At 47.5% G+C, this 57046-nt stretch carries 64 protein-coding genes and 1 riboswitch (1 of these 65 cut by a window edge); of the genes, 18 read left to right on the top strand and 46 right to left on the bottom strand.

Going from position 1 to position 57046, the window contains the following annotated elements:
* A protein-coding gene (locus NYE37_RS11985; RefSeq protein ID WP_037994101.1) for an alanine/glycine:cation symporter family protein crosses the window boundary here: on the top strand, nt 1–636 show its end. The gene continues 780 nt to the left of window position 1, outside the view; 636 of the gene's 1416 nt are visible here — the last part of the coding sequence; its start codon lies off the left edge, out of view; the stop codon is at nt 634–636.
* Nucleotides 637–663: 27 nt separating this feature from the next.
* Here NYE37_RS11985 and NYE37_RS11980 read toward each other — a convergent pair whose 3' ends face one another.
* The 18 genes from NYE37_RS11980 to yfkAB form a co-directional block, all read right to left on the bottom strand.
* Complete coding sequence (locus NYE37_RS11980) at nt 664–1233, bottom strand: isoprenylcysteine carboxyl methyltransferase family protein (protein ID WP_049719647.1); 570 nt, start codon at nt 1231–1233, stop codon at nt 664–666.
* A 2-nt stretch (nt 1234–1235) separates the two neighbouring features.
* Nucleotides 1236–2306 carry a type III polyketide synthase gene (locus tag NYE37_RS11975; RefSeq protein ID WP_049719646.1) on the bottom strand — a complete coding sequence of 357 codons (1071 nt, stop codon included), beginning with the start codon at nt 2304–2306 and terminating at the stop codon, nt 1236–1238.
* Nucleotides 2307–2399: 93 nt separating this feature from the next.
* On the bottom strand, nt 2400–2702 hold the full coding sequence (locus NYE37_RS11970; protein WP_037994096.1) for a hypothetical protein: 303 nt from the start codon (nt 2700–2702) through the stop codon (nt 2400–2402).
* 74 nt (nt 2703–2776) lie between these two features.
* Nucleotides 2777–5395 (bottom strand): helicase HerA domain-containing protein, encoded by a 2619-nt coding sequence (locus tag NYE37_RS11965; protein WP_198051055.1) that lies wholly within the window; start codon nt 5393–5395, stop codon nt 2777–2779.
* Nucleotides 5396–5486: 91 nt separating this feature from the next.
* Entirely contained in the window at nt 5487–6608 is a 1122-nt protein-coding gene (locus NYE37_RS11960) for a peptidoglycan DD-metalloendopeptidase family protein (RefSeq protein ID WP_121874378.1), read from the bottom strand.
* The gene (locus NYE37_RS11955; RefSeq protein WP_037994092.1) at nt 6592–7164 is read right to left on the bottom strand and encodes a hypothetical protein; all 573 of its coding nucleotides are present in this window, start codon (nt 7162–7164) and stop codon (nt 6592–6594) included. The genes NYE37_RS11960 and NYE37_RS11955 overlap by 17 nt, the downstream gene beginning before the upstream one ends.
* 45 nt (nt 7165–7209) lie before the next feature.
* Nucleotides 7210–8679, bottom strand: coding sequence for a CD3337/EF1877 family mobilome membrane protein (locus NYE37_RS11950; protein ID WP_037994090.1), 1470 nt, complete (start codon nt 8677–8679; stop codon nt 7210–7212).
* Nucleotides 8680–8720: 41 nt separating this feature from the next.
* The gene (locus NYE37_RS11945) at nt 8721–11219 is read right to left on the bottom strand and encodes an ATP-binding protein (RefSeq protein ID WP_052186651.1); all 2499 of its coding nucleotides are present in this window, start codon (nt 11217–11219) and stop codon (nt 8721–8723) included.
* Nucleotides 11216–11611 carry a TcpE family conjugal transfer membrane protein gene (locus tag NYE37_RS11940; protein ID WP_037994089.1) on the bottom strand — a complete coding sequence of 132 codons (396 nt, stop codon included), beginning with the start codon at nt 11609–11611 and terminating at the stop codon, nt 11216–11218. Before NYE37_RS11940 ends, NYE37_RS11945 begins: the two co-directional genes overlap by 4 nt.
* A complete protein-coding gene (locus NYE37_RS11935; protein ID WP_037994088.1) occupies nt 11608–11862 on the bottom strand; it encodes a hypothetical protein in 255 nt (84 codons plus the stop codon). The genes NYE37_RS11940 and NYE37_RS11935 overlap by 4 nt, the downstream gene beginning before the upstream one ends.
* Nucleotides 11863–11866: 4 nt before the next feature.
* Nucleotides 11867–12778, bottom strand: coding sequence for a conjugal transfer protein (locus NYE37_RS11930; RefSeq protein WP_037994087.1), 912 nt, complete (start codon nt 12776–12778; stop codon nt 11867–11869).
* Between the two features lie 27 nt (nt 12779–12805).
* A complete protein-coding gene (locus NYE37_RS11925) occupies nt 12806–13408 on the bottom strand; it encodes a class D sortase (protein ID WP_049719641.1) in 603 nt (200 codons plus the stop codon).
* Nucleotides 13405–14349, bottom strand: a complete 945-nt coding sequence (locus NYE37_RS11920; RefSeq protein WP_037994086.1) for a hypothetical protein — start codon at nt 14347–14349, stop codon at nt 13405–13407. The genes NYE37_RS11925 and NYE37_RS11920 overlap by 4 nt, the downstream gene beginning before the upstream one ends.
* 456 nt (nt 14350–14805) lie before the next feature.
* Nucleotides 14806–15198, bottom strand: coding sequence for a VOC family protein (locus NYE37_RS11915; protein ID WP_049719640.1), 393 nt, complete (start codon nt 15196–15198; stop codon nt 14806–14808).
* Nucleotides 15199–15220: 22 nt separating this feature from the next.
* The gene (locus NYE37_RS11910; RefSeq protein WP_049719639.1) at nt 15221–15913 is read right to left on the bottom strand and encodes a DUF3891 family protein; all 693 of its coding nucleotides are present in this window, start codon (nt 15911–15913) and stop codon (nt 15221–15223) included.
* Nucleotides 15914–15948: 35 nt separating this feature from the next.
* Nucleotides 15949–16203 (bottom strand): hypothetical protein, encoded by a 255-nt coding sequence (locus NYE37_RS11905; RefSeq protein ID WP_131470855.1) that lies wholly within the window; start codon nt 16201–16203, stop codon nt 15949–15951.
* Nucleotides 16204–16271: 68 nt separating this feature from the next.
* Nucleotides 16272–16946 (bottom strand): 5,6-dimethylbenzimidazole synthase, encoded by a 675-nt coding sequence (gene bluB, locus NYE37_RS11900; RefSeq protein WP_340712061.1) that lies wholly within the window; start codon nt 16944–16946, stop codon nt 16272–16274.
* A 117-nt stretch (nt 16947–17063) separates the two neighbouring features.
* On the bottom strand, nt 17064–18218 hold the full coding sequence (yfkAB, locus tag NYE37_RS11895; protein WP_062842814.1) for a radical SAM/CxCxxxxC motif protein YfkAB: 1155 nt from the start codon (nt 18216–18218) through the stop codon (nt 17064–17066).
* A gap of 598 nt (nt 18219–18816) precedes the next feature.
* Between yfkAB and NYE37_RS11890 the strand changes: the two genes are divergently transcribed.
* A complete protein-coding gene (locus tag NYE37_RS11890) occupies nt 18817–19251 on the top strand; it encodes a DUF2621 family protein (protein ID WP_049719638.1) in 435 nt (144 codons plus the stop codon).
* 170 nt (nt 19252–19421) lie between these two features.
* Nucleotides 19422–19631: a cold shock domain-containing protein gene (locus NYE37_RS11885; RefSeq protein WP_037994743.1), complete on the top strand. Its 210-nt coding sequence runs from the start codon at nt 19422–19424 to the stop codon at nt 19629–19631.
* A gap of 54 nt (nt 19632–19685) precedes the next feature.
* Here the strand turns inward: NYE37_RS11885 and NYE37_RS11880 are convergent, their stop codons facing one another.
* The 4 genes from NYE37_RS11880 to NYE37_RS11865 form a co-directional block, all read right to left on the bottom strand.
* Nucleotides 19686–19988 carry a YunC family protein gene (locus tag NYE37_RS11880; protein WP_037994745.1) on the bottom strand — a complete coding sequence of 101 codons (303 nt, stop codon included), beginning with the start codon at nt 19986–19988 and terminating at the stop codon, nt 19686–19688.
* Between the two features lie 76 nt (nt 19989–20064).
* On the bottom strand, nt 20065–20322 hold the full coding sequence (locus NYE37_RS11875) for a DUF6154 family protein (protein WP_049719637.1): 258 nt from the start codon (nt 20320–20322) through the stop codon (nt 20065–20067).
* A 47-nt stretch (nt 20323–20369) separates the two neighbouring features.
* On the bottom strand, nt 20370–21815 hold the full coding sequence (locus tag NYE37_RS11870) for a bifunctional metallophosphatase/5'-nucleotidase (protein ID WP_037994748.1): 1446 nt from the start codon (nt 21813–21815) through the stop codon (nt 20370–20372).
* Between the two features lie 37 nt (nt 21816–21852).
* The gene (locus NYE37_RS11865; RefSeq protein WP_037994751.1) at nt 21853–22725 is read right to left on the bottom strand and encodes a DUF72 domain-containing protein; all 873 of its coding nucleotides are present in this window, start codon (nt 22723–22725) and stop codon (nt 21853–21855) included.
* 237 nt (nt 22726–22962) lie between these two features.
* Between NYE37_RS11865 and NYE37_RS11860 the strand changes: the two genes are divergently transcribed.
* A complete protein-coding gene (locus NYE37_RS11860) occupies nt 22963–23370 on the top strand; it encodes a Mov34/MPN/PAD-1 family protein (protein ID WP_037994753.1) in 408 nt (135 codons plus the stop codon).
* Nucleotides 23371–23392: 22 nt separating this feature from the next.
* Nucleotides 23393–24883, top strand: coding sequence for a nicotinate phosphoribosyltransferase (locus NYE37_RS11855; protein WP_037994755.1), 1491 nt, complete (start codon nt 23393–23395; stop codon nt 24881–24883).
* A gap of 55 nt (nt 24884–24938) precedes the next feature.
* On the opposite strand, the gene aceA is transcribed toward NYE37_RS11855, so the two are convergent.
* From aceA to NYE37_RS11830, 5 genes are all read right to left on the bottom strand, one after another.
* Nucleotides 24939–26219 carry an isocitrate lyase gene (gene aceA, locus NYE37_RS11850; RefSeq protein WP_037994758.1) on the bottom strand — a complete coding sequence of 427 codons (1281 nt, stop codon included), beginning with the start codon at nt 26217–26219 and terminating at the stop codon, nt 24939–24941.
* Between the two features lie 27 nt (nt 26220–26246).
* Nucleotides 26247–27833, bottom strand: coding sequence for a malate synthase A (gene aceB / locus NYE37_RS11845; protein ID WP_049719633.1), 1587 nt, complete (start codon nt 27831–27833; stop codon nt 26247–26249).
* Between the two features lie 166 nt (nt 27834–27999).
* Nucleotides 28000–28125 (bottom strand): hypothetical protein, encoded by a 126-nt coding sequence (locus NYE37_RS11840; protein ID WP_255347178.1) that lies wholly within the window; start codon nt 28123–28125, stop codon nt 28000–28002.
* Nucleotides 28126–28307: 182 nt separating this feature from the next.
* Nucleotides 28308–29390 (bottom strand): AI-2E family transporter, encoded by a 1083-nt coding sequence (locus NYE37_RS11835; RefSeq protein ID WP_037994761.1) that lies wholly within the window; start codon nt 29388–29390, stop codon nt 28308–28310.
* 6 nt (nt 29391–29396) lie between these two features.
* On the bottom strand, nt 29397–30221 hold the full coding sequence (locus NYE37_RS11830; protein WP_049719632.1) for a YihY/virulence factor BrkB family protein: 825 nt from the start codon (nt 30219–30221) through the stop codon (nt 29397–29399).
* Between the two features lie 277 nt (nt 30222–30498).
* Between NYE37_RS11830 and NYE37_RS11825 the strand changes: the two genes are divergently transcribed.
* The 6 genes from NYE37_RS11825 (at nt 30499) to NYE37_RS11800 (ending at nt 35745) form a co-directional block, all read left to right on the top strand.
* Nucleotides 30499–31830 (top strand): helix-turn-helix domain-containing protein, encoded by a 1332-nt coding sequence (locus NYE37_RS11825; protein ID WP_037994763.1) that lies wholly within the window; start codon nt 30499–30501, stop codon nt 31828–31830.
* Nucleotides 31814–32035, top strand: coding sequence for a hypothetical protein (locus tag NYE37_RS11820; RefSeq protein WP_037994764.1), 222 nt, complete (start codon nt 31814–31816; stop codon nt 32033–32035). Before NYE37_RS11825 ends, NYE37_RS11820 begins: the two co-directional genes overlap by 17 nt.
* A gap of 163 nt (nt 32036–32198) precedes the next feature.
* A complete protein-coding gene (gene dapD, locus NYE37_RS11815) occupies nt 32199–32906 on the top strand; it encodes a 2,3,4,5-tetrahydropyridine-2,6-dicarboxylate N-acetyltransferase (protein ID WP_037994766.1) in 708 nt (235 codons plus the stop codon).
* A 52-nt stretch (nt 32907–32958) separates the two neighbouring features.
* Complete coding sequence (locus tag NYE37_RS11810) at nt 32959–34176, top strand: aspartate aminotransferase family protein (protein WP_198051059.1); 1218 nt, start codon at nt 32959–32961, stop codon at nt 34174–34176.
* 2 nt (nt 34177–34178) lie between these two features.
* Nucleotides 34179–35327, top strand: a complete 1149-nt coding sequence (locus NYE37_RS11805) for an N-acetyldiaminopimelate deacetylase (protein ID WP_037994769.1) — start codon at nt 34179–34181, stop codon at nt 35325–35327.
* A 112-nt stretch (nt 35328–35439) separates the two neighbouring features.
* Nucleotides 35440–35745, top strand: coding sequence for a DUF4870 domain-containing protein (locus tag NYE37_RS11800; RefSeq protein WP_231564587.1), 306 nt, complete (start codon nt 35440–35442; stop codon nt 35743–35745).
* Nucleotides 35746–36088: 343 nt separating this feature from the next.
* Here the strand turns inward: NYE37_RS11800 and NYE37_RS11795 are convergent, their stop codons facing one another.
* From NYE37_RS11795 to NYE37_RS11775, 5 genes are all read right to left on the bottom strand, one after another.
* Nucleotides 36089–36436: a P-II family nitrogen regulator gene (locus NYE37_RS11795; protein WP_037994774.1), complete on the bottom strand. Its 348-nt coding sequence runs from the start codon at nt 36434–36436 to the stop codon at nt 36089–36091.
* Complete coding sequence (locus NYE37_RS11790) at nt 36417–36788, bottom strand: P-II family nitrogen regulator (RefSeq protein WP_037994775.1); 372 nt, start codon at nt 36786–36788, stop codon at nt 36417–36419. Before NYE37_RS11790 ends, NYE37_RS11795 begins: the two co-directional genes overlap by 20 nt.
* Nucleotides 36772–37506, bottom strand: coding sequence for a DUF1538 domain-containing protein (locus tag NYE37_RS11785; RefSeq protein WP_037994777.1), 735 nt, complete (start codon nt 37504–37506; stop codon nt 36772–36774). The genes NYE37_RS11790 and NYE37_RS11785 overlap by 17 nt, the downstream gene beginning before the upstream one ends.
* Nucleotides 37503–38195, bottom strand: a complete 693-nt coding sequence (locus tag NYE37_RS11780) for a DUF1538 domain-containing protein (RefSeq protein WP_198051060.1) — start codon at nt 38193–38195, stop codon at nt 37503–37505. The genes NYE37_RS11785 and NYE37_RS11780 overlap by 4 nt, the downstream gene beginning before the upstream one ends.
* An 80-nt stretch (nt 38196–38275) precedes the next feature.
* Nucleotides 38276–38830, bottom strand: a complete 555-nt coding sequence (locus NYE37_RS11775) for a tyrosine-type recombinase/integrase (RefSeq protein ID WP_037994815.1) — start codon at nt 38828–38830, stop codon at nt 38276–38278.
* 235 nt (nt 38831–39065) lie between these two features.
* Between NYE37_RS11775 and NYE37_RS11770 the strand changes: the two genes are divergently transcribed.
* On the top strand, nt 39066–39374 hold the full coding sequence (locus NYE37_RS11770; RefSeq protein ID WP_037994817.1) for a DUF4870 domain-containing protein: 309 nt from the start codon (nt 39066–39068) through the stop codon (nt 39372–39374).
* A 97-nt stretch (nt 39375–39471) separates the two neighbouring features.
* Here NYE37_RS11770 and sufB read toward each other — a convergent pair whose 3' ends face one another.
* From sufB to sufC, 5 genes are read right to left on the bottom strand one after another with little or no spacing between them, the layout of a single operon-like run.
* Nucleotides 39472–40902, bottom strand: coding sequence for a Fe-S cluster assembly protein SufB (sufB, locus tag NYE37_RS11765; protein WP_037994780.1), 1431 nt, complete (start codon nt 40900–40902; stop codon nt 39472–39474).
* A 13-nt stretch (nt 40903–40915) separates the two neighbouring features.
* A complete protein-coding gene (sufU, locus tag NYE37_RS11760) occupies nt 40916–41356 on the bottom strand; it encodes a Fe-S cluster assembly sulfur transfer protein SufU (RefSeq protein ID WP_037994781.1) in 441 nt (146 codons plus the stop codon).
* A complete protein-coding gene (locus NYE37_RS11755; protein WP_037994783.1) occupies nt 41343–42563 on the bottom strand; it encodes a cysteine desulfurase in 1221 nt (406 codons plus the stop codon). Before NYE37_RS11755 ends, sufU begins: the two co-directional genes overlap by 14 nt.
* A complete protein-coding gene (gene sufD / locus NYE37_RS11750; RefSeq protein ID WP_049719628.1) occupies nt 42560–43864 on the bottom strand; it encodes a Fe-S cluster assembly protein SufD in 1305 nt (434 codons plus the stop codon). The genes NYE37_RS11755 and sufD overlap by 4 nt, the downstream gene beginning before the upstream one ends.
* 15 nt (nt 43865–43879) lie before the next feature.
* The gene (gene sufC / locus NYE37_RS11745; protein ID WP_037994789.1) at nt 43880–44668 is read right to left on the bottom strand and encodes a Fe-S cluster assembly ATPase SufC; all 789 of its coding nucleotides are present in this window, start codon (nt 44666–44668) and stop codon (nt 43880–43882) included.
* Between the two features lie 566 nt (nt 44669–45234).
* Between sufC and NYE37_RS11740 the strand changes: the two genes are divergently transcribed.
* The gene (locus NYE37_RS11740) at nt 45235–45792 is read left to right on the top strand and encodes a DUF928 domain-containing protein (RefSeq protein WP_049719627.1); all 558 of its coding nucleotides are present in this window, start codon (nt 45235–45237) and stop codon (nt 45790–45792) included.
* A gap of 152 nt (nt 45793–45944) precedes the next feature.
* On the opposite strand, the gene NYE37_RS11735 is transcribed toward NYE37_RS11740, so the two are convergent.
* Together NYE37_RS11735 and NYE37_RS11730 are read right to left on the bottom strand one after the other, a co-directional pair.
* On the bottom strand, nt 45945–46424 hold the full coding sequence (locus tag NYE37_RS11735) for a CBS domain-containing protein (protein ID WP_037994792.1): 480 nt from the start codon (nt 46422–46424) through the stop codon (nt 45945–45947).
* Between the two features lie 263 nt (nt 46425–46687).
* Nucleotides 46688–47053 carry a carboxymuconolactone decarboxylase family protein gene (locus NYE37_RS11730; RefSeq protein ID WP_037994793.1) on the bottom strand — a complete coding sequence of 122 codons (366 nt, stop codon included), beginning with the start codon at nt 47051–47053 and terminating at the stop codon, nt 46688–46690.
* Between the two features lie 174 nt (nt 47054–47227).
* Here NYE37_RS11730 and NYE37_RS11725 point away from each other — a divergent pair, with 174 nt between their 5' ends.
* From NYE37_RS11725 to NYE37_RS11710, 4 genes are all read left to right on the top strand, one after another.
* Nucleotides 47228–47518, top strand: coding sequence for a hypothetical protein (locus tag NYE37_RS11725; protein WP_037994796.1), 291 nt, complete (start codon nt 47228–47230; stop codon nt 47516–47518).
* A gap of 227 nt (nt 47519–47745) precedes the next feature.
* On the top strand, nt 47746–48606 hold the full coding sequence (locus NYE37_RS11720) for an EamA family transporter (protein WP_340712060.1): 861 nt from the start codon (nt 47746–47748) through the stop codon (nt 48604–48606).
* Between the two features lie 90 nt (nt 48607–48696).
* Entirely contained in the window at nt 48697–49077 is a 381-nt protein-coding gene (locus NYE37_RS11715; protein ID WP_037994799.1) for a hypothetical protein, read from the top strand.
* A 131-nt stretch (nt 49078–49208) separates the two neighbouring features.
* A complete protein-coding gene (locus tag NYE37_RS11710) occupies nt 49209–49637 on the top strand; it encodes a TlpA family protein disulfide reductase (protein WP_049719625.1) in 429 nt (142 codons plus the stop codon).
* A gap of 67 nt (nt 49638–49704) precedes the next feature.
* Here NYE37_RS11710 and mtnA read toward each other — a convergent pair whose 3' ends face one another.
* The 7 genes from mtnA to NYE37_RS11675 form a co-directional block, all read right to left on the bottom strand.
* Nucleotides 49705–50775, bottom strand: coding sequence for an S-methyl-5-thioribose-1-phosphate isomerase (gene mtnA, locus NYE37_RS11705; RefSeq protein WP_049719624.1), 1071 nt, complete (start codon nt 50773–50775; stop codon nt 49705–49707).
* The gene (mtnK, locus tag NYE37_RS11700; RefSeq protein ID WP_198248817.1) at nt 50772–51995 is read right to left on the bottom strand and encodes an S-methyl-5-thioribose kinase; all 1224 of its coding nucleotides are present in this window, start codon (nt 51993–51995) and stop codon (nt 50772–50774) included. The genes mtnA and mtnK overlap by 4 nt, the downstream gene beginning before the upstream one ends.
* Nucleotides 51996–52047: 52 nt before the next feature.
* Nucleotides 52048–52587 (bottom strand): 1,2-dihydroxy-3-keto-5-methylthiopentene dioxygenase, encoded by a 540-nt coding sequence (locus NYE37_RS11695; RefSeq protein WP_037994803.1) that lies wholly within the window; start codon nt 52585–52587, stop codon nt 52048–52050.
* A gap of 23 nt (nt 52588–52610) precedes the next feature.
* Entirely contained in the window at nt 52611–53237 is a 627-nt protein-coding gene (gene mtnB / locus NYE37_RS11690; RefSeq protein WP_232357354.1) for a methylthioribulose 1-phosphate dehydratase, read from the bottom strand.
* Nucleotides 53238–53253: 16 nt separating this feature from the next.
* Nucleotides 53254–53958 (bottom strand): 2-hydroxy-3-keto-5-methylthiopentenyl-1-phosphate phosphatase, encoded by a 705-nt coding sequence (locus NYE37_RS11685; RefSeq protein ID WP_049719621.1) that lies wholly within the window; start codon nt 53956–53958, stop codon nt 53254–53256.
* A complete protein-coding gene (locus NYE37_RS11680) occupies nt 53955–55178 on the bottom strand; it encodes a 2,3-diketo-5-methylthiopentyl-1-phosphate enolase (protein ID WP_037994805.1) in 1224 nt (407 codons plus the stop codon). Before NYE37_RS11680 ends, NYE37_RS11685 begins: the two co-directional genes overlap by 4 nt.
* Nucleotides 55179–55306: 128 nt before the next feature.
* Nucleotides 55307–55418, bottom strand: a riboswitch (SAM riboswitch).
* Nucleotides 55419–55566: 148 nt separating this feature from the next.
* Complete coding sequence (locus tag NYE37_RS11675; protein ID WP_037994806.1) at nt 55567–56205, bottom strand: SDR family oxidoreductase; 639 nt, start codon at nt 56203–56205, stop codon at nt 55567–55569.
* A gap of 176 nt (nt 56206–56381) precedes the next feature.
* Here NYE37_RS11675 and NYE37_RS11670 point away from each other — a divergent pair, with 176 nt between their 5' ends.
* Nucleotides 56382–56987, top strand: a complete 606-nt coding sequence (locus tag NYE37_RS11670; protein ID WP_198051063.1) for a DUF6630 family protein — start codon at nt 56382–56384, stop codon at nt 56985–56987.
* Nucleotides 56988–57046: the final 59 nt, after the last annotated feature.

The raw sequence follows: 57046 nt of genomic DNA, 5'->3' as shown, positions 1-57046 counted from the left end.
GGGATCAAGCGCGGACTGTTTTCCAATGAAGCCGGAATGGGTAGTGCGCCGAACGCGGCGGCAACCGCCACGGTTTCACATCCAGCCAAACAAGGGCTGATTCAAGCTCTCGGCGTCTTTGTGGATACATTGATCATCTGCAGTTGTACAAGCATGATTGTCTTGTTCTCCAGCGCGTTTACCCACGACAACCTTTCCGGCATTGAAATTGCCCAATTGGCTTTGAACCAGCAAGTGGGTGTGTGGGCGGAACACTTTTTGACCATCAGCATTCTCCTGTTTGCTTTCTCCTCCTTGATCGGCAACTACTATTACGGAGAAACCAATATCGAATTTATTCGCGAAAACAAAACCTGGCTGTTGATTTACCGTTTGGCCGTAATCGCCATGGTCATTTGGGGCTCCATCACTCAAGTTCAAGTCGTTTGGGATCTGGCCGATTTATTTATGGGCTTAATGGCGATTCTCAACCTGATTGCCATCCTCCTTTTGGGAAAAGTGGCATTTGCCGTGCTCCAAGATTATCATCAACAGCTGAAAGAAGGGAAAAACCCGAGTTTCGCCAGCGATCAGATCAAAGACTTGGCCAATGCCGATTGCTGGGAAAAAAGCGAGTCCGCCCGTCGGACAGGATGACACCATCCCCCCGCCCGGGGGATTTTTTCATTTCTGAAACGAAGGGAAAAAACGGTGTTTCTTCATGATTTCATCCGGATCTGCCCCATACATTTGCCAAGCTTTTTCCTCCGCGGGAATGCGAATCAAATAAAGGAAAAGGAAGTTTACGAGAGGAAAAACGATCAACGTGCCATAGGCTCCGAAACAAAGCGGCAACAAAACAAACTCCAACAGGACCACAACATAATTCGGATGTCTTACGTAGCGATACGGGCCGCGGTTTTGGGGCTTCCTGCCAGGAATCACATAAATCCGTGTGTTCCAGAATTTCCCCAGAGACCGCATGACCCATATCCTTAACCCTTGCACCCCCAGAAACAACAGAAACGGCACCCACCACCATGCAACCGGCTCCGTCCTTCCCCATCGTCCCTCCAAAAGCAAACTGAGAAAAAAGCATCCATGAATCAAAACCAGCCACGGATAATGTTTTCCGCCGTATTCAACACCACCTTGTTCCCGGATCCACCGGGCGTTTTTTTGTGCAATCCGCAGTTCATAAAGCCTTTGCACAATGACCAAGACCCATAACAGCCAACTTCCCCAGGCCGGCATGATCATCCCTCCTTATCCCAATGCAACAAAGATAATTCCAAACTGAAACCCGGTCCCATCGCTGCCATGAGGCCGTAACTTCCCGCAGGATGCGTTTGCATGAGCTCCCGTTCCAAAAGAAACAAAACTGTCGCTGATGACATGTTGCCGTAACCGGCCAATATTTCAAAGGCTCCGTTCAGGCTCCCGGGAGGAAGATTTAACGCTTTTTGATAAGCTTCCAACACTTTTTTCCCACCCGGGTGGGTTAGAAATACATCGATTTGTGATAAAGGGACCCCGGCTTCATCCAAAAACCGTTGCACCACCGGCTTCACTTTTTTCAACACCAGTTCGGGAATGCTCCGGGAAAAAATGACTTTTAATCCGTCCCCGGTCAAGTCCCATCCCATCACCTCTTCCGTGTCCGGCCACAAAAAACTTTGTGCCCCGGTGATTTCCGGAAATGTCCCGTCCGGAAGCGAAACCTGATCCCCGCAGATCAAAACGGCGGCCGCCCCGTCCGCAAACAACGAAGTTGCCACCAGGTTGCTTTTGGAATGATCCAAGGGACAAAAGGTCAAACTACAACATTCCACGGCAAGCAGCAATATTTTTTCCGATGGATTGGCTTTGGCAAATTCATAAGCTTTGGATAATCCTGCCACCCCTCCGGCACAGCCCAATCCCCAGACCGGGGTGCGCTTCACATCGCTTTTCATCGACAACCGGTTGATCAAACGGGCATCCATACTGGGCGTTGCAATCCCGGTCGTTGAAACAAACACCAAATGATCGATATCCTCCGGGGTCCATCCTTGCTTATCCAGACACGTTCGGATGGCCTTTTCCCCCAGTTCGATCGCAGTTTCGACGTAAATCCGGTTCTTTTCCGTAAACGGGTGTTGTTGTTTATACCAAGAGATCGGTTGGCTGATATAACGGTTGTGAATGGAAGCATGATCAAAAATGGACATGTAACGTTCGATTTGCGGAAAAGATGGGGCAAAACATTCCCTGGCAAATGTTTGGGCTTCTTCCTGTTTCACAGAATACGGGGGGACTGCGGTTCCCACGGCAAGGATTTTGGGCATGACAGACACTCCTAAACAAGTGAAATTGTTTAGGAGTATTTTTTTACTTTTCCCTTCAAAACATACTGTTTTTTATCAATTGAAGACTGGCGGTTATTTTCGCAACCATTTTTCCAAAAGAAAACGCAAAACCCCGACCGCCAATGCAAAGATGACGGCAAAGAGCATGCCGGAGGAATCCTCTTGGGTCATCGTCAAATAAATCATGGTCCCCCAAGCAATCCCCTTGACCAGGGAGTGCCAGATAAATGAACCGATCATCAAAACGATAAACAAAATGATCCCGGTGGAAGTCGACTCCAAATGCCTGGAGATCACAAACGTTAAAAACAATGTTTCAATAATAGGAATCAGATTGGCAAAAAGCCCAAAAATTGCTTTGATCAGGTTCCCCAATTTCTGTCTTCCTCTCTGTCGAAAAGTGGAGAAGAACCGATCCTTCAACCGGACCGGTTCTGTTTTGCTCACGATCAGTTGGCATTTTCCGAAGGCGGATTTTCATATAAAGTACGATCCATATAATCCGAAATTTCTTTGTCCACCTGTTCAATGGGAAGTGTCTCCCCGTCATGGTAAAGAGCATTTAATCCCCATTCCAATCCCCAATTCATGGCTTCATCTTTCTCTGCCGTGCGATGGTCCGCCGGCTTGCCGTCGGGCCGGTACACGACCGGCGGTTCATTGGTGACCACACATGTCGTTACATCGCTCCGGCCTTTCCGCTTGGAGCGGATGTAGACCGCTGCATTTCGTTCAGGCAACGATTCCACCAGACTGGTCTTGATATATTTCCGCGTCAGGCTTTCCACTTCATCCGAACCTTCCGTCTGACCGCAACTGATGACCATCCCGATATAGGAACGGATCGCTTGCATCAATTCTTGATTTTCGAAGTGATCGATCTCTCTGGTCACAAGCCCCAGCCCAAACGGATATTTTTTATCCTCTTGCAAAATCTCGGTAAGGAGCGGAATTTGAACCATGTGGGCTTCTTCCACCAGCATTAAATGGAATTTGGAAGCAGTGTTCCGTTTTCGTGCTGCCTGATAGTAAAGGTTGATCAAATAACCGACCAAAACCCGCAAGTTGTAGTCTTTGATTCCATTGGTGTCAATCAAGACAATATGTCCTTCATCCATATACTTTTGGGGATCCAGGCTCAACCCTTTCTGGCAGAACAGACGGCGCAGCGTTGAATGTTGCAAGATCCGGTCTAACCGGTACAGCACCGGCTCCACTTCTCTTTTGATTTCCTGCTCATCGGTGTTGACCCAGAAGCGTTTGATATAAGGATCTTGCACGTTTTTGACCACTTTTTCCCTGAACTGATGGTTTCTGAACAGATCATCGATGCCCAAAATCGTATGGGTTTCCTTATCTTCCAACAGGCTCTGCACCGCAATTTCAACGAGCCGGCGCGAGCGTTCAATGGATTCTTCTTTAAATTCAAAGTCCACTAGTATAGTGGCCAACTGTTGGGCCATCTGTCCGGGGATGACGTTCTCCGGACAGTGAAGCATATTCAAAGCCGGAAGATGAGTGGTATCATCCGACAGATTCAGGTGATGGATTTTCTCCCGGGGGAACTTCACGCCGAATTTTTCTGCGATGCGCAGACGGTTTTCAATGATCGCCACCAACTCTTTGGCCGGGTCAATAATGGTGAAACCCGGGCTTTCATCCGGATTGTCAAACCACTCATCCAAAAGTGACTGGACCATGTCCATCGCGACACTGGATTTCCCCATGCCGCTGGCACCCGTTAAAACAAAATGTTTGTTTAACTGTTCAAAGTTGACGCGCACTTCCCGGTCATCAAAAGGATGTTTCAATTTTCCGATTTTCACGCCCTCCGTCAATTCGCCCGGCTCCAATGTCCTTTCGTTTTCTTGCAAATGGGCCACATATCCCCGCGCGTTGGGGCCATCTTCTGCCGGAGGACGATAAATGTAATGATTGGCCGGAGGCAAATGGAACAAGCTCGAAATCTCATCCGACGTCCAAGCCATCAGGGTCAACGGCCAGGGAATCGGAACCAGGTTGTTGTCTTTCATGGGATTCCACCAAGGTTGGCGGATAAAACGGAGTTCCCCGTCATACTTCATCGCGGTTTGAACCGACTCTGCCGTTGAACGGACCACCGCTTCCGCGTTTTCGTGATTGGACCAGATGGAAAGGCGCACTTGAAAGGAAAGTTCACGCCCGGTCAAGCGTTGAATCAAACCGGCGCGACGAATCCGCTCTTCCGGTCCCATGTCTTTCTTCTTTTTGCTGGTCAACAGGCTCCGGGCACTTCCCGAACGTTCCTCGACAGCCCGCCAGCTGACCGGGGAAAATTGCAAATCCAAATAGGTTCCGGAACGCAAACAGTTTAAAATGCTTCCCAATTGGCTCTGTTTGCTTTGGAGCAACGAGGTCAAGGGATAACCTTTGGTTTTGAATTTAAAGATGAAGTGTCCGCCGGTCCCCCCTTTTTTCGGAGTGGGGAATTCTTCCTCTTTGATGTCATGCAACTCTGCAGAAGGATAAACACTGCGCAAGGTGTCCTTTACACTGTTCTCCTTGTCCTCGGGGTAAGCCAGGTAAATTCCGATCTGGTTGCTGCCCTCCGGAATGGCAAACCGCCAGCGGAACCAAGGGCGCCCGTATTGGACACGCATGCGGATCGGGCGAATCATGCTCCCGAAAGTTCTTGTCAATTCTGAGATTTTATCCAAATCCAGTTCGGTGTCGTATGAAGGCAGAATGCGTAAATATTTCACTCCCTTTTTGGCCCGGCTCCGATAATGGGATTTGGTGGACCAACGCCCGGCCAAAACGGCAATGACAATCAAAATCCCGAGTAAAATCAGCCAGGGAAGTACGGCAAGCGCCCAGATTCCGATGGATGAGAGCGTATCCCATGCCAAGTTGGTCGCTTTACCCGCCGTTTCGGCTTGATCACTTTCCCCGAACAACTCTGCGAGAAACTTCCACAAATACAAGATCCCGATCACAGATGCCACGCCGATAACCGTGTAAAAAAACCATTTGGCGACCTGACGCATCTGCTCTTCACCGCCCTTGGGCACATTATTCCAAGGAAACAATCCAACCCCACCTTTCTTTTAACTCCGTCCAGTCCTGTATCAGGCATTCTCCCGCTGTCCTTCTTTCCCTTCACCAATCAGAAGCAAGGATTCATTTTTTCAGTATTTTCATCGGATCAACCACTTGCCCGTCTTTTAAAATTTCAAAATGCAAATGGGGACCGGTGCTCCATCCGTTGGAACCCACCTTGGCAATCACATCCCCTTTTTTGACTTCCTGTCCGACACGGACTTGGACATCTTGCGGATACATATGGGCATACAGGGTTTGGTAGCCGTTTCCGTGATCAATCACGATCTTCCAGCCATACCCGCTGGATGTCCTTGATTCCACCACCACACCGCTATTGCTGGCAAAAATGGGGGATCCCAAAGGTTTGGCAATATCAATCCCTTCGTGTTTGCGATACACCTTTTTCAAGGGGTGAAAGCGAAGCCCGAAAGGGGACGTCACCTTTCCCCCTTCCACCGGCCAGAGAAACCCGCCGGAAGCAAGGCCGTTTGCTTTTGAAATCACCGGCTTGGCAAAGGATTCAGCGTATTCTTTGACTTTCAGCACATAATTCTCATAGTCATGGTTGTATTGCCAGACCGGTCCGCCACGGGCAAACCAATCTTTTCCCTCCTGATAATTTCTCGCCAAATAATGGGCGGTGGAATAAATGGCATCAACCGGGTTGTTCGGATCCGCTTTGCCGTCCTGATCCCCATCGACCCCATATCCACCGTATTTTTCAATCAATTTCGGATCCGTGATATCCACGGAATCGGGCAAATCCCCCAAACGCGTTCCGCCCGGGTAATCCCATCCGACCCACGTCTTATCCATGAATTGCGTGTGTCCCTTCGCTCCTTTGGAACTTTCCCTCAAATCCCGGCCGAAATTGGTCTCAACTTTGTGGATGGCAGCCAGGATTTGCCAAGGCACGCCGTATTTTTTCCCGGCTTCCTGATAGATGGGCAAGTAGGCTTCCGCCTCTTTCGGAAAACCTTCCGCCACTTCCCATTGTTCCATTTGATTTGTTTTGGAAGAGGAAGATGAAAACAAACTGACAAACACCGCTCCCAGAACGGAAATGAAAAAGAAAACAAATGTGGCCATCCCCATCAAACAAAGGAAGACAAACCCTTTGACATTCCGGGACAACCCTTGATTTCTCCGGATTTGACGGCGGCGGAGGGCGGAAAGTTTCGGTCTAGTCAAAACTTCCACGCACTTCCACCTCCTGTGCAATCCAATTCCCGTTTTGCTCCGTCAATGTCACCTGATAAACCCGCTCGATGGGAATGGTTTTTCCGTTCTCGCTTTCTTCGGCGACGGTCTCCGCCAAACACCGGACTTCACCCGATTGCTCCTGGCAATGGAGATTGTGGATTTCTTTCAACACGCTGATGAATTTCACGCCTTTTTCTTTCAGGAAATTTGTCTCCTCTTCGAGCAAGGCCAACAAGGAATCCGAGGCATAAGGCTTCACTGACTGAAGCCACCGGTCCACCTCATCTGTATTGCGGTTTGCATAAGCCCGCATGAAAGCATCTGCCGTTTGTTGCGCCTTTTGGAGCTGCTCCGGTGACAAAGTGGGTAAAACCTCCTCCGGGTTTGCGGTTTGTTCCGGTTGGCTCTGAGGCTTTTTATCCTGCTGACCGGCATTTCCCACCCAGCCAAGATGGATCAGCAGATACTTGGCTGAAAACCCGGCAACCACAAAAACAAACAAAACCAATAAAAACAGGCGACGGCGTCCACTGGGCAAATTTGTGTTAAACAATCATTTTCCCTCCTGTTTGCCAAAACCGCCGATGCAAACCAGCAGCTATTTCCGCACTTTGATCTTTCCGGCTCGTTGCGCGAGTGTTTGGGTGTACTTGGTCATCTGTTGGATCGGAATTTGGATATTAAATTGCCCTTTCAAGCTGTCATCGATTTTGCCCATGGGGGCTTTCATGATGCTGAACAATTCCTCCCGTTTCCAAATGACACCAATCACCAAAATCAGTTGCATGGCAATGGTCCAAATATAACCCACCTGTTCCGGCGGACTCATTTGATAGAGGAATTGCGAGATGGTAAGCAACATGCTGAAGAAAACACCGATGATCAATTTGATCAACTGATAACCGACAAACTTTTTAAACCAACTGACGGCAACACTGGACCAAGACGGGTTTAACGCGATCAAAAAGGCAAAGGGAGCAAACAAAGCAATCAGCACGAACAAAAACTGATACACAATCATCGCTCCGGCAATGATGAAAAAAAGCAATCCCAAGATAAAATGGGAAACACAGAGCAGAATTAACAAGGTTAAGCGTTGGAAAACCCCGTCCTTTTTCACCATCGGGTTGTTCATTTCTTTGGCTTCATATTCCACGGCCTGTTCCCGTGCCGTGCTTCCGGGTTTAAAAGCCAGGATTTTTTCGATTCTCCCCCGGGTCAACTCGGAATCATTGGAAGTTTTTGCATACTGCAACATGATGTAAGGTTCATAAACCATCATATTGTAGAGCTTGTCGGAAATGACCAGGGACGAAACCTCCGCGGGGTAATTCATCTTATCTTCATCCAGGTCTTCCTGAAATTCAATGCCGACCCCCATCAACTCTTGGCTCAGGCCGCTGCTGATTTCATTCAAATATTTCATCACACTGCCGGCATTGGCAAAAAAAGCGATCCCCAGGATCAAAATGGCCACACTGGTGAGCATTCCGGTCAGAGCTTCCGTTGTGTTTTTCTTAATCAATCCTTTGTATGCAATCCAAGCTCCGGCAATAATGATCATCAATGTCATAAAGTTGCCCATCAATCCTGTGTTTCCGTAACCCGCCCCGGTAAAGCCGGCCAATTGCTGAACCGCTTTTTCCACAGCATCGGCAAACTGATCCACCACATCAAGGGAAAAGGCATTCTCCACAACCAAAATCACGGTAAAGTTCCACGACAACAACGCTTGCCAGATAAAGTTGTTAATCTCGTTGAGCAGAATGTACGCCTGATTGGATATTTTTGTGTCCCATTCAAACATGGATGTCTCGTCGGTGTAAATTTCAAGGTTATACTGGCTGGGCTGATATTTGGCAAACCGCACATCATATCCTTTGGCTTTGGCTTTTTCAACTTGTTCCTTCGGGAAAATCGTCAACAAATCGGTAATCAGGCTGTAGCCATCCGATTTTTGTTGCTGCTCTTGCTCTTCCTGGGCCATGGTGACGGGATGATTCCCCAGCATGCCGGCGATCAGTATGAAAACAACAAGAAATCTTAGCAGATTTTGTCTTCTGTTCATCGAGCAGGTCTCCTCCGCTTTATTCTTTATCGGAAACCCCTTTATGGGACAGATTGATATGCATCCGGTTGCACATCTTTGGGTCGTTTTTGCTTCCTGGAACCGGGACGGGTGTCGAAAGCCTCAAACAGCCGCTCTTCCAAAACGCGGATTTCGACTTCATTCACCCGCTTCTCCAAATCGGACATCAAACAGGTTCCGGTCGGCAAGCTCCGAATCGTTTCAATGTTTTCTTCATTCGGCTCAATGCCGAGGATATGGCAGGCCGCTTCCGCTTCTTTTGCATCCCGGCACCGGAAAACAAACCGGCACCCCAGATTGGACCGAATCTCTTCTCCCAACAAATCTTTGGCGTTTTGGCTGATTAAGTAGATGGCGGCGTTCTTGCTGCGCCCGGTCCGTACCAATTCTTCCAAAATCGCTCTTCCTTCACTGACTTTCGCCAATCTCCATGACTCATCAAACAATACCAGCTTAAACTCATTCGACGACTGGTTGGAAAAGCGGCGGGAAAAATCGGAAATCGCCATCAAGAGCGCAATGGCCATCCGGCCATAATCGGATTTGCTTTCATCCGGAAGTTTTAAATCCTCCACCTGCAAAATGGTCAAACGCATGGACAGATCAATGGCTTTTTGCGTGCCATCTCCGAACAACAGCTGGCCTTGCCCGGATGTTGCCAGATAGCTTAACACATCCACAATCTCTTCCAGGCTGTCCTGCCGTTTTTCCGGGGCTTCTTTGGTCACCTTGCGCAATTGATCAATGACTTTCATCATGCTCGGGTCCGGATGTTTCAACACTTCATCGACAGCCTTTCCAATCACAATTGCCTCATAAGTGCCGTCTTCGGACCGCGCCAAAAACTGCAGTATTTTTTTGGCCGTCTCGCCCGCCGCTTGTTTTTCAGACGGGCTGACCACGCCCGCCAACGGATCCAGCTTCCCGCGGTCTTCACTGCTTGCCCGCAGGGTGACCACCCGGGTCATGTCCTTTAATTCCGGCAGTGCATCCACCCAGTGCGCCCGCTCATCTTTGGGGTCAAAAATCAGCACTTTGGCACCGTTTAACAGCGCTTGATAGGCAAGTAAATTGGCCCCCAGCGATTTTCCGGCCCCCAATGCCCCGATAAATGCGGCGGAAGCGGTCGTGCTCAATTTTTTATCCTTGGGGCCCCGGTCATGTTGGAAAAAGACCGGCAAATTGCGGGACATCCCGATAAAATGACCTTGTCCGTCCCCGAGCTGCCGGGTGGCTCCGATCATTCCGGCGGCCACGGCAGCCGGCTCCATGTAATGAATATAGTCGTGGATGTACCTTTTCGCACCGGGAATGAATTCATTAAATCCGCGCCATTGGTCTCCGTAGGGAACTTCCACTTGAATCATCATGTCACTGTACAAATCTTTCACCAGCTGAATCCGTAAGTTCAACTCTTCAAGCGAAGAAGCATAGACACATAAAACGACAGAAGTTGTGATTAATGGAAATTTATCGGTTCGCAAATGGTTTTCCAGTTCATTGGCATCCTGGCGGCTGTGCAAAATGTGATATGCAGTTTCCACGCCGCTTTCCGCTGCGTGTTCGTCCTCGGCTTTCAGTTCTTTTTTCTTCTTCAACACCTGGGATAACGCTTTGGCGTACTCGATCGTCTCCGTCCGGACGGAGGCCTCCACGGGAAACGAAAGGTTTTGCAGATGATATAACCATTCCAATCCCGGAAAAGGCGATTTATCAGGGATGTGAGAAATCGTCAGAAAAGCCATATATCCTTTTTTGTTTTCTCCCGACACGTGTTGCTCAACGATCAAATTCCGGCCGTGCGAATCATCAAAACGGCCTTCTGCCAATGTCAAAATATCCCTGGCCGGACGAATTCCTTTTTTCCCTTTGACTTCTGCCGGAAGAGCCTTGGGTTTCCAATCTTTCCGCCGCGGCGCTTCCCCGATCCCGCGATAAAATCCCCGACGGATCAACCATTCCAAGTCAGCGGTATCCACACGTCTGGCACGCAAATAACCATTGATCCTGGAAAAAATCATTTCCTCCTGCACACGATACGCCTGGATTTCCTCTTCGAAAACCTCCGGGGCGTCCGTTCCGGCTTGATTGTTTAAATACCTTTTAAAATCCTTCCAGATATAACGGAGCTCATTCAAAAAAGAAAGCCCTTTGACCGTGGCTGGCTTCAACTTGACGCCCATAAAAAAACGATTTTGGTGTATTTCTTTTCCGCGTAAATGTTCCACTGCCGCCTGAATATGCTTTTTTCCCGTCTCTTTCAATTCGTCACACAAGCCTGTCTCCATCGCCCGGCGCTGCTCTTCCAGGCTTTGGTATTCAGGCACAACCAATGCATGCGTATCTGCATGGATATTCCAATAAAAAGCCTCCAAATTCGAATGGAGGCTGAGCTTATCATCCATTGACCGATAATCATAATTAAACCGCTGTAACTCATAATAAGCATAAACGGCTCCATCTTGCCCGAAAACCAAGTTATCTTCAAAATACTTCACGGGAAAAGGTATGCGCGTCACGGCAACTCCCTCCTGGATGCAAATCGGTATGATACTTCCCCTTCGTATTGATACGGATCTCTAGGTTTTTCAATTTCCTTGTAACGCGCAAAGTGATGCGGACTGAAAAAATGTTCGATCCATCGTATGATAAACCGGTGCGGCGCTTTGCCATCCAGCGTTTTTCTTGTAAAAAACCACGAAACCAAGGCTGGAATCCCTATAAATTTCACAAGAAAAAAATCGATCCAGCTGACCGGCGGAAACTTGTTTAAAATCACCATCACAATCAAGGCTCCGACAAAAAACGCCATTTGCCGGTAAGATACCGGTAATGGTAAATGGATTCCCTGTATGGAATAGACGGTTTTTTCAATGCGAAAAACCTGGTTGTACACACGAATTTGCTTCATTCCAAATAAGCCTCGAACAACCAGCGAAATCCGTCGGAACCAAGTGATGAAATCAATTCGGGTTGGAAAATGAAGACGCTGACCAGCATCGCAAACAACGCAAAACCGATGAACGCAGTAAATGCGCGTTTCCAAAACAATGTCAAACTGATAAAAATCACTGCCAGAAAAAACAACGATCCGATTTCCGCCCCGAGCGTTTCCTGGAGTTTTTCGCCAGGGCCTGCTGCAAGTAACATCATATGTGCCATCTCGTCAGACCTCTCCTTGTTCCGTACTGATTACATACCAACGCCCGCCCTCTTTGACGAGCTCAAAGCGGTAATGATCCGTGATCTTGGCTCCCGAAGCCAGATCCTCAAGCAAGACATCGCAATCGGCAAGATAGACATCCTGTTTTTTACGGACGGTAAGCTGTTTCATTTCGGAAAATGACATGATTCCGGTCAAACCGGGCAAAGATTGATTGTTTTTTTCGAAATAAGCAATTTCTTCAGATGTTCCGGTGGTATACACCTTCCAAAAAGATTTCATGAACTGTTCCACTTCGTCACGAATCTTTTGGTCAACCGCTTCCCCGCCATTGTCTTTCCCGCTCTTTTCCTCCTCAGCGGGTGCCTCTGCCACCGGCGGCGGGATAAAACGGGGGTATCCCACGACGAGATAAGACTCTCCGGCTTTCTTGACGGGAACAATCATATACCGGTCCACTCTCTTTTGGTCATTGGGATTCTTCACGTTGCTGAGAATGGTTTCGGCATATACCGTCACTTCCGTCACACCGGACCGGTCATCCCTTTCTTTGACCGCCCATGCACTCACGTTGCGGGCGTAAGAATTCCACTGAACCTGTTTAAAATCAAGCCCCCCTTGCACATCCATATTCGGTTTCCAAAAGGGCTTCAACCGCTCTGCCCTGGATTCCTCTTTTCCTTGCGTCCAAAAAAGATATTCTCTGGCGAATTGTTCCGCAAAAGCAAGTTCCCCGATGACAGGCTGTGTGTTTTTTTGTGCAGGTTCTCCTCCGGCTGCTTCCAATTGGCGCGGGGGCAACTGAATCAAGCCGAATTGAATGGCCAAAACCACCGTGGAAACACATGCCGTGTAAATAATGAGCAGCCAAAACAAAATCCTCGGAATCTTGCGGCGAATGATCGGCCGTTCCATTTTTCTCCTCCTTAATGATCTGAGAAGTCACTCAAGTTTTGTCATCTGTTCTGCCTGGATAATGTATCGTTTTGGAGCCGGTCCGACATATGTGAACGGATAGCAGGTTGTCAGGGTAAGTACCGGTTTTTCATGCGGGACGATCACTGTGCGGTCATCCGGGGTGGTGATCCATGTTTTGGTAATCGTATATGCAAATTTGCCGTATTCAGATTGGACGATCAATGAATCTCCCGGCTCCAACCGGCCGATTTTGCGGAACACCGTGTCCCGGTGTCCCGATAAAACGGCGTTATCCGGTTCTCCCGGAAGCACACTTCCGGCATAATGTCCGACTCCTTTGTCCAGCTCATCCTCATGCGTTCCCTCAATGATCGGCATTTTGGCCTCCAACGCGGGAATGATCAAATCAGCAAAATGTTCCCCTTTCTCCGGCCTTTTCTCCTCGGGGACAATCAGCCAATCCTCTTGCGGTGAAGAGCCCGTTCCGGCCTCCACCACCGCTTTGGGAACGGCCTCCGACGTGGTTTCCACCGTTTGCCGTTTCAGGAAATACGAAACCCCTGAATAACCGGCGTAAAAAGCTCCCAAGATCACAATCGAGAGAGCAACGGCTTTGTCCCATTTCAAGACGATTCCACCTTATTCTTGCGAAGCACGTAAACGGAGCCCAGCATGGACAAAGCGCTTCCCAGCAAAACGCCGTTTAAGTCATTCCCGGCGGTATCCGGCAAAACCCCGCCTTCTTCCGTTTGCGGCCGGTTTTGCTTCTGATTTTGTTCCTCGTCACCGGCTGCAGCCAAATGCTTGGTCTCAGCCCCGGCGTTTTCTTTATTTTCAGCGTTTGCCGCTTTGGGCGAATATTGCTTCTCCTCGATGGACTCTTTTGGCTTCGTCACTTCGGAGACAATCTGGTTGGCCACCGGGCTTTCTTCCCGGTCGTGGGATGGTTTCACTTCCTCTTGCTGTCGGGATTCAGGCTGTGCGGATTCTTTGGGAACTTCTTGAAGATTCGACACTTGCGGACGATTTTCGTCTGAGGATGAATTTTCCATGTCTGATGGATTATCGGATGATACCGCTTCTTTTTCCTTCACTTTTGGAGAATCGGATGGAATGACCGCTTTGCCGATGTCTTCAGGAATTTCTTTCATGGAGGGAAATTCTTTCTCTGCTGGTTGATGATCCTTTTCAGGTTTCGGGGTTTCTATCTTATTTTCCAATTCCACCGGTTGGTCCGACAATTTTCTTTCCAATTCTTTTCCTTCGGACTGCGGTTGCTCGATTTTCTGGTCCGGTTTGCTCGGAGGCTCATCCAACGGATGTTGGCCGGGTCCGAAATCACTGTTGGCAAAAGCGGTTCCCACTCCCGCCGACAAACCCGTCACCAAGCAGACCGACAACGCCGCAGCCATTTGATTCACGTTTTTTCCTGCCAACGGCTTGGGTTTGCGCCGGTTTCCCCTTGGATTGGGATATTCAAGGTCAAACTGCCTCAACAGGCTGGAGTAAAGGTTTCGCGATTGAACATCTGTACGAAACGACTCTAAAATTTGTTTGGGATCTTTCACTTCAATCCCTCCTGTCCCTCATTAAAAATAAACATTGAAAGAAAAACTCCATGCCAAACCGATTTAATCAAACATCAGGCGGCTTTTCATCCGCCCGGCACAATCACTTCTTTATCAAAAATGGGAGCAGGCATCCTCCCCCCTTGTAAAAACCGTCGTCATAACTCTTCCTTTTCCATATAATATTACATAAATCGTACTTTTTTCAACACAATTTCGTAAAATTTGCAGATGCGAATTTTTTATCAATTTTATTATTTGGCTCACATTTTTTCTGTCGGGACTCGCTTCATCGACAATGTTATTATTTATAAAAATAGATGAATGCGATTAAATCATTGTTTTTATTAATTGATTATTAAATTTTTTACATAAAAAATGCCGTCTTTCTTCATCTGCAACATTGCAGACCCAAAAAAACGGCAATTTTTGTGAACTGATTTTTCTCCTCGTGGTTCAAGCTGTCCAATGAATCATTCTTTTCTCTAAATTTCCTGTAAAAAGCTCCAGCACGATGCCATCCGGATCTTTAAACTGGACGGACCATCCTCCTCCCCGGAAAACTGGTTCCCTCACCATCTCCACCTGATTTTTTTTCAAAAGGGAAACTGCATGAAAAAAATCCGGTTCGCGGATGGTAAAAGCCACATGGTCCATTCCGGGACCCGATGCGGCGGAACTTTCTTCCGGCCTTTCCAATAAGCAAATCCAGGCATTCCCCCATTCCAGATAGACATCCTTCCGGCCTTTGTGCACCAGTTTCATTCCCAAAAGACCACTATAAAACCGGAGGCTTTGCTCCAAGTTCCTCACTCTCAAAGTGAGGTGATTGAAACCGCTGACGTTCATCCACTCTTCTCCTCCTTTTCCGTCACACCATCACATGGAGTGTGTATGTCTGGCTTCCGACCAGGCGACGGTAGGAATCCACCATTTGGTACGGGATTTCAATGGAGTAGGACTGTTTAAACAGGTTGGGGGAAAGACGCAACCGGTCTTTTCCCTCCCAGATCCACTCATACCGCTTCCCTTGATAGAAGATCCCGTCTTTATACAACGGGAAGGTATTTTCCCCGGGTTCATTGAAGCACACAAAAAGCGACAACTGATCAAAAAATTGCAGCAACCGGAAGTTGCGGGCGATATTTTCTTCTTCAGTTTCCGTGAAATATTCACGCAACTGATTTTGTCTGGCCAATTCCTGCTCCCGGAACCTGCGGCAGGCGGGATCGGTCTCATTGGTAAAAAAAGAAGCATAATGCTTGCTGCATAAAAAACCGGCATAATGATCATTGGCAACCACTTTGGAAATCCCCCGGGTATAGGCTTCCAATTTGGGCAATAACGGATAATCGTAAAAGCTGACCGGACAATTGTTTTTTTCATCCCAAAGCACGGAGCGGTCCAGCTCTTCCCACCCGATATCATGGTGGGAAATGGCAAACAGCGTTTTGGCGAGGGGCTGAACCGGCTCATCAATATGCGCCGCCATTTCCCCTGCGATCAACGCATGGTCGTGTTGTTTGATCAAAATGAAATAATTTCCCCGTTTTCTGACGATCATTCGAAGCCCCTCCTTTTCAAGCCCTTCACATCGCTTTATAAAGCATCATTCATAAACAAAGCCGCATCGGGTTCCTGTTCATCCGCCGACTGATCCGTTTTTCCTTTTTGCTCCGATTTGCACGCTTCTTCTATCAACTTTACAAGGGCTTCGTTGAAACTCAGATTCCGTTTTCGGCAATAATGCTCAAACGACCTTTCCAAATCCCTCGGCAAAATCACCACCCGTTCCGACTTTGCAGTTTGAACCTGATCCACATTTTGCTGTACAAACCGTTGAAACACATCCATCATGGCTTCCCCCTTTCTTGTAAAAAGAAAAGCCAAACTTCCAAAACAAGAAATTTGGCTTCCGGGTCTCACTCCATCTGCTCCAGTTCCAACGGGTTACCCCACTCGTTTTCATAAATCAGTTTCGACAAATCCAACCGGGATTTCCAACCTTTCTCTTCCAACATGGGTTTGGGACGAAATTCAACCGGATAGCCGATGCAAAGATAGGCAACCAGCCGGACTCCTTCCGGCAACTTCAAAAGTTCCTCCGTTTTCTCTTGGTCCAAAATGCTGACCCAGCCGATCCCGATGCCCTCGGCACGGGCCGCCAGCCACATGTTTTGGATGGCCAGACACGTGCTGAACAAATCGGTCTCCGGCATGGGACCGCGCCCCAACACAAAAGGGGCATCGCGATTCCGGTCACAGGTGACCGCCACATTCACCGGCGCTTCCATGATCCCTTCCAACTTTAAATCCCGGTACAACTTTTTCCGCTCTTCTTCCGGGATTTTTTCCAATTGCCCCCGGTTGGTCTCGATAAATTGATCTTTTATGGACCGGCGCAATGCATAAGAGTTGACAAAAATAAAATTCCACGGCTGCATAAATCCGACCGAAGGCGCAAAATGAGCCGCCTGTAAAATTCTCTTCAATGCATCTTTGGGAACCGGCTTGCTTGAAAAATGACGGATGTCCCGACGGGCTCGGATCACCCGGTAAATCACTTCCTGCTCCTCTTTGGAAAAAGTATCGTGCAAACGAATGCCTCCCTCATTTTTCCCGGTGACAACAATGTCTTGCCGGACATTCGCTTTCGGTGGCCGGAACCTTGTTCGGCCCTCACTTCTATTATATTCCTTTTTTAAGATGGTTTTCTACAGAAGATCCAATGATTCACGGCGACCCACCCTGACTTTGGCTTGCCGGTTTTGGAAATCCCAATGGGGGTAGTAAGCGTTTTTCACCAGCAGATTGGGGCCCGCACAGCGAGCTTCTTTGCAAAAACAATGAACTTCTTTGGCAACGGGACTGTTGAGCCAACGTTCAAACACATCACTGAGACGGTCACGATGAATGTTTCCGAGCGGAGGAACATCCCCGAAGTCGGTCACAATCACATCCCCGGTGAAAACATTCACATTTAACCGGTTGCGTCCGTCCGGATCCTGGCGAACGGTCACGTTGGCCTCTTGATGCAGACGCCTCCACAATTCACGGTCTTCTTTTTTGTCACTGCACGGATAAAAAGGAAGGGTCCCAAACAAAACCCATACATCCGGATGCCGGTGATCCAACAGTTTCCAAACGGCTTCCCGATACTCATCCAAACTTAAAAGCTCCATGTTTTTGGCAAAGTCACTGGGGTACAAAGGATGGACTTCGTGCCGTTTGCATCCCATTTCTGCAACGGTTTGGTGCATTTTTTCAATATATTTGGCCGTAAACGGGCTTAACAGGGACTCTGCCGAAACAAAAACCCCTCTTTTGGAAAGCTCGCGGGCATTATCGATCATCTGTTCATACAACCGCTCCGCCACTTTGGGCTTGATTTCCTTCCCGAAGTTTTTAAAGGCCATCCGGTAAAAATCTTTTTCATCCCGGTAATTGTATGAAATATGCAGAACATCCAAATCATCAATCCAATCCAGATACCGGTTCAGCGGCAACGTGAGATTGGAATTCAATTGCGTATAAATCCCGCGTTCCTTGCAATATTTCAACAAGGGTTGAATGGTGTTTTGGACGACTCCGGGATTCAAAACCGGCTCGCCGCCGGTAATGCTGACCGTCTTTAAGGTATCGATTTCCTCCAAAGCTGCAATCAATCGTTCAACCGGAATCGGAATGCCTTCCCGTTCCACCAATTCCTCCCCGACCGCACAATGTTCACAGCGAAGATTGCACAACTGTGTCACCGTGAATTCCACACTTGTCAATTCGTACCTGCCTTTTTCAACTCTTGTATACCAAGGATCCCACGGATCCCAATCGGGCGTCAGTTCTTTTTTTTGATTTGTCATCCTTATCATGGCCATTGCTCCTTTTAACCTGCCTGCAATACATAAAACACTGTGTATGAATATAACGCAACGATCTTCCGGGCGCAATGCCCGCTTTTTATTACAAAAGGATTCCGTATGTAACAAACCGGTCCATCTGTTTCTTTAATTTAACCCCATTATTACATGTACTTTACATTTGCCCGAAAACAAAGACAAACCATTCCCGGAGCCGCTATAATGAGATCAACAAAGAGGTCACGGAGGGAAAAACAATGAACCACGCATCGGTGGGATTATTTAACGCAGTGTTAATGAGTGTTCCGGTTTGGACGATGATTTACTTCGGCATCCGCTTGCTGGCCGGCTGAACCTGATCATACACAGAAACCAATTCACGGGAGGTATGCCTGATGCAAAAACCAATGGCTGGATTATTTAACGCGGTGTTATTAAGCATTCCATGTTGGGGACTGATCGGTTATGGAATTAGTTTGTTGGTATAATCAGCGGATCTTATAAACGCCTTCATCGGGAAAACAAGGATGAAGGCGTTTTTTATTTACTCCGATTTTCCTCTCCTTTATAATAACTTTTTAGATAGAAGCAGAGAAGAGGTGAAGCCGCGATGAGCATCGGACCAGCCTGGCTGCAGTGGATCTATTTGTTCTTTTGGATTGGTTTTCTCGTTTTTCTCGCCATTGGCGGTTATTTTATGTTCCGCAAGTTTTTAAAAGCCCTTCCCAAAGAAGATGGAAAATCGATTCTTGATTGGCAGGAATATTACATAAACGAGACTCTTCATTTGTGGAATCAGGAACAAAAAGAACTTTTAAACGAACTTGTCCAGCCGGTCCCCCAATTGTTCCGGGATGTGGCCAAACAAAAGATTGCGGCAAAAATCGGGGAATTGGCTTTGAAAGACCAGGCCGAGGCATTAAATGAAGAATATATTATCCGCGGTTATATTCTGGCCACCCCGAAACGGGACCACAAGTGGCTCATCAAAAAATTGAAAGAAAAACAAATCGATCTGTCCAAATACCGGCATCTTTTGGAGTGACACAGAAAAAACTTGCCACTTGCCGCTCAACATGGTAAACTTAGGTTCATAATGAGTTAAAAAGCTGGTATCGCAAGTCAAGTTTCATCTTGTGGCCTCTTGTTTCAAAACAATAGGTTTTCAAGTGCTTGAGTTTGGCCGCTTTTTAATGGAAAGAAGGAGGCCCTGAGATGAAGGGAACAGTAAAATGGTTTAACGCCGAAAAAGGTTATGGATTCATTGAACGCGAAGACGGCGGAGATGTATTTGTTCATTATTCGGCCATTCAATCTGAAGGATTCAAAACACTTGAAGAAGGCGAACCTGTTGAATTTGACATTGTGGAAGGAGACCGCGGTCCCCAATCCGCCAATGTCGTACGTTTGAACTCTGTACGCTGATTCAACGCAGACAACAAAGCACTTTCCAATGGAAAGTGCTTTTTTCATCTTTATTCAGATCATCCGCAGCAGAGCTTGCCTTCCGGTCATCCCCGGCTTGATTCCTTTCGCCTCCGCCGTATGCGTGACCGATTCCAGCGGCGCATCCAACAACTGCTCCAAGGTTCGGACCCCCAGCGCACGCGCCGCAATGATGTTCCGCTCCGAAAGCCGTTCGTTTAACAACGCGACATCCAAAGCACCGCACATAATATATCCTTTATCGGTCGTAACCACCAACAGGGTTGTTTTCGGCAATTTGACTTCAATTCCCAAAACTTGCTTTCCTTCAATATCCAAAGGTTTCAATTGGATCATCCGATTCCCTCCTCATGCGGACCGTTTTTATACAATGTATGTGCCGCAAACGGTGCATGTGAGGAAATCTTTCGGATCAATGATAACGAGTGACCGGGGACACGGAACGCAAACGGGGCAATTTCCCGTCCTGAACCATTTTCAGCTTCAACATTTCAACCAGATAAACCCCCAGCATTTGCGTGATTTCATCATCATCCATCTGCTCAATGAGCTGCATCATGTGTTCACGGGACTGCTCCTCCAGTATGCTGAGTACAATGGCCACGGCATCTTCTTCATCATCATTTAATTGATCGCGATACAAATCGTAAACCTCATCCACAAAACTCATGCAACAACCTCCAAATCCATATGAATTTATGTCACTGTCGTTCGTTCTCAATTACCTGCTTTGAAAAACCTGCGTTCTTTGCATCGTTCGACGGCCACCGGTTTCTTAAGCTGATAGGCCAGCAAATCCCGCAAAAACTCGGGAAGAAAGTACTTGATTAACCTCGCGTTTTTTAAAGACAGATAACCGGCCCCGAATATAAACATATCAATCATTCCCACCAAATAGGTTTCCTCTTCTTTCCATTCCCCTTTTTCCCCAAACCGGATGGATGTAATCTTTTGGTACGGTTTGCGCCTCGGGTCAAACCGTACTTCGATTCCCGATACACTCAGGGTTCCCAAGATTTCTCCGCGAAAGCCGAAACCGCGGATCGGTTTTTGTTGAAACTCCGCAAGCAGTGACTCTTCCAGCGCATTTTTCAAATCCCTTCCGCTGATTTCGACCAACACCGGATTGATCGGATGCGGACACGTCTGGTGAATCATTTCCAAGGTAACCGTTCCTTTGGGCAAATCGCATAACAATTGACCGCTGTTGACCAAGGCCACATCCGCCCCGACCCAATCCCGGATGCCGTCCGCCAACAAATTGGCAAAAGGCGACTCCGCATTCCAGTTGACGGTGAGCGGTTCCTCCAAACGGGCAACGGGTTGGGACAGGTTTTGCTCAGCCCGCTCTTTGTAACGGCGGATCAACAAATTGATGCTTTCGTCAGGCACCTGCCCCGCCAGATCATGACAGCGTGCCGTTACATCCTGAACTGACCGGGTGGTTTCATCAAAGAAAACCGTCACTTGGCCGACCGCCTGACCAAATTTTCCTGCTGCAGCCAAATATGTATTTCTCACTTTCTCGGCTTTTTCCAGCAAGTGATGGGTATGTGCGCCGATGATGATGTCGATTCCATCAATTTGTTCGGCCAGCTTCCGGTCGTTTCCCAAACCCAAATGGGAAAGCAATACAATAATGTCCGCCCGGTTGCGCAATGATTCAACCGTCTTCCCAAGGATGGCAAAAGGATTTTTCACCTGCCAGCCCATCATTTCATACACCCGGGGATAAGGGATCGTCGCCGCCAGAAAACACACACGGATGCCGCCGGCATCTTTCCATTCGTAAGGAACAATCCAATCCGGCCGTTCCACCCCGTTTACATCAAAAACATTGGTGGACACCACCGAAAAAGGCGCATCATCATACAACATCCCCAATTGTTCTTTGGAAAAAGTCAACAATTCATTATTGCCAAAAGTGACCATATCGTAACCGGTTCTCTCCAACAAAGCACGGTTGACCCTGCCGTCGGTTCCTTCGGTTTCCAACCGGAACCGGTCCATATGGTCCCCGATATCCAAAAGAAAATGCGGTTCCCCTTTTTCTTCGAATTGCTTCTGCAATAAATCCACTTGCGTGTAAATCTTCCCGGCCTGATCCAAATGACTGTGCAAGTCGTTGGTATGCAATAGATGAATTCGTTTCAATCGGCTCACGAAAATCCCCTCACCCCTGTTATTGGCTGCGACGTTCTCACAACTCTTCGAAAAAAGTCAACTGTCTCGGAGCCAGTCCGCTGAAGGTAAGATTCAGTTTGCCAATCATCTGCTTGGCATTTCCGGCCGCGTCCCCTTGTGAGTTATTGTTGAAAAGCACGGTCACCTGACCGGTTCTGCCCTTTAATTGCTCAATGATATTTTTCCATTCGTCCAGTTCTTCGTCCGAATATCGGTACGCATACCGCACATCCCGCCAGTTGGGTTGCCCGGTGTTATTCCATCCTTCCAAATTCCGTCCGTGCATGCGGATGAGCGCATGCTGCGGATGGGTGACTTCGACAACCGGAGGAACCGATCCTTCCCCCGCCTGGGGTTCATCGCAAATGGTATGGATCAGTTTTTCCTCCCGCAAAAAACGAAGGGTGGACGATTTGAACCGGGGCAGAAACCAGCTTTGATGCCGAAACTCAATTGCCACCGGATAATCACGAAATGCTTCGCGAACCCGCCGGATATATTTCACATGCTTTTTGGTGCAGTCAAACCACGGCGGAAACTGAAACAGCAACATCGACAATTTTCCATGTTTGATCAACGGTTCCACCGAATCTTTCATTTCCTCCACCAGCTCCGTCCACGTCCGGACCGGAGCACGCTCCAGGCGGCCATGTCCGGTCAGCTCCCGGTAAGCCTTCACCACAAACCTGAAAGAAGCCGGTGTTTCTTGTGCCCAACGCTCCATTCGGTCCGGCGGGGCAATGGCATGAAAGGTGCTGTCCAATTCAACCACCGGAAAATGACCTGCATAAATGGCCAATTTCTCATGGGACCGGGTTCCGGGCGGATAGATGTCATGGTCGCCCCACCCGCATAAACCCACCTGAACCGGGTTTATGATTTCGCTCATCTTTCATCCGCCTTTCCCCAATTCAACAAGTAACTAAATATCTTTTATTTTACCATTTGTATAAAGCAAAAAAAATGAAAGGCACACGAACCTCCCCTCCCCGCCGGCAACAAAAAACGGGGAAAAGGGGCGCAAGCGGCTTCCCGCTTTGAAATCCGGCATAGACTTTCTATTTATAGAAATATAAAATAATGGCAGACTCCTTTAAATGCAAATTCCGATGAGGGGGCCGGATTCATGCCGTCCTATTATACCATTCATCAGCATGTCGTAGAGCAAATCAAAGAGTATTGCTATAAAAAATACCCTGACGAAGGGTATGGTTTTTTAGCGGGGCATCTCACCACCATCACACATTTTTTTCCCGTTCCCAGCCAAAACCGCACACCTTGTTCATTGGAACCGGAACCCAGCGCCTATTTTGACATCATTAAACAAATCCGTTCCAATCAATTGGAGTGGCTGGGTGTCATGCGTTCACACCCGCTGACTCAAGCCTACCCCTCAAACCGGGATCTGTCTGCATGGAGTTTTGCAAACAAAAGCTTGTGGATCATGTCCTTAAAGGATAAAGAAATGCAATTTTGCGCTTACTATATACATGATCGCAAAGCCATTCCGCTCATGTTTAAGATCATCGAATGAATGTAGAACAGGAGTTTACACCATGAATGAACATATTTCAGTATTGCACACCGACAAATACCAACTGACGATGATGTATGCCCACTTTAAAAATGGAACCCACCTCCATCAGCGGGCATTTGATTTATATTTTCGCAAACTTCCTTTCGGCAACGGATATACGGTTTTCGCGGGGCTTGAAAGAGCCGTCAGGTATTTGATGAATCTACATTTTACGGAAGAGGACATTGAATATATCAAATCCTTTGATGAACCGTTTGACCCGGCGTTTTACGATTACTTGAGAAACTTTCGTTTCACCGGAAATATTTATGCCCTCCCGGAAGGAACCCTTACTTTCCCGGGGGTTCCCATGCTGCGTGCCGAAGGATCCATCATCGAATTACAATTGATCGAAACCGCGCTTCTCAATTTTATCGGTTTCCAAAGCTTGGTCGCAACCAAAGCGGCAAGAATCCGGCATGTGGCGCCCGATGAACAGCTCATGGAATTCGGAACCCGGCGTGCACAGGAAAAAGACGCTTCCGTCTGGGGTGCCCGCGCCGCCTATCTGGCCGGTTTTGATGCAACTTCAAACACATTGGCCGGAAAAAAATTTGGCATTCCCACCAGCGGAACCCACGCCCATGCATGGATCCAGGATTTCCCGAGCGAACTGGAAGCGTTTCGCGCTTATGCCAAAGCATTTCCCGATCATTGTGTGCTTTTGGTGGACACGTACAATACCTTGCGAAGCGGTCTTCCGCATGCCATCCAAGTGGGAAAAGAACTCAAAAAACAAGGAAAAACCCTGAAGGGAATCCGGATCGACAGCGGGGATCTCGCTTATTTATCCAAACAAGCCCGCCGGATGCTGGATGAAGCCGGACTGACGGAAACAAAAATCGTCGCCTCGAGCGACTTGGATGAATTCACGATTTTAAACCTGAAATCGCAAGGAGCCAAAGTGGATTCATGGGGAATCGGCACAAAACTGATCACCGCTTATGACACCCCCTCCTTGGGAGCCGTGTATAAAATGGTTTCCCGCTATGAAAACGGGGTGTGGGAACCCACCATCAAAATTTCTTCCAATCCGGCCAAAGTGACAACACCGGGCCGCAAAAACGTATACCGGATTCTCGACCGGAAAAACAAGGCACACGGCGACTTGCTCACACTCACCGATGAACAAATCGATGAAAACAGACCACTCACACTGTTCCATCCGGTTCACACATTCCGCCGCAAAAAAATGAAGCGTTTTAAGGCGGTCCCGTTATTAAAACCGATTTTTCAAAACGGAAAACTGGTTTATGACCTCCCTTCACTCAACGAGATCCGTGCTTATCACCGGGAACAGCTTTCCCAGTTTTGGGAAGAATATTTACGGATCTTAAACCCTGAAGAATATCATGTGAACTTGTCGACCAAACTTTGGCAAACGAAAGAAGAAATGATTCAAAAAGTGTATCAAACGATCAAAACCGAGGAAAACGGCCATGCTGAATCATCCGGTGATTCCACCCCGTGAAAAACCGGCACCAGACGAAAAGGACCTGCTTCACAGCAGGTCCTTCTTTTTGGGATCAAGTCGTAAATTGTTCTGCTTCGGTCGACTCTTTCAAAGCGGTGGTCGATGAGGTTCCTCCCGAAATGACCATGGATACTTCGTCAAAGTAGCCGGTGCCCACTTCACGCTGGTGCTTGACGGCCGTATAGCCTTTTTCCTGGCTTGCAAACTCCGCCTGTTGCAATTCAGAGTAAGCGGCCATTCCTCTTTCGCTGTAGCCTTTGGCAAGTTCAAACATTCCGTGGTTGAGCGAATGGAATCCGGCCAAGGTGACGAATTGGAATTTATAACCCATTTTCCCGAGCTCTTCTTGGAAAGTGGCAATGGTTTTTTCATCCAATTTTTTCTTCCAGTTGAAGGACGGCGAACAGTTGTAGGCCAGCCATTTGCCGGGATATTTTTCATGAATGGCTTCTGCAAAGCGGCGTGCTTCCTCCAGGTTGGGCTCAGACGTTTCACACCAGATCAGGTCGGCATACGGAGCATAAGCCAATCCTCTTGCAATCGCGGTGTCCAGACCGTTTTTCAGGTAATAAAAACCTTCCGGAGAACGCTCGCCGGTGATGAACGGATGATCATAGGGATCAATGTCGCTGGTGATCAATTTGGCGGCATTGGCGTCAGTCCGGGCAATCAAGATGGTGGGAACTCCCATGACGTCCGCTGCCAGGCGGGCTGCAATCAGGTTGCGGATTGCTTGTTGTGTCGGAATTAACACTTTTCCGCCCAAATGCCCGCATTTTTTCTCGGAAGCCAGCTGATCTTCAAAGTGTACTCCGGCGGCTCCTGCTTCAATCATCGCTTTCATTAACTCAAAGACATTCAACGGGCCCCCGAACCCGGCCTCGGCATCCGCCACAATCGGGGCAAACCATTCTCTTTCCCTTTTTCCTTCCGAATGCTCAATTTGATCGGCCCTTTGCAAAGCCTGATTAATGCGTTTGACCACATGCGGAACACTGTTGGCCGGATACAAACTTTGGTCCGGATACATTTGTCCGGCCAGGTTGGCATCGGCGGCAACCTGCCAACCGCTCAAATAAATGGCTTTCAAGCCGGCTTTCACTTGTTGGACCGCCTGGTTTCCCGTCAGGGCACCCAGTGCGCGCACAAAAGATTCTTTCTCCATCAACTTCCACAAACGCTCGGCCCCTCTGCGGGCCAAAGTATATTCAATTTTCACCGATCCCCGCAATTTCAGAACTTGTTCAGGCGTATACGGACGTTTGATCCCCTTCCAACGCGGATTTTCTTCCCAGTCTCTTTTTAATTCCAACGCTTCTTGTTGTTGAGTCATTTCGCTCATCCTTTCTTCTTGATGAAATCAATCTAAATAGCGGGAGGCATTCAGGGTCAAAAATTCGCTGAATTCATCTTCAAACACCAATTCTGAAAATATTTCTTTTGCCTGGTTCAACACACTGTCATCCTGCGCATCTTTGCGCAACTTGTTGAATTCCTGATCAATCCATTGGCGGACCAATTCCGCAGTGATTTTCCGGCCGTCGGACAAAATCCCTTTTTCATGCCGGATCCAATGCCAAACCTGCGCCCTGGAAATTTCCGCCGTGGCGGCATCCTCCATCAAATGGTCAATCGCAGCGGCTCCGGATCCTTTGAGCCAAGCCTCCAGATACTGCATGGCCACCCGGATGTTTTTCCGGAGTCCATATTCCGTGATCATGCCTTCCGGCACGGCCAACAGATCTTTCGCCTCGATCTTGACATCTTCTCTCTTCTTGTGAATTTGGTTTTGGGTTGTCATGTATTGGTCAAAAACTTCCTTTGCCACCGGAACCAAACCGGGATGTGCCACCCAGGTCCCGTCATGGCCGTCTTTGGCTTCTCTCTCTTTATCCAAACGGACTTTTTTCATGGCTTCCGCATTGGCTCTTTCGTCCTGTTTGATCGGAATCTGTGCGGCCATCCCTCCGATGCAGGGGGCATTTCGACGATGGCAGGTCTGAATGGCCAACAAGGTGTATGCCCGCATAAAGGGCACGGTCATGGTCACCCGTTCCCGGTCCGGCAGAATCACATCCTCATGGTTTCTCAAACGTTTCAGATAGCTGAAAATATAATCCCAACGACCGCAGTTCAATCCGGCCGAATGCTCACGCAATTCATAAAGAATTTCGTCCATTTCAAATGCGGCCATGATGGTTTCAATCAAAACCGTGGCTTTGATCGTCCCTTTCGGAAGGGAAAACTCATGCTCGGCAAACAGAAAGACATCATTCCACAACCGTGCTTCCAAGTGACTCTCCAATTTTGGAAGATAAAAGTAAGGACCGGATCCTTTTTCGATCAATTTCTTGGCATTGTGGAAAAAGTAGAGGCCGAAATCGACCAGTCCTCCCGGAACCGGATTTCCATCCACCAAAATCCGCGTCTCATCCAGATGCCATCCGCGCGGCCGTACGATCAACACAGCCGGGTTTTCTTTCAACCGGTATTCTTTTCCGTCCGGATTGCGATATTCAATTGTCCCGTTCACCGCATCCCTTAAATGGATTTGACCGCCAATGGTGTTTTTCCAGGTCGGGGAATTGGCATCTTCGAAATCGGCCATAAAGACGTTGGCTCCGGAATTCAACGCATTAATCACCAGTTTCCGGTCTCCGGCCGGCCCGGTAATCTCCACCCGCCGATCCTTCAAATCCTCCGGCAACGGGGCAATCGTCCAATCCCCTTCCCGAATGTGTTTGGTCTCCGGCAAAAAATCCGGCAACTCTCCCTGATCCAGCCGTTTCTGCCTTTCTTTCCTGTTCAATAACAGTTTGTCTCGCATCGGGCTGAAAGCACGTGCCAGCTTGGCAATAAATTGCAACGCATCGTCGGACAAGATTTCCCGATATAAGGGCGGCACCTCTTTAGAAACCCTGATTCCCTCTGACACCAGCTCAGTCATTCGATGATTCCTCCCCATTTTCGGCCACCTGTTATTATATAACAGATCTTGCTTTCAACATTTATATTATCACAGTTACTGTTATATAACAACAGAAAAATTCATTTTTTTCGAATTTATATTTTTAACAAATAAAAATAACCGCTCCACGGAGCGGTCCAACGGCTTAAATGTCAATATCCAATTCGGCGCATTCTTCATCGAGTGTCAACTCAAATTCTTTAATTCCCGCCTCGAATTCCGGGTCAGGTGATTCAAGCTTGATTTCTGTCGGATCCCATTCTTTTCCCATTCCCTTTCCCCCTTTTTTGGATGAATGGTGAATCAGAAATGGAAACAATCCAACGGATCGATGGCAAATGATTGGTATTTATTAATATATTTTATACAATATTTAAATTATTCCTTTTTATGATAAAGCGATTCTTTCATCTTTTTCAAATCAGCCCATCATGAGATGGACTGATTTGAATATCACCCTTCAGCCCTTTTTTGACGCCACCGCAGCAAAAAGAGCCGATACAGATGACTCAACACCACTTTCGTGACGGCATAAACCGGGACCGCCAACAACAACCCCAAAAAACCGACCAGACTTCCGGCAACCAAGAGCAAAACGATAATGGTCAACGGATGAATGTTCAAGCTTTTTCCCATCACAAGCGGAGAAACCAGATTTCCTTCAATCTGTTGGGCAACGATGGTGACCACCAGCACTTTGACCACCATGCCCGGGGAATCAATCAATGCAACAATGACTGCGGGGATGGTTCCGAGAAACGGGCCGAGAAACGGAATGACGTTAGTAAACATAGTGATGATGGCCAAAATCAATGAATACTCCAAGCCGATGATCAAATATCCGATGTAAACCAAAACCCCGACACAAAAACTCACCAAAATTTGTCCTTTGATGTATGAGCTGAGCGCAAAATCCATATCCGACAAAATCCGCAATCCCTTATCCCTTTCTTTTTCAGGGAGCCATTGCAAAACATAATGGGGAAAACGCTCCCCTTCTTTTAACATGAAATAAAGAATGAAAGGAACCGTGATAAAAACCATCACGATATTGGTCAGCACTTGGAAGAAGTTGGCGACATTGGCGCCGATCGCTTTATAACTGGAATTCAAGTAATTGGTCACATAGGTCATGATTTTCTTCCAATCCAGGTTGTCATTCACCCACGGATGATGGCTCCACCGGATTAACTCTTCTTTGGCCGCATCGGTGATCGCCGGCAAATTTTGGATTAAATGGGTCAACTGTTCTTGCAGAACCGGCGCCACCAACGAACCGAGCAAAAACAACAAGCCGATGATGGCAAGGTAAATCAACAAAATGGAGATGGTGCGGGGAATCTTTTTCTTCTCCAGCCAGCGGACCAACGGCCGGAACAAATAAAATAAAATCCCCGCCAGCAAAAATGGGAAAAACAAGGTTTGCACCAACACCACCAAAGGTTGAAAAATAAAGTTCACTTGATTCGCCAACAAAATAATCAATAATATAATGATGATCCCATATCCGATCCGAAATGCCTTTGTATCCGGCATAAGCTCTCAACTCTCCCATCTGTCCCGTTTTTTCAATTGTCCAAAGGTGGCATTAATCATCCCGCCCAATATCAAAATCATGGCAGACAAATATATCCATCCCACCAATACAATAATAGCACCCAAATTCCCGTAAATATGTGAATAATTGTTGATTGAAGCATAATAAGAAAAAGCCAGCGAGCTGAGTTGCCAGCCGATCGTCGAAAAAACGGCCCCGGGCAAAGCTTCCATCGTGCCGATTTTCCGGTTGGGCGCAAATTTGTACACAAAGAAAAACACCAGAAACAGAACGCAACTGCTTAAAATCCACCGCAGCCAAATCCATACTTCATAAAAAAAGTCACTCAACCCGAGCAGACCGAACACAAACTCTCCGATGATCTTTCCAAACACCGGCAATATCAAAGAAACCGTGATGGCGATCAAAAGCCCCATCATTAAAACAATTCCCAAAAGCCACTGGATGAGAAACGGCCGGGTTTGTTCGACCTGATAAGCATTATTCAAGATGCGGATGACCGATTGAAAAGCGATGGAAGCCAAATATAACGTGACAATCAGGCTGACCGAAAAAATGCCTCCCCGCTGTTGATCCAATATGACCCGCAAATTGTTCTCCACAAGCACATACGTATCTTCCGGCGCAAAAGGCTGGATCAAACGCAGGATGTTGTCGCTGGAAACAGGAAGATAAGCCAGCACGGTTACCGTAAACAATAAAAACGGAAACAAAGACATCAAGAAGTAATAAGCCAACTGGGCGGCAAGATCATAAAGCCTTTCTTTCAAGATCCGTTGTTTCAATTCCCTGATGAATACCCAAAACACAATGTTTACCTCCAAAGTTGAACCATTTTATTCCAACCGAAACGGATGGATGATCGGAATCTTTTTTTTAATTTTTTTTTCGTCTTTTCTGCTTTTTTAAACCTCCTTCTTTTTCTTCTTACTTTTATTTCCTTGTCCCGGCTGCTTTAGTAATGACAAATTTGAAAATCCCGCAAAAAACTTCCTTTTATATTTAAGAAGTTTAAAAAACACTCATTCCCATTTTTTTTAAAAAGGTGTAATATAATAATAATTAACGGATTGTGAGGTGATCGGTTTGAAACAATTGGCCCTTCACGAAATCGGTGAAGTGATTCGCAAGGTTCGAAAAGACCGCGGTTTGAGATTGGAAGACCTTGCCGATGAAAACATTTCACCGGCGACGGTTTCCAACATCGAGCGTGGGGTCGCCCATGTGAGTCCTGAGAAAATTTCATATCTTCTGGAAAAATTGAATCTCCCCATGCGTAAATTACCAGAAATGCTCATGAAAGAGCAAGAAAAATTAAAAAAAGTTAAGTTTGAACTTCTCTCCATTGCCACATTGCGAAGAATCGGCCTGATCGATGAAGCATTGAAACGCCTGGATGCGCTTAATCTGGATGAAAACAACCCGTTCATCGCCCAAGCTTACTATTACAAAGGCGAGTGCTACATGAGCAAGCAAAAGTGGAAACAGGCTGAGCGCACCTTGTATAATGCCCTTCGCATTTCTCAGCAAAACCCTTATAAAGAAAGCAATATGGAAGCAGCCAGTTATCTTTTGCTCGGCTTGATCCGTTACAAACAAAACAATATCGAACAGGCCCTGGAAATGACAAACAACGGCATTGAAGCCTTTAAAGACTCAGGAGATAATCAGCACATCAAATATTTATTATACCGCAACAAAGGTGTTTACCTCCAGCGCATGGGACGAATCACCGAAGGGATGCGCCTGGTTCAGGATATATGGGATATGATCCCCCAAATCAACGATATCAGCACCCTGCTCAGCTTCTATTGGTTGCGCGCCGAATTTTCCCGCTTGTCCGGCTTGTTGGATGAAGCCATTGATTATGCGACAGAAGGCATCGAGATTTCGAGAAACAACAAGCAGTATGACAGCATGTGTGATTTATGGACGGTTCTCGGCAGTGTTTACACTGCAAAAAAAGAATGGGAAATGGCAGAAACTTCGTTCAAAATGGCTTTGAAACTGGAAGGAAAATTCCCGCCTGACCAGCGGCTGACCACGGTTTACACCCGCCTGGGCATCCTCTACATCAAACAAGGCCGCAACGACGAAGCCAGCCAGATGTTAAAAACGGCAATCCGGTTGGCTGAGAAGTTTAACGACGCTCCCCGCTTAAGCACCAGTCTTATTATTCTCGGTGATTTGTGCCTGATGTGCAACCAAAGGGATGAGGCAATATTAACTTATAAGAAAGCGCTTGAAATATCTCAAAAACATAAGTATCAGGATAAAGAATTCAAAATTTGGTTTAGTTTGGCACGCTGTTATGATGGACATGATGAAAAGGAATTTCAGAATTGCATGCGAAATATGTATAATGTAAAAAAAGGTTTTAATAGATGGGAGGTAGAGGATTATGAAAATAACATCTAAATTTATTGTCTCCGGGGTTGTGGCTGCTGCTGTGGGATTGACCGGATTTGCCTGCCCCACGGTTCATGCAGCTCAAAGTGAACCGGGCGGATTAATCGCTCCCTTCCAAAGCGAACCGGGTGGATTATCCATCGAGGCGAATCCCTCCCAAAGCGAACCGGGCGGATTGGCAACTCTTTTTCAAAGCGAGCCAGGCGGACTTTAAAAAGGAAGATTCTTTCATTGGATCCTCTTCAGAGGATCTTTTTTTAGTGCTGATAAGTCTTTCGGTTTTCGATGAATGAGGAGATATGATATACTTTTGTTCATGTGATACGGTACACAAAAAAGTGTCCCCCTTACCCTTCGACAAAGAAAGGATGTATTAAATGAAGGAAATGGATGCACATCAAATCATTGAGTTTATTCAAAAAAGCGAAAAAAAGACTCCCGTGAAAGTACACATTAAAGGGGATTTGGAACATATTGATTTTAAAGGTGCCCAAACCTTCATCAACAACGGGGTGGGCGTTGTTTTTGGCGACTGGAAAGAACTCCAACCCATTCTTGAAGAAAACAAAGACAAAATTAAAGACTATGTCATCGAAAACGACCGACGAAACTCGGCCATTCCTCTCTTGGATTTGAAAGACATTCCGGCACGGATTGAACCGGGCGCCATCATCCGCGAAAATGTCGAAATCGGAAAAAACGCAGTCATTATGATGGGGGCCATGATTAATATCGGAGCTGTCATCGGTGAAGGAACCATGATCGATATGAACGTGGTGGTCGGCGGCCGCGGAACCATCGGGAAAAACTGCCACATCGGTGCAGGCACCGTGATTGCCGGCGTGATTGAGCCTCCTTCCGCAAAGCCCGTCGTGATTGAAGACGATGTCGTAATTGGTGCCAATGCCGTGATTCTGGAAGGGGTCCGGGTCGGAAAAGGAGCGGTTGTTGCCGCCGGTGCGGTCGTGACCAAAGACGTTCCCCCAAACAGTGTGGTGGCGGGAACCCCGGCACGCGTCATCAAATCCATTGACAGCCAAACCCGTTCCAAAACCGAAGTGATTCAGGCATTGCGCGAACTTTAAAACATCCAAGCCCCATTCAGGGGCTCATTTTATATTTGCAGGAGGAACGAGTATGTCAGACTGGCAACATCTGGATCAAACTTATCTTTTTCCAACCGTCCGGCGGCTGCCGGTCACCATTGCCGCGGCCGAAAACAATTGGTTAATCGACACTGAAGGAAAGCGCTATTTGGATCTGTTCACGGGCCTTGCCGTCAATATTTTGGGACACTCCCATCCCCATTTGATGAAAGCGTTGAATGAACAGGGACACCGCTTTTTGCACATCTCCAATCTTTTTCTCAACCCGCCGGCCATCCGTCTCGCTCAACGGCTGGTTCAAAACACCGTCGGCACCGGCCGGGTCTATTTTGGCAATTCCGGAGCCGAAGCCACTGAAGCAGCCATCAAGCTGATCCATAAATGGTCAGTCAAACATGCTCCGGACAAAAAAGGGATCGTCGTGTTGAAAAACAGTTTCCATGGCCGTACGTTGGGCGCCTTGAAACTAACCCGCCAACCCGGGGTGTATCAGGATTATCCGCTGATTGACTATCCGGTTTATGAAGTGGAAGCCAACCAACCGGAAGAATTGATCCGGGTTTGCGAAGAAAACCGGCCCGCCGCCATCCTGGTGGAACCGATTTTGGGATCCGGGGGCATCATCCCGCTAACGGAAGAATATCTGCAAACCATTCAGCAAATCTGCCAATCCAAAGAAATACTTTTCTTGGTTGATGAGATCCAAACGGGCCTCGGGCGCACGGGCACCCTTTTTGCTTATCAGGCTTATTCACTGAAACCGGACTTGATTTTGTTCGGAAAGGGGATCGGGGGCGGCTTGCCGCTGAGCGGAATCATTGCCGGCGAGAAACTGCAAAATGAATTCAAACCCGGGGATCACGGAACGACCTTTGCCCCCTCCCCGTTGAGCGCCGCCCTCGGCAACGCGGTGTTGGATGTCTTATTGGAACAAGGCATGTTGGAACGAGGAAAGAAAACAGCCGATTTGTTGTGGTCCCGTTTACATGAACTCAAAGAAACTTTTCCACCCCTGATTCAAAGCATCCGGGGGCGCGGCATGATGATCGGAATCCGGACTTGTCTTTCTCCGGAGGCACTTCAATCTTTGCAAAAAAACCTGATGGAAGACGGCATTTTGGTCAATATTACCGCTGGAACCGTGATACGGCTGCTTCCTCCCCTGACACTGACGGAAGAAGAAATCGACACACTCATGGCAGCATTGAACAAACACCTGCAAGCAAGAAAACTGGAAGAGGAGGGTTAAGATTGGATGTCAAGCAAGCTTCGCCTTTTATCGAATTGCGGCATCAGTTGCATCAAATTCCGGAACCCGGCTTTCAGGAATTCAAAACCCAGAAACATCTGTTGAATTATCTGGAAACCTTGCCAAAACACCGGCGGATCATTCGCACTTGGAAGACGGGTATCTTGGTGAAAGTTCCCGGAAAAAACCCGAAAAAATGCATCGGTTACCGGACCGATATGGACGGGCTCCCGATGGAAGAACAAACTTCCTATCCCTTCCGCTCGCTTCACGAAGGTTATATGCATGCATGCGGACACGACATGCACATGGCAATCGCTTTGGGCATTTTAACGCATTTTGTCCATCATGAAACGGACGATGACCTGCTTTTCATTTTCCAACCGGCGGAAGAAGGGCCCGGAGGCGCATGGCCGATGCTGCAAAGCCCTGAATTTAATGAATGGAGACCAGATGTCATCTTTGCGCTTCATGTCGCTCCGGAATATCCTGTCGGAACCATTGCCTTGCGTCCGGGTTTGCTCTTTGCCAATACATCAGAACTTTTCATCGATCTTCACGGGACCGGCGGCCATGCAGCCCGTCCCCATCTGGCCAATGATATGGTCATCGCCTGTGCCCAACTGGTCCAGCAACTTCAAACCGTTGTTTCCCGCAATCTGGATCCTTTGGATGCCGCCATCATCACGATCGGAAAAATTGAAGCCGGCACGAAACAAAATATCATTGCCGGCCATGCCCGTCTGGAAGGAACCATCCGCACCAAATCCATCGAGTCCATGAACTTGGTCAAGAACCGGATCCGGGAATTGGTCCGGGGCATCGAAACCGGCTTTCAATGCCGGGCGGACATCGATTGGGGATGCAACTACTGCCAAGTCTACAATGATGAAAAATGGACAAAGTCTTTCATGGAGTTCGTCAACAGACATACTCCTTACGAGCTGGTGCAATGCGATGAATCGATGGCCGGAGAAGATTTTGGTTACTTTTTAAATGAAATTCCCGGATTTATGTTTTGGCTGGGTGTGGAGACCCCGTACGGATTGCACCATCCCAAAATGGAACCCCGGGATGAAGCGATTCCCGTCGCTGTTTCGGTCATGACCAAATACTTGGAACACTTGGGCAACCGCCCGCAAACATGGTGACATCCTCTTACGAGGATGTTTTTTTAGCCCAAAATCCAAAAGAAAGGTTTACCTTTTGTTCATCTCAGGGTACTATATAATAGAACAATGTTATGTTATGGAGGTTGCATCATTGAATAAGCTGATTAAAATCCTGATTCATGCAAGCACCTGGTTTGCACCGGTTCTTCTCCCGCTGATTGCCTGGTTAATTGTGAAAGACCGGGACGTCAAACGATTGTCTTTGCAAGCCCTTGTTTTTCATGCCATTTTCTTGCCGCTGTTTTTCATCTCCAAAGTTCTCTCCTTTCTTTTGATCGGAATTCCTTTTGCCATTCTTTTCGGCATCATGTTGATTTATTTTCCGGTCAAGGGAATTGCTTACGCCTGGTGGGAAAAACAGTATGAATACCCCGTTGCCAAATGGTTTATCCATTAAATACACCCTGCAATTTTGTGCAGAAGCGAAGTTAATGACAAAGCAATGGATTTGTTTCTCTGGTCCGTTCGTTTTTTTGAAAGTACATCAAGCTGCACGATGGTGTATTTTTTTGGCAACAGGTTGCAAATAAACAGAGGCTGCCCGTTCATCTCCATTCAGGCAGCCTCTGTTCATCTCTTCTAATTCATTCATCGGACTTTGCCGTGTTTGTAAAATAACGCCAAATCAGGGCGTTTCACCTGCACCTCGGGATCTTTTCCGGAATCAGAAAATCCGTTCAAGCCCATGTTGAATGCATACGAGAAACGCGCCGTCTGCACCGATTCCGAAATCTGCGGATTTATTCATCGGGATGGCATTCAGCAGGGATATGGTTGATTCCGACCGTGCGCTCCACTTTCATGACAAAAGCGATCCCTTTTCCGGGTTTATCCAATTGGCCGCTTTTCATGATCGCATCCAAAACCCGTTCGGTTTTTTTGCGGTCAATCAAAGTCAGAATCACTTCTTTTTCCGGTTCGATGACAATATTGAAAAGCTTGGCTTTTTCATGGATTCCCGTGCCGCGCCCCTGCAGAATGGTGCCCCCTTCGGCGCCTGCCTTTTTGGAAGCTTCCACGACCTCTTGTGCAAACCCTTTGTTCACGATAGTCACAATCAAATCATATTCAATGTCCGGTTGAGCCATTTTTTTCATCCTCCTTCCGGGAATCGGATTCAAACAAATGAGAGATCCCGGCAATTTTTTTCGTATTCATGACAAAACCGATCCCGTTTCCCGGCCGGTCGAGCCGTCCCGCTTCTTTGATCGCTTTCAAAATCGGCTCCAGTTTCTCTTCGGGAACCAAGGTTAAAATCACTTCCTTCTCCGGTTCAATGTGAATGCCCAGAAACGACACCCACTCATGGATTCCGCTGCCTCTGGCGAACATCACCGTTCCGCCTTCCGCCCCGGCTTGTTTGGAGGCTCTCACCACCTTTTTGGCCAGCCCTTTTTTCACCACCGTAACAATTAGTTTGTGATCAGGTACTTTGCTCATTTTCTTTCTCCTTCCTCCTGTATAAAATTCCCAGGATCAATACAGAAAGGATCGGAGCCAGTGCCACCAGCGAAACCATGCCGAACCCTTCCATCAAAGGGTTGCGCCCCTCGATGACGGTGGCCACGCCAACGACCATGGACAAAATGAAAGTAACGGTCATGGGACCGGTGGCAACCCCTCCAGAATCAAACGCAATCGCTGTGAAGCTGTCTTTTGAGAAGCGGGCCAACAGGAACACTAACAAGTATCCCGGAATAATAAAGTACCACAAAGGAATTCCGGCAATCACCCGTAACATGGACAAAGCCACCGACACAGCGACCCCGATGGATACAGTATATAACATAACTTTTTCCGGAATGGAACCGGTCGACACTTTATCCACCTGTTGGTTCAAAATTCTTACGGCCGGCTCTGCAAAAGTGGCGGCAAACCCGAGAAGAAGGCCAATGGGAACAAGAATCCAGTTATACGAGAGATCCCCGAGAATCAAGCCCATCTGTTCACCGACGGGCATAAAGCCGATATGCACCCCCTGTAAAAAGAAGACCAGTCCAAAGAAAGTAATGATAAATCCAACGGCGATATTCCCCACTTTGCGCCAAGGAAGTTTCAAATAAAAGAACTGAAAGAGCAAGAAAATCACAAACAAAGGAGACAATGCAAGGGCCACTTCAACCATGGTATCTGTCAGTCCGTGCAATGGATTGATCATGCATACACCACCCCTAACAGCAGTACAGAAAGAACCGGGCCGACCGAAGCCAATGCAACCAATCCGAAACCATCCGTGGAAGCACTTTTACCGCCGAGGACGGAAGCCACGCCCACGCCCAAAGCCATAATAAACGGAACGGTCATCGGACCGGTGGTGACACCGCCGGAGTCCAGTGCGACCGGAACAAATTCCGTGGGAGCGAAAAAAGAAAGCACAAATATGATGGCATATCCTCCCATTAACAGATACAGGATCGGGATATTGAAGATCATTCGGAGCATGGCAATTCCCACCGTTATCCCCACACCCAGTGCCACGGTGGAAATCAAAATGCCTTTGGGAATGGTTCCGCCGGTCACCATATCCACCTGGGAAGCCAGGACGATCACATCCGGCTCAGCCACTGTTGCGGCAAATCCCAAAACCACACTGATCAGAAAAACCACACTCAATTTCCCAAACTTTGACATGGAAGAGCCGATCATTTCACCGATGGGAAGCAACCCGATATCCACCCCGACAAAAAACAAGAACAATCCCAGTCCAACCATGACCACGCCGGTTAAAAACTGTAAAAACATTTCAACAGGCAAACCAATGACCGTGAATTGCAACAAAAAAATCACCACTGTCATGGGAAGAATCGATAAAAGGACTTCTTTTCCGGTATCTTTGAGTCGATCCAATTCGGATTCCCCTTTCTGTTCAATTTTGTGTTGCCAAGTGCAGCCATACAATGTTTTTTTGTATGCTGCATTTGGCTTTTTCACAAGTCCACGTCAATTTCAGTCCGGATCTTTTCATCCTTTGAAATACCAAGGTATTTAAGGGTTTCGGAAGGGGTGGAGTGATGGAAATGCTTTTGGAGAAGAGAGATGGCGACTCCTCGTTTATAAGCATGATATCCAAACGTTTTCCGTAAAGAATTCGTGCCGATTTTTCCTTGAAAACCGGCCGCTTTTCCCGCTTGTTGGATGATGCGGTAAGCTTGTTGGCGTGTAATGGGTTTTTGGGTTTTGGAGGATTGAAATAAATAGTTCTCATGTTTCAATTGGTTCGATTGGACATAATGCCGGATCGCTTTTCTTAGCTTGGGATTCAAAAACACTTCTTGATCCCCGCCGGGTAATTGATAAAATTCCTTGTACGTGCCGTCAGGATTTATCACGTCGCAAACTTTTACATTTAATAGCTCCGTAATTTTCAAACCGGTGTTAATCCCAAAGACGAAAAGCAAATAATCCCGCTCGGAATGGGCTTTTAAATATCGCTTCATTGCTGAAATGATCTGTTTATCCCGAATCGCTTCGACAAACTCCAGCTCTGTATCACCTCGATTCGTGTTACATAACCACATTATATCATATGATTAAGTAACATTCAAACAAACCATTTTCCCAAAGGCCGTCCGGATTCCAAACATCATCCAAAATCTCGTCTCAACGGAAATGCCGTTTTCACTCCATCAATCCCATGAATAAAGAAACAGGTTTCAAATGTCCCGTGACCGGGAATTTTTTATAATGAAACAATGTTGTGTTATGGAGGTTTTGTTTTTGGATAAGAGAGGCATCAAAATTTTGGTTCACGCAAGCACCTGGTTTGCCCCCATGCTTGTCCCGCTGATTGTCTATCTCATCTTTAAAGATCGGGATCTGAAACGTCTGTCGCTGCAAGCCATTGTTTTTCACGCCGTATTCTGGCTGCTGATTTCCGTCTCTTTTGTGTTATCATTTGTTTTGATCGGAATTCCATTTCTCGTTATTTTTTCCATCATGGGACTCTATTATCCGATTAAGGGAATGGTATACGCTTGGAAGGAGAAGTACTTTGAGTATCCGGTGGCCAGATGGTTCATTCACTGAACAACAAATCCCCCTTTTTCCAAAGGGGGATTTTTTTATAAAAACAATTTCCATAAAAAAACCTGCCACCTCAAGCTGTGGCAGGTTTGATCCGGGATCAACCAATGGATCCTTCCATCTCGTAACGGATTAACCGGTTCATTTCCACCGCATATTCCATAGGCAATTCTTTGGTAAAAGGTTCAATGAAGCCCATGATGATCATTTGCGTGGCTTCGTCTTCGGTCAGTCCGCGGCTCATCAGGTAGAACAATTGCTCTTCGCTCACTTTGGATACGGTTGCCTCGTGTTCCAACACCACATCATCATTTTTGATTTCGTTGTAAGGAATCGTATCCGAAGTCGATTCATTATCCAAAATCAACGTATCACATTTCACATTAGCTTTGGATCCCGTTGCATTTTTTCCAAAGCTGGACAATCCGCGGTAGGTGACTTTTCCGCCTTGTTTGCTGATGGATTTGGAAACAATCGTGGAGGTGCAGTTTGGAGCCAGTGCCACGACTTTTGCCCCGGCATCCTGATGTTGCCCCTTCCCTGCTACGGCAATGGACAACACATCCGCTTTGGCTCCTTCCCCTTTCATGATGACAGCCGGATATTTCATCGTCAGTTTACTTCCGATGTTTCCGTCAACCCATTCCATGTGTGCCCCTTTATGAGCAACAGCCCGTTTGGTAACCAGGTTGTAAACATTGGGAGACCAGTTTTGAATGGTTGTGTAACGGCAGCGGGCGTTGTCTTTCACAATGATTTCCACCACCGCACTGTGCAATGAATCCGTGCTGTAAATTGGAGCCGTGCATCCTTCGACATAATGGACAAAGGCATCTTCATCGACAATGATGAGTGTCCGTTCAAATTGTCCCATGTTTTGCGAATTGATCCGGAAGTATGCCTGAAGCGGAACTTCACAACGCACTCCTTTGGGAACATAAATAAAGCTTCCGCCGCTCCACACGGCACTGTTCAATGCGGCAAATTTATTGTCCGAAGGCGGAACCACCGTTCCGAAATACTCTTTTAACAGCTCCGGATACTCGCGGACGGCTGTGTCGGTGTCGCAAAAGATCACGCCTTGCTCTTCGAGCTCTTTTTGCATGTTGTGATAAACCACTTCCGATTCGTACTGTGCAGAAACCCCGGCCAGGAATTTCTGTTCAGCTTCCGGAATTCCCAGTTTATCAAACGTTTGTTTAATTTCATCCGGTACTTCGTCCCAAGATCTTCCTTGGCGTTCAGACGGTTTTACATAATAAGTGATATCATCGAAATCGAGATCGTCCAGTTTTCCGGGCAAAAGAGAAAACCATTGGCTGTTTTCGGCATTGGGCAACGGCATTTTGTAAAACTGCTCCAATGCTTTCAAGCGAAACTCGAGCATCCAGTCCGGTTCGCCTTTCATGCGGGAAATCTCTTCCACCACTTCCCGGCTCAACCCTTTTTTCGAACGGAAAACCGAGACATCCTTATCGTGAAAACCGTACTTGTAATCCGACAGATCCGGCAATTGGTTGTTTGTCGTCACGGTTTTCTCCTCCTTATGATTTAGATTCGCGATATTCATTCATCCCTTTTTCAAGTGCTTTCCATGCCAATGTCGCACATTTGATGCGTGCCGGAAATTTTGCAACGCCGGTCAGCGCTTCAATATCTTCCAGCGGGAATTTATCCAGATCGACTTCTTCTCCTTGCATCATCCGGGAAAACAGATCAACCAGTTCGAGCGATTCTTCCACGGTCAATCCTTTGACCGCTTCCGTCATCATGGAAGCGGAGGCCAGGCTGATGGAACAACCTTCCCCCAAAAACTTCGCGTCTTGTACCCGGCCATCTTCAATCCGCATCTGCAAAGAGATTTTGTCACCACAAGTCGGGTTGTTCAAATCGATGGTTATCGCTCCGTTTTCGATTCTGCCTCGATTCTTCGGTTTTTGATAGTGTTCCAAAATCACGCGACGATAGAGATCATCCAAAGACATGGCCAAAATACTCCTTCGTTTTGATTAAGCCTTCCGCCAACCGGTCGATGTCCGATTCATCATTGTACAAATAAAAGCTGGCTCTTGCCGTTGCCGGTACTTTCAACCAGCGCATCAGCGGCTGGCAACAGTGATGCCCCGCCCTGACGGCAATCCCTTCCGCATCCAAGACGGTTGCGACATCATGAGGATGCACTTCGCCCAAATTAAAAGTAACCAACCCGATCCGCCCTTCTTTGGGGCCGTAAATGGTGATTCCGTCAATCTGTTGCAACTTATCATAAGCATAAGCAGCCAGTTTGCGATCGTGCTCTTCAATCCGGTCCATGCCGATGGATTCCAGATAATCAATGGCTGCACCAAGACCGACCGCTCCGGCAATAATGGGAGTTCCCCCTTCAAATTTCCAGGGCAGCTCTTTCCACGTCGACTCATAATCTCCCACTTGATCAATCATTTCTCCGCCATATTCAATGGGTTCCATTTCATTCAGCAAATGCTCCCGGCCGTACAAAACGCCGATTCCGGTCGGGCCGCACATCTTGTGTCCGGAGAAAGCGAAGAAATCCACGTCCAAATCCTTGACATCCACTTTGATGTGGGGAATACTTTGCGCGCCATCCACCACGATATATCCGCCTTTTTGATGGATGTACTCCGCAATTTCTTTGATGGGATGGATCGTTCCCAGCACATTGGACACATGCTGGATGGCAATGATTTTCGTTTTGTCGGTCACGGCTTGGCGTACCAAATCCATCGTCAGGGAACCATCTTCTTTGAGCGGAAAATATTTCAACCGCGCTCCGGTCCATTTGGCCACTTGCTGCCACGGAATCAAATTGCTGTGGTGCTCAGACGGAGTGATCAAAATCTCGTCCTCCGGCTTCAGCATGGAAGTGGCAAAACTTCTTGCGACCAGATTCAGCGATGTGGTGGTTCCCCTTGTGAAAACAATCTCTTTGGTTGAATCCGCATTGATGAAACGGCGTACCTTTTCACGAGCTCCTTCATAGGCATCCGTCGCTCTGGAGCCCAATGTATGGACACCGCGATGCACATTGGAGTTGTCCTTTTTATAATAGGCTTCCACCGCTTCGATCACTTGAAACGGTTTTTGCGATGTTGCTGCACTGTCCAAATAAACCAACGGGTGGCCGTTTACTTCCTGATCCAATATGGGAAAGTCTTTGCGGAATTCATTCATGATTTGATTTTCCTTTCAATCAGCCGATGAATCTGTTCACGCAATAATTCTGACGGAATATCCGAAATGATTGCATCCAGGAAACCGTGGATAATCAGTTTCTCTGCTTCCTTTTTGGGAATTCCACGCGACATGAGGTAATACATTTGCAGGGGATCCACTTTCCCCACGCTTGCCGCGTGTCCGGCGACGACGTCGTTTTCATCGATCAACAAAATGGGATTGGCGTCCCCGCGCGCTTCCGGATGAAGCATCAATACTTTTCCGGATTGTTGCCCATCCGATTTGCTGGCACCTTTTTCGATTTTGGTGATACTGTTCAAAATGCTCGATGCCTTATCCGTCATGACGGAACGGGCATTGATATAGCTGGTGGTGTACCGGTTCCAATGATAAATCGATGACGTCACATTGGCTCGCATCTCACCCGTTCCGAGCACAACCGCCTTCACATCGGCCCGGCTGCCTTCTCCTTTGAGATGGGAAGTATTGTCGGAGACAACCTTTCCGTCACTCAAATCGGCGATAATCCATTCCAAATGACCGTCCCGGTCGACAAGGGAGCGTCGGTAAACCACATTCACCGCAGAAGCGCCCAGATTGCTGATGGTGGTCACACGGACTTTTGCCTGTGCCCCGACAAACGCCTCGATGACGCTGTTGTTCATGGCCCCCGGTTCATCCGGATCCGACACAAAGTTGGCCACAAAATCAACACGGCTTCCTTCTTCGGCAACGATCAGAATGTGAGGCAAAAGTGCAGCTCCTTCACCTGACAACCAGAATAATCCGTTCAACGGAATTTGTACATCCACATTCTTTGGTACAAACAAGAACACCCCGCCGCTGTAAAGCGCAGCATGAATGGCGGTCAGGCGATGTTCGTCTTTCTTCACTCCGTCCGTCATGAAGTATTTTTTGATCAACGGCTCATATTCTTTGGCGGCCGTGCCCAGGTCAGTGAAGACCACGCCTTTTTCACTCAATTCTGCAGACAGTTGCTTGAAAATGACACTGGCGTTTTTTTGCACCACCACACTGGGCTGTTCGCCAAACACAAATTCTTTGACGCCTTCCGGGAGTTCATCCAAAGATTGGACGGGAGCCTCTTCCCGGAACGGTTCGAACCCGGTGAAATTCCAACGGCTGATGTTGGTTTGTTGTACTTTGGGCAGTGGAAGTTGGGCAGCTTTTTTGAGTGCATCCAAACGACTTTGAAGCATCCAGGCCGGTTCCTGATTCTTTTGGGATACTTCCGTTACAACATTTTCATCAAAAAGCAATCGGGTATCTGTACTCATCCAAAATCACCAACCTTACGCCTTTTGACCAACGGTTTCGTCTTCAATGCCCAACTCTTCTTTCACCCAGTCGTAACCTTCGGCTTCCAAACGTTCAGCCAGTTCCGGCCCTCCTGATTTCACAATCCTTCCTTGCATAAACACGTGGACATGGTCCGGTTTGATGTAATTCAACAAGCGTTGATAGTGGGTGATCACGATCACGCCCATTTCCGGGCTCAGCATCGAGTTAACCCCTTTGGAAACGACTTTCAACGCATCAATATCCAATCCGGAGTCCACCTCATCCAAGATGGCAATGCGGGGTTTCAACATCATCATTTGCAAAATTTCGTTCCGTTTTTTCTCCCCGCCGGAGAAACCTTCGTTCAGGTAACGGGTGGCAAACTTCTCATCCATTTCAAGGATTTCCATTTTCTTATCCATTTCACGGATGAACTTCATCAACGAAATTTCGTTGCCTTCCCCTTTTTTGGCGTTGATGGCGCTGCGCATGAAATCGGAATTGGTCACGCCGCTTACTTCAGCCGGATATTGCATCGCCAGGAACAATCCGGCACGCGCTCTTTCATCCACTTCCATTTCCAAAACATCTTCCCCGTCGAGCGTGACACTCCCTTGGGTGACCTCGTAACGCGGATGACCCATCAAAGCGGAAGCCAGGGTGCTCTTACCAGTCCCGTTCGGACCCATGATCGCATGAACTTCTCCGCCATTGACCTCCAAATTGACGCCTTTGAGGATTTCTTTCCCATCCACGGATGCATGCAAATCCTTTATTATCAATTTTGGTGCTGTCGACATAGTCTCATCCTCCATCATGTCTTTTGCCCTTGTTTATCTCCTGAACCGCAACGGGTTGTCATCAACCGGAGATATTCCCTCAACACCGTCCGTTTGGACAGCGTGAAAAGAAAAACCAATCGGACAATCACCCTAAATTAAAGTGATTATCACCTGATTCTCATTTCATTTTACTTCACGATATGGGGTATATCAAGTGAAGATTGGAAATCGTGCGGTTTCAGTCCTCCTCTTTTAATGTGAAGTTATTGGTATTTTTTCTTCATGGGCTCAAAACTACTCATAAATATAACATTTCATCGCCGCACATGAAACTTCATTCTTTGGAATCCGGCAAACGGATGCAAACCTTTTCAATATCATCGCTTTTTCCCGTGAATGCCCCGGAAATCTTTAATTTTCCCTTGCTTTTCAGCCCGTTTTCAGGCAAAATATCTTTAGGAGGTTTTTTTCGGAATTCATCGAAATATTTTGCCTCGGGAGATCGTTTCTGCCATCATCAGGTTGATCATCTTTTTTTTATTTCCGCACCTTTTTGAATAAGCGCGTTGGTAGGAGGAGTTTTTATGGAAAAAAGCACTTACAGGGTTTCGAAAGAACCATCTTGTATGCCCCCATCTCTTAGCTCTCCGATCGGAATTTACACCAAACCCGCCACAGACACACAATACAAAACAAAAAAGCAGCGATCTTTTTTATTTGGCAACGTGATCATTTCCGAAGAGCCGTCAAACTTCAGCATACCCCTGAAAAAAAAAGATCAAGAACGGTATTTGAACAGCTTTCTTAAAAAAAAATTGCTGCAGCTTTGGAAAAAACATCGCCACATCCTCTCCGTTTCACACCCGTCTGAAGAAAAAACAAACCAGGAAAGAAAACAGATCTACGAAGAATTAAAAATGCTCTTGATCCAATCCTATGAGGAAGATTTCAACATCCCTTTAATTCCGTTTACTTTGTTCGGCTGGTTGCAGTACGTCAAACTCACCGCGCAAATCACGGGCAAAGCCAAAGATGCAAAGCAATGGGATGAAATGGCGCTGTTTTTCCAACAATGTCACAAAAACGATTTGTTGACAGATCTCTTCGAACAAAGGCCTTCAAACAAGTCTCTTGATCAATAAGACTGTTTGACTATGTGTAATGATAAACAAATGAACAAGGCTTCATTTATTCATCTTTGTATGATTCCATTTATAAGCAACCTGAATCAGGATGAGATATAAAACAGCAAAACACCGCCGGAAAAGGCGGTGTTTTTTGTTGGTAAAACTTTTCAGGAACCTTGCAGTTTGTTCATCATCATATATTCTTCTTTAAAATAGTTAATCACTTGTTCCATGATCACTTTTCTCGTCAAAATGCCAACCAGCTTCCCTTTCAAATCAATGATCGGGATATAGGGCCGGTTGACCAGCACTTCGAAAGCAAACGAAAAAATGGAATTGGCCAAAATGCCTGAATGATTTTTATTCATCGCTTCATGAACCGTATATCCTTTCAATTGCGAAAAATCAATTTCATTGCCTTGGCTGATCTTTAACATAAAGTCCAGAATGTCGGTTTTGCTGATGATCCCCTCGACTTGTTCTTGATCATTCACCACAGGCACCGAATTGGTCCCCTTCCGGGTCAGCACCAATAAAGCACGCTCCAGTGACCAGTCCGTGTGGACAACAACAACTTTTTCCTTCGGAATAATGTAAGGAGTAATCTCGCGTGAAAATAAATAATTGTTTTGATCCCGTTTCTGCATAAGCAAAAACTCCCTTACTCTTGGTAATCCCTCCGGCCATTACCACAGAGTGATAAAGATAAGCCCGAATTGACGTCAAAATCTTTTCTCTTTTTTTGTAATGATAACAGTTCCCCAACCATGTTATCTTGTTCCCGAAACCGCTGTCAACGTTCTTATCACTCTTTTATCCATTCCTTAACTTTATTTTATAACAACGCCGGTGAACCTTGAAATATTACGGCCATTAAAAAACAATCCGGCAATTTGCCGGATTGTCAACATTAGTGGGAAAGGTTTTGCCCCTGAATCTGGGAGAGGTTTTGTTGGACCAACGTGGCAGCTTGTGACATGGCCATTCCCCCTCCGAAGGCACTGCTCACGCATGCCGCTTCCAGCACCTCTTGTGCGCTTGCTCCCTGATCACAGGCTCCCTTTGTGTGATAAACAATGCAGTATTCATCATTGGTATAAACGCCGAGTGCCAGCGCGATCAAATGTTTCTCCTTCTTTGACAGGGCACCGTCTTGAAAGCAAGCTTCCGTAAACGCGTTGTACGTTTCCACCACATGCGGAAGTTGCTCTTGGAGTTGGCCGATTCCTTTTTTATAATCCGTCAGGGATTGTTTGACAAAGTTTTCTTGCATCATTCATCTCTCCTTCCATGACTAGTTTTCCTGTACAAAAGAAAAATATACAAATATTCAAATCTATATCTGTAATTACAGTTATTATCTTTACATTAATAAATATATTATTTTAAAATAGAGTAAGATCTTGAACCAATATTGAGAAAGCTTTTTTATAACAGAAAGGAAATGAAAATGGATCAGCAAAAATTACAATTGATCGGCATCATCTTACGCATGGTCAAAGAAATTTATGGAAAAACGATTCATTTGGAAAAGATCTTTCAAGCCAGCAGCGTACATATTTTAGCCCGCGACTTCGATCCGTTTAATGAAATGATTAAGATATTGGAGCTTCCGGATGAAGCCCACACATTATTTTTGGAACTGGTTCAATTGTATTTGGATGACCAAATGACATTGAATGAACTTTTGCTGGAATTTGAAAACCAAACCGGCAAAACCAAAGAAGAAGCTCATGCTTAATCCCATGGACTCCCGCATGAGGAGTCCATGGGTTGTCCATGGGTGTCCTTTCCCCGTTTCTTTTCATTTGATTTCCCCCTGGATCACCGCTCTTTCCCCCGCCATCCGTCTTGGATCCCCGTTCCGCCGTTTTGGAGTTTCATGCTTAAATTATTATCTATAAACTTCACCAACAAAAAATGCGATAATAGTAAAAGTTTATATCATAACAGAAAGGGTTAACCTGTATGAGTACCTGGTTTCTCATCTCACTGGCCAGTGCCGTTACTTTCGGGTTGTCCGGATTTTTGATGAAAGTCAGTTCCGCCCAAAGCGGGGATGATGACTTTTTGTTATGGGGATTATACTTGACCGGCTCTCTCGGATTCGTCTGGTGGGCTGTCAAAACCGGCGATATCCAATTCACATGGCTCAACCTCGCGGCCGGAACTTTGGTGGGAATCGGTTCGGCTTTTGGGAACTTGTTATTTATGAAATCCCTTTCAATCGGCCCTGCAAGCCTTACCTCTCCCCTGGTCAATGCGAACATCATTTTGACCATGGCCATGTCCATGCTCGTTTACGGCGAGAGCATCACGGTGACCGAAGCGACCGGTGCATTTTTGTTAGTTTCAGCCATCATGCTGTTACCGGTGGACCCCAATGAAAACTTACGGATTCAAAACAGGCGCTGGTATCTGCTTATTTTCCTGGCCATGTTGCTGTTCTTTTTCAGAAACGGCGGATTAAAGATTACGGAAGAAATGAATCTTTCCAACACATCCATTTTGTTGATCAGCTATTTATTCGGATGGATTTGGTTCACATGGCAAATTCTCCGCAAGGCGCCGCCGGCCGGGTTTCGCCAAAAGAGCCGCCGCACGGGAATGGTCTGGGGATTGGGAGCGGGATTTTTTTCATTTGCCGGGATGCAACTCTATGCCATCGCTCTGGATCACGGCCCTGCGTCCATCATTGCCCCGATCTTTTCCACAAACAGCCTGGTGGTTGCGCTTCTTTCCATCCTTGTTTTTCGTGAACGCTTATCCCTGATGCAATCCGTGTCTTTAATCCTGTTGTTTGCCGGACTGATTCTGATCCGCATTTGAATCGGAAAAAATTCTCCGGAGGCCCTTCGGTTTTTTTCGAACTTTTGTTATTATTAATCCTTACTCTATGCAAGCAAGGAGTTTTGTCTGATGATCGAAATGTTGGCATTTCAAATCCTTCTGTTGATTTTATGTGGTGTCATTCATTTGGTTTGTCTCTTTCTTTTGGATACCCGGTTTCGGGTAAAAGCGTTTAAAACCATGAAAATCATGCTGTATGTATCGCTCGCCGTAACCGTTCTCCATGTGATCTTTGTTCCCACTTTCGACGCCAAAATGATGTCCGTGTTTTCGCAATCTTTATGGATCATGATGATGTATGAACCTTTGGTGTTTCCATCCCCCCGGTATCAGCACCGGGTGTGGCCCGTCAGTGAACAGTTTGGAAAAAAAGTCATGTATCCCAATCTGGTCATTTTTTTCATCACCTTTTTGTACGCTTTGAAAGCCGGCTACATTTTCGCTGAATAACCGGATTCGCGAGGTGAATCTTTTTCGCATCCGGCCGTCACTTCCGGAACCGAAATCCTAAACCGCCCGCAACTTTCCGTCTCACACCGCGGTTTTAAACCGACATCCTTACGCAAAGGAGATCCAGATCGATGAAAGCACCCGATTTTTCACTTCCCGATTTAAACGGAAACATCCATCAACTGAGCGATTACCAGGGACGGATTGTCTGGCTTGAGTTTTGGACGACCTGGTGTGCCGCTTGCCAGGAGTCCCTGGCCAAAAAAGAAATTTTTTACCGGTCTTTAAAAACGAACCAGGTCGCCTTTCTTACGATCCATGTCTCCGGGCGCGAACCCGATCCCGACCGGGTATACCAATTTGTCCAAGAAGCCGGTTTTCATTTTCCGGTGCTACGCGACCATGGAACCCGAACCTACGACGCTTACCGGCTTTCCTCGGTTCCCACCGATGTCCTGATCACACCAAATGGCGAAATTCACGGCATCTATGACGAAACCGTCCCCTTCACCACGGTCATTCAAGAACTGGGAGCCCTCCTCTCCCGTGAATCTTTTTAATAAAAGGCGCCGGTTTTTCACCGGCGCCTTTTCCATCCGACATGAAACTCCCTTTTTCAAATGTTGTTTATACCGGCATCATGCGCCGAAGACTTTTTCTTAAATTTTCCCGGTAGGGCGGCCGGATCACGCCGTACTCGGTGATGATCGCGGTGACATACTCCGCGGGCGTCACATCAAAAGCGGGATTATAGACGTTGATCCCTTCGGGAGCAATCGGCTTGCCCCAGCTGCTCACGATCTCCTCCGGCGCTCTCTCTTCGATCGGGATCCCGTCACCCGTTTCCGTCTCCAAGTCAATCGATGAAGAAGGAGCCGCCACATAAAAAGGGATTTGGTGCGCCCTGGCCAGGACAGCCAAGCTGTAAGTGCCGATTTTGTTGGCAACATCCCCGTTGGCCGCGACCCGGTCCGTTCCGACAATGACCGCCTGAATCTCTCCTTGTTTCATCACGGCCCCCGCCATGTTGTCGCAAATCAGTGTGACGTCAATCCCTGCCTGCATCAGCTCATATGCGGTCAGCCGCGCTCCCTGCAACACCGGCCGCGTCTCGTCGGCATACACTTTGAGGTTCCATCCCTTCTCGCGGGCGAGATACAGCGGAGCCAGGGCGGTTCCGTACGCACCGGTGGCCAGCCCTCCGGCATTGCAGTGAGTGAGGATGCCCATTCCGTCGTGCAAAAAAGGAAGCAGATGCTCCCCGATTTTCCGGCACACCCTCACATCCTCTTCATGAATGGCTGTCGCTTCTTCCCACACCGCCTGCTTCAAGACGGATACCGGACTTCCTTTGAATGATTCCACCTTGGCTTTTACCCGGTTTAAGGCCCATGACAAATTCACCGCGGTCGGTCTGGCCGAACTCAAATATTCAACCACCCGTTCCAGTTCGGAAAAGAAAGTTTCTTCCCGCCCGGTGACGTGGCGCACGCCCATATACAAACCGTAAACAGCGGCGATACCGATGGCCGGCGCCCCCCGCACAGCCAATGTGACAATCGCATCCCAAACTTCTTCCGGAGTAAAAAGGTGCAAATAAACGGTTTCACGGGGAAGCCTTCGCTGATCCAGCAAAACCAGGTGGTCGTCTTCCCAAAAAACCGATTGCGGATGGGGAATTGTGTAATCTTGCTTCATTTCACCGTCAGCCCTTCCCCGGCTTCCCGGGCCAGCCGGATCAGATCAGCCGCTTGATTTACGGTTTGGCGCTTTAAGACCAGTAGCCGCCCGATTTTTAAAGCCTTGGTTTCTGCCTCGGCGCGGACGGCCGGATCTTCGATCGATTCCAAATCCGCCACGGGAGCCAAACCGATCACGCGCCGCATCATTTTGCAACCGGCAAAGCCCGCCGCGTCCTGAAGCACCTGGTGCAACACGTCATCCAGATACCCCGGTACGGACCACATTTCATCTTTGACATGCTCTTTCCAAAGCGCCCGAAAGGTTTGTTCAAAACCGATCCAAATCTTTTCGGCGGTTTCCAGCAACCAGCTTTGGTAGGTTTCCCTCTGCTTCAGATCCCCGGTGTGCGCTTCATGGGAAACAAAGGAAAGGAAAAGATTGGCGATCACAGCCCCCACGTCAAAGCCGATGGGACCGTAGTAAGCAAATTCCGGATCAATCACTTTGGTGCTGTCTTTTTTCACCATGACGGAACCGGTGTGAAGATCCCCGTGCAGCAAAGATTGTGCCCGGGTCATAAAGCGTTCTTTCAAATGGGCAATTTCTTTTTTCAGGCGGTCATCGTTCCAGATCGATTCCACCGTTTCCCGGATCAAAGGGTTGAATGAATTGGTTTCGGCATCATAATAAGGATCGGTAAACACCAAATCCTCCGTGATCTTGCACATTTCCGGATTGATGAAGCGGCGGACCTTCTCCTTTTTCTCCCCGGCATCCAGGTAATATTCCGAAGTGAAAAAGAGCGTGTGAGCCAGATATTCCGCCAAATCCTTCGCTAACCGGGGGTATTCCTCTCCCGCGATCAACCCTTTTCGCAAAATGATGTGATCAGACAAGTCTTCCATCACGGTCAAAGCCAATTGATCATCGTAGAAATAAACGGCAGGCACCAAATCCGGCACCCGACGGGCCGCCAGTTTCAAGGCTTCCGCTTCGATGCGGGACCGATCCAGCGTCAACGGCCATGACTCCCCGACCACCCTTGCATACGGTAGCGCCTGTTTGAAGATGAGGCTCCGTCCAGTTGAATGGTCGGCAATGCGAAAGACCAAATTGAGATTTCCATCGCCGATTTCCCTGCAGTCAAGTTCTGCATCGGGGGCAAACCATTCTTTTTTCGAGCGGGCATATTGCACTGCATCTTCTTCCGTGAAATGTTTATAATTTTCAAACATTGGTTGTTTCCTCCTTCCTCCGGGAAGTCCCGCACAAAGGGCGGGACACCGGTCAAGCCGTGAACTCCGGATCTTGATAAGGATGAGCCACCCATCCGGACGGATCGATAAACAGACGCACGGCCACCACTTTCCGGTTCTTCATCAACGTGAAAAAGTGAGGGGTGTTTTCCGGCACGGAGATCACATCTCCGGGGGAAAGCTCCACATCAAAATACCCGGTTCCATCTTTTCCTTTAATCGTGAAAATTCCGTTCCCCGAGACGATGGCCCGCACTTCGTCTTCCGAATGGGTATGCACATTTTCAAACTTCTTCAAGAGCTCTTCCAAATTTTCTGTTGCTTCGGACAGCGCCACCACATCCCATTGGACATAGCCGTTTCGCTTGGCGAGCGATTGGATTTCCTCTTGATAGGCCTTGAGAATCTCCTCTTGCTCTTCCTCATTCAACACAAACTTCTCCCGCAGATGCTGCGGAAGTTTCTCTGTCGGCCATTGTTCAAACAACACGCCTTGTTCTTTGAGAAAGGAACGGACTTCTTGCTCTGATTCCAACCGTTTTCCCGAATTTCTGATGTAAATTTGCGCCATGTGAAAAACCCCTTTCCGTCGGTCTATGAATTTAAAAGCTGAAGCTTTACCTGATACTCAAACAAGAATTCAAAAGCTTCCAAATGGCGTTTGGCAGCAAATACACTGTCACCCCATGCATAGATCCCATGATTTCGGATCAGAACCGCAGGAACCTGCGGATCGATCACCTCGCGAACCGCTTGGGCCAAGTCAGGAATCGAGGCGTGATTGGGAACAACCGGCAGCCGGATCACGGCTCCCTCCTCCCAGATGTTCAGCGCCTTGATGATTTCATGCCCGGAAAAAGAGACGTACCCCGAATCCCCGCACTGCTCTGAAATGATATTATTATGAACAGTATGAATATGGAAGATCGCGCGGCTTTCTTTTATTTTTTGATAAATCGCCGTGTGGACCAAAGTCTCGGCCGAAGGTTTGAGACAAGTCGGAAACGCCGGTTTTCCCTCTTTGTTCACCAGCAAAAAATCCTCCGGGGTATGAACGGTCTTATCTTTTCCGCTGGCCGTGATGGCGATCAAGTCCGGCTCCCCTTCTTGAACGTCCACCCGGACAGAAAGATTTCCGCTGGTGGCCGGAAACCATCCCCGACCGGCAAAAAGCTCTTTGACCTTTCGCAATTCGTGAAAAGCCTCTTCCACCTTTTCCATTTCCACCCGGATCCGTTCAGGATGTTCCAGTCGCGTCAAATTGCTTGCACCTCCCATCGCCCCGATCATGGCTCAAGATTTCAATCACATCATAAAAAGTGTCAAAAGGCTGGTGATTCAGCCCCTGCTTACGGCATTGTTCCAGCAAAAAGTCCCGGGCAATCGTAAAATCAGCCAGTTTGGCAGCGGCCAAATCAGTAATGCTGTCCCCGATCACAATCCGTTCATACTCATTTTCATCATAAGAGCGGATTACACTGGTTTTGCACATGCCGCAATCCCCGTCACAATGCTCGTCACAGGGATGCGGCCAGACAATGCGAATCGTCTCCCCGCTGAAATCACTACCGTTGCAATAAATGTTCCCAGCAGGAATCGCGAAGCGGGATAAAACCGGGTACACGAAGAAGTCGATCCCTCCGCTGGTGATCAACAACCGGATATCATTCGACCGGCAATACCGGATAAAGTCTTCAAACCCGGGGCGGATTTCCGCCTGATCAATGGCATAACGCACAATCTCTTCTTTTCTTGCCGTGGGAAGAAGCGAAAACATTAGCCCCACACCTTGCCGGACACTGATACGCCGGGCGAGGATATCGTCTTTCAGCGTTTCCCAGCCTGGCGGGTTAAAATGCTTGAAAATATTGACAATATTATCCTGATTGGTGATCGTTCCGTCAAAATCACAGAAAATCACCCGCTTTAATGAAGACGTCATGTGATACTCCCCCATTTATCCAAAGCCAGCTTTAATTCCGGAGACTCCTGGGCCGCTTCTTCCAACGGACGCCCTTTTACCGCAGCACCGATCGCTTCGACAAATGCTTTTCCCCCTGCCGTTGAACCTTGCGGATGGCCGTGAATGCCTCCGCCCGCATTGACGATGAGATCCATTCCAAAATCCCGCACCATGGCCGGCACCAGCCCCGGATGAATGCCTGCCGACGGAGCCGGAAGGGATGGCCGGTGAACGGTGGAAGAATGACGCAAGTTTTCAGCCACTTTGAGCGCGTCCTCTTTCGGCATGGCCACCGAACCGTAAGGTGAAGGATACAACACCATGTCCGCACCTGCCCATCGCAAAAGTTTTCCCAACAGCAGCGGTGAACTCAAACCGTAATCAGAAGAGGAACAAACCGCACCGGCAAAAGCCGGATGAGCCATGACCGGCACATCGATATCGGGATCCTCTGCCAACCGGTGGAGAATATCCAGCCCGTAAGGAACCGCGTTTAAGAGAAAACAGTCCGCCCCTTGTTCCGCCAAACGTTTGGCTTTATCGGTCAGTTGTGTCACCGGGCCGGTCAGGTTGACCGCATACCAAGTTTTTTGCCCGGTCCGTTCTTCCTTCTCCCGGTTGATCCTTTTGAAAATGCGGATTCTTTCTTCGGCGGGTGCATAATCTTCTCGGAAGAAAATCTCGTCATCTTTGACCAGATCCACCCCGCCATCCACTTGTTGTTGATAAGCTTCCTCCAACTCATCCAATGTCATGCCGATGCATTGTTTAAAAATGCTCATCAACAGCGGACGGCCGGATACATCCAATTTTCGGCGGATGCCTTCGATTCCGAACCTGGGGCCGGGAAACCCGTCCAAAAACGAATCCGGTGCTTCAATATCCATACATTTGATTTTTCCATCCAAGGACAACTTGCCGAACACCGTGGTCAGAAGAGCGGGAAAGTCCGGTGTCAGATTGCGGACCGGATAACCGATTTTGCAAAGGGCTCGCGGTTCTCCGTCCTTTCCCGGCGCCAGCCCGGTCACTTCAATCACTTCACCGAGATGGGCCGCCATCTGTTTTTTCCGGGTCTCCGGCAATTCCGTCCATGTTCCCGCCGTCAAACCGACAGCAATGCTTTTGGCTTTTTTGTGGAAATCATGCTCCCCGTGAATCAGATAGGTCGCAATGATATACTCCCGATCAGTTGCCACTTGCCATCACCATCCTTCAATCAATGATGCTTTACCATACAGCGGTAACCGCCCGCTTATGCCAGGTAATAAAAAAATCCCTTTCTGCAGATGCAAAAAGGGATAAACCAATCTATCATTATCACCTTCTCTCATCTGTCAGAACCGCTCAGCGTCCTGCAGGAATTGGCACCTTTCTGCTTCATGCAGATGGTTGCCGAGGATTCATCGGGCCTGTCCCTCCACCTCTCTGGATAAGAGAATCGATCCGTCTATTCAGTTTTCATTAGTTTCTTTAATTTAGCATATAATTTTTAAGGAATCAATAATTTTGACTTAAATTTTTCATTTCATTTTTGAATAAAAAAACAAGCGCCGGAATGCTCACACTCCGGCGCTTTTCTTTGCGTCACAAATTATTTAAAGCCTCTTGAACCGGTTGATCCCCTGTGACCAAATCAAACGAACGGCGATAAGTATTTTCATGTTCCAATGCTTCCACCACGACTCTCGCCACATCCGCTCTCGGAATGGAAGCCGGTTTTTCAATATGTTCAAGGAGCAAGACCGTGCCTTTGGCCGGATCATTTGTCAAAGCTCCGGGGCGAATGATGGTGTAATTGAGGGAACTGTTGCGCAATCGTTCATCGGCCCTTTTTTTGGCAACCAAATAATGGCGGATGGAATCCGGCCCTTTTTCCGGATGATCCGCCCCGATGGAACTGATCATCACAAAGCGACGGACTTGATACTGTTCTGCGGCCTCAATCGCCTTAAAGGCACCGTCCAGGTCCACCAAAATGGTTTTATCCGGACCAGTGTGACCGCCTGAACCAGCTGAGAATATGACCGCGTCCATACCCTTTGCCCAATGGGAAAAATCTTTTTCCAAATCGCCGATGACCACCTCATCCGCTCCCAGTCTTTCAATGACCGGCACTTGTTCTTCTTTGCGAACCATGGCCCGAAGGTGATGAGGCGTTTCTTTCAACAGCGATACCAATTTCCTGCCGATTTTTCCATTGGCGCCAAGGAGCAAAATGTTCATGTTACCAGACTCCCTTTGATTGAATGTTTCTGTTGTCACAATATGAACCTTTCCACCCGAACTCCCCCCGTCAAACCTCTTTATGGATAATTTCGCATTTCCCCTTGTTCCTGATTCATTCTTTTTTTATAATGGATTCAGAACACTTGTTCGATATCTTATGTGGGGGAGTCGTTATGCAATATCAGCCTGAAAAACTTTTGGATCTTGCGCGCTTTTTGCTTCCCAATGATCCAACCCTGGCCGAAGAAGTCGATTTTTGCATAAAAAATCCCAAAGAATATTTATTAACCACGTTGATGATGGATTCCGTTCCACTTAGTAATCTTCCCTGGTTTGCACTGATTCACTCTTTGAAACAGCGAAATTTGATCTTTACTTTTGACGAATCCCTCATTTCCGCCTGGTTCAGCACCAAACACGACAAAAAAACCAAACGGTTTGCATGGGTGATCCGTGACGGCAAATGGAACGAATGCCATTTCGCTTCTTCAGACCCGGTCAGCCATCCTTATGTCCGGTTTTTCTTTCAATTAGCCAATCATTATTTGGAACCTCTTCAATATGTTTTATGCTCTTTGACACCCACGCTTCATCCTTACACCTTAACCATTTTGCCCATGCAGACGGCCAAACATTGTCAGGAACTGGCTTTTGAATCCGGATACGGAACCCTGTGGATTGAAAAGGATTTGCCCTTTCAACCGGAACCGCATTATGGACTGTTGATTCCTGCATTTATCCATCTGCTGGAAAAAGAAAACCCTTTTTGGGTCTCATGATGTAAGGAAAGCCCCGCAGACATAGTCTGCGGGGCTTTTTCAAGTGTTCCCTGAAAACC

It is taken from the genome of Thermoactinomyces sp. FSL K6-2592, from assembly GCF_038006465.1.
GTDB classification, from domain to species: Bacteria; Bacillota; Bacilli; order Thermoactinomycetales; family Thermoactinomycetaceae; genus Thermoactinomyces; species Thermoactinomyces vulgaris.
The sequence above is the reverse complement of the archived record's forward strand: the minus strand, read 5'-3'. Positions and strand labels throughout refer to the sequence as shown.

Bases quoted from the DNA above. Each gene is read 5' to 3' on its own strand.
- NYE37_RS11980 (WP_049719647.1), bottom strand. From the start codon at position 1,233: ATGCCGGCCTGGGGAAGTTGGCTGTTATGGGTCTTGGTCATTGTGCAA.
- NYE37_RS11975 (WP_049719646.1), bottom strand. From the start codon at position 2,306: ATGCCCAAAATCCTTGCCGTGGGAACCGCAGTCCCCCCGTATTCTGTG.
- NYE37_RS11950 (WP_037994090.1), bottom strand. From the start codon at position 8,679: ATGAACAGAAGACAAAATCTGCTAAGATTTCTTGTTGTTTTCATACTG.
- NYE37_RS11940 (WP_037994089.1), bottom strand. From the start codon at position 11,611: ATGAAGCAAATTCGTGTGTACAACCAGGTTTTTCGCATTGAAAAAACC.
- NYE37_RS11935 (WP_037994088.1), bottom strand. From the start codon at position 11,862: ATGGCACATATGATGTTACTTGCAGCAGGCCCTGGCGAAAAACTCCAG.
- NYE37_RS11930 (WP_037994087.1), bottom strand. From the start codon at position 12,778: ATGGAACGGCCGATCATTCGCCGCAAGATTCCGAGGATTTTGTTTTGG.
- NYE37_RS11915 (WP_049719640.1), bottom strand. From the start codon at position 15,198: ATGAACGTCAGCGGTTTCAATCACCTCACTTTGAGAGTGAGGAACTTG.
- NYE37_RS11910 (WP_049719639.1), bottom strand. From the start codon at position 15,913: ATGATCGTCAGAAAACGGGGAAATTATTTCATTTTGATCAAACAACAC.
- NYE37_RS11905 (WP_131470855.1), bottom strand. From the start codon at position 16,203: ATGGATGTGTTTCAACGGTTTGTACAGCAAAATGTGGATCAGGTTCAA.
- yfkAB (WP_062842814.1), bottom strand. From the start codon at position 18,218: ATGATAAGGATGACAAATCAAAAAAAAGAACTGACGCCCGATTGGGAT.
- NYE37_RS11890 (WP_049719638.1), top strand. From the start codon at position 18,817: ATGAGCATCGGACCAGCCTGGCTGCAGTGGATCTATTTGTTCTTTTGG.
- NYE37_RS11885 (WP_037994743.1), top strand. From the start codon at position 19,422: ATGAAGGGAACAGTAAAATGGTTTAACGCCGAAAAAGGTTATGGATTC.
- NYE37_RS11880 (WP_037994745.1), bottom strand. From the start codon at position 19,988: ATGATCCAATTGAAACCTTTGGATATTGAAGGAAAGCAAGTTTTGGGA.
- NYE37_RS11875 (WP_049719637.1), bottom strand. From the start codon at position 20,322: ATGAGTTTTGTGGATGAGGTTTACGATTTGTATCGCGATCAATTAAAT.
- NYE37_RS11865 (WP_037994751.1), bottom strand. From the start codon at position 22,725: ATGAGCGAAATCATAAACCCGGTTCAGGTGGGTTTATGCGGGTGGGGC.
- NYE37_RS11860 (WP_037994753.1), top strand. From the start codon at position 22,963: ATGCCGTCCTATTATACCATTCATCAGCATGTCGTAGAGCAAATCAAA.
- NYE37_RS11855 (WP_037994755.1), top strand. From the start codon at position 23,393: ATGAATGAACATATTTCAGTATTGCACACCGACAAATACCAACTGACG.
- aceA (WP_037994758.1), bottom strand. From the start codon at position 26,219: ATGACTCAACAACAAGAAGCGTTGGAATTAAAAAGAGACTGGGAAGAA.
- aceB (WP_049719633.1), bottom strand. From the start codon at position 27,833: ATGACTGAGCTGGTGTCAGAGGGAATCAGGGTTTCTAAAGAGGTGCCG.
- NYE37_RS11840 (WP_255347178.1), bottom strand. From the start codon at position 28,125: ATGGGAAAAGAATGGGATCCGACAGAAATCAAGCTTGAATCACCTGAC.
- NYE37_RS11835 (WP_037994761.1), bottom strand. From the start codon at position 29,390: ATGCCGGATACAAAGGCATTTCGGATCGGATATGGGATCATCATTATA.
- NYE37_RS11820 (WP_037994764.1), top strand. From the start codon at position 31,814: ATGAAAATAACATCTAAATTTATTGTCTCCGGGGTTGTGGCTGCTGCT.
- dapD (WP_037994766.1), top strand. From the start codon at position 32,199: ATGAAGGAAATGGATGCACATCAAATCATTGAGTTTATTCAAAAAAGC.
- NYE37_RS11810 (WP_198051059.1), top strand. From the start codon at position 32,959: ATGTCAGACTGGCAACATCTGGATCAAACTTATCTTTTTCCAACCGTC.
- NYE37_RS11795 (WP_037994774.1), bottom strand. From the start codon at position 36,436: ATGGCTCAACCGGACATTGAATATGATTTGATTGTGACTATCGTGAAC.
- NYE37_RS11790 (WP_037994775.1), bottom strand. From the start codon at position 36,788: ATGAGCAAAGTACCTGATCACAAACTAATTGTTACGGTGGTGAAAAAA.
- NYE37_RS11785 (WP_037994777.1), bottom strand. From the start codon at position 37,506: ATGATCAATCCATTGCACGGACTGACAGATACCATGGTTGAAGTGGCC.
- sufU (WP_037994781.1), bottom strand. From the start codon at position 41,356: ATGTCTTTGGATGATCTCTATCGTCGCGTGATTTTGGAACACTATCAA.
- NYE37_RS11755 (WP_037994783.1), bottom strand. From the start codon at position 42,563: ATGAATGAATTCCGCAAAGACTTTCCCATATTGGATCAGGAAGTAAAC.
- sufD (WP_049719628.1), bottom strand. From the start codon at position 43,864: ATGAGTACAGATACCCGATTGCTTTTTGATGAAAATGTTGTAACGGAA.
- sufC (WP_037994789.1), bottom strand. From the start codon at position 44,668: ATGTCGACAGCACCAAAATTGATAATAAAGGATTTGCATGCATCCGTG.
- NYE37_RS11740 (WP_049719627.1), top strand. From the start codon at position 45,235: ATGGAAAAAAGCACTTACAGGGTTTCGAAAGAACCATCTTGTATGCCC.
- NYE37_RS11735 (WP_037994792.1), bottom strand. From the start codon at position 46,424: ATGCAGAAACGGGATCAAAACAATTATTTATTTTCACGCGAGATTACT.
- NYE37_RS11730 (WP_037994793.1), bottom strand. From the start codon at position 47,053: ATGATGCAAGAAAACTTTGTCAAACAATCCCTGACGGATTATAAAAAA.
- NYE37_RS11725 (WP_037994796.1), top strand. From the start codon at position 47,228: ATGGATCAGCAAAAATTACAATTGATCGGCATCATCTTACGCATGGTC.
- NYE37_RS11720 (WP_340712060.1), top strand. From the start codon at position 47,746: ATGAGTACCTGGTTTCTCATCTCACTGGCCAGTGCCGTTACTTTCGGG.
- NYE37_RS11715 (WP_037994799.1), top strand. From the start codon at position 48,697: ATGATCGAAATGTTGGCATTTCAAATCCTTCTGTTGATTTTATGTGGT.
- NYE37_RS11710 (WP_049719625.1), top strand. From the start codon at position 49,209: ATGAAAGCACCCGATTTTTCACTTCCCGATTTAAACGGAAACATCCAT.
- mtnA (WP_049719624.1), bottom strand. From the start codon at position 50,775: ATGAAGCAAGATTACACAATTCCCCATCCGCAATCGGTTTTTTGGGAA.
- mtnK (WP_198248817.1), bottom strand. From the start codon at position 51,995: ATGTTTGAAAATTATAAACATTTCACGGAAGAAGATGCAGTGCAATAT.
- NYE37_RS11695 (WP_037994803.1), bottom strand. From the start codon at position 52,587: ATGGCGCAAATTTACATCAGAAATTCGGGAAAACGGTTGGAATCAGAG.
- mtnB (WP_232357354.1), bottom strand. From the start codon at position 53,237: ATGGAAAAGGTGGAAGAGGCTTTTCACGAATTGCGAAAGGTCAAAGAG.
- NYE37_RS11685 (WP_049719621.1), bottom strand. From the start codon at position 53,958: ATGACGTCTTCATTAAAGCGGGTGATTTTCTGTGATTTTGACGGAACG.
- NYE37_RS11675 (WP_037994806.1), bottom strand. From the start codon at position 56,205: ATGAACATTTTGCTCCTTGGCGCCAATGGAAAAATCGGCAGGAAATTG.
- NYE37_RS11670 (WP_198051063.1), top strand. From the start codon at position 56,382: ATGCAATATCAGCCTGAAAAACTTTTGGATCTTGCGCGCTTTTTGCTT.